Consider the following 56,319-nt stretch of genomic DNA (forward strand, 5'->3'; position numbering starts at 1 on the left):
GTCTGAGAATGAGCGTAAACGCGCTTCTCGTTCTGGTGCTTAAGTAAAACGTTTAGATCAAAAAAAGGAAGGCTTTTGCCTTCCTTTTTTTATGCCTGCGATTTAGTGATTAAGCCGTCTGGCGTCAAACACATTGGGCATTTGGGTGACTTTATCCAGTAAGTTGGATAGTTGTGTGACATTGCGGATTTGAATGCTAAGCGTCAGGTGTGAAGTCAGCTCTGTAGAGCCGCGGCGCGTAGATATGTTGGCCACATTCACTTGCTCTTTGGCTAAGATGGTCGAGATATCACGTAATAAGCCGGGCTGGTTCAAGCCGTGGATTTGAATATCAACTTTATAGCTGGTGTCTTCCTCGCCCCAGTCAGCTTCCACCAGTCTGACCACTTGCTCTGGCATCAGGTTGTCTTCCTTGATGTTCGGGCAGTCAGTGCGGTGAATAGTGATCCCTCGTCCCATTGTGATGTAACCAATAATGTCATCGCCGGGGACTGGTTTGCAGCAATTTGCGGTATCGACTAGTAGGTCACTGACGCCGCGAATTTGAATCCCGCTACCTTTGCCTTGGTCTTTAACTTTGATGCGACGAAAGTGGACTTCGTCTTCATGGGTGTTGCTGTCATCTAGCGCATCAGTAAGTTGATTGGAGCTAATATCACCCCGGCCAAGGCCGATTAGTAGCTCATTCTCTGACTGTATACTGAGGCGCTTACAAAGGCTTGCAAGGTCGATTTTCTTGAGACCTAGTCGCTGTTGTTCCTGCTCAAGTAACGCTAAGCCATCTTCGCGGTTTTTACCATGATCTTGTTGGCGGAACCACTGGCGGATTTTGCTGCGAGAACTGGAAGAGTTGGTATAGCCAAGTGCTGGCTTGAGCCACTTAGGGTTTGGCCGCTCCTCTTTGCCGGTCAGGATTTCGATTTGCTCGCCATTACAAAGTGCGTAGGTTAGTGGGACTATCTTGCCGTTAACTTTGGCGCCTTGGCAGCGGTGGCCAACTTTGGTATGGATTGCATAAGCAAAATCGATCGGGGTTGAGCCTTTGGATAGATCTAGTACTTCGCCTTTTGGGGTCAGTACAAAGACTCTGTCCGGAAAGATTTCGGAGCGGAAGTCTTCCAGTAATTCTTCGCCGGATTCATCGTGATCCAGTAGGCGTCTTAGTGAAGCAACCGCACGCTCCATCGCCGAGTCATTAGCGCCGCCTTCTTTGTAGCGCCAGTGTGCTGCAACACCCAGTTCTGCAAAGGTGTGCATGTCTTTGGTGCGAATCTGAATTTCAACATACTTGCCATCTGGTCCAATCACAACGGTATGCAGTGACTGGTAGCCATTTTGCTTGCGGTTGTTAATGTAGTCATCCAGCTCTGCCGGGACGTGTTTCCAGTTCATGTGAACCAGCCCCAGTACCTCGTAGCATTCGCGAACATTCTCAACAACCACTCGCACTGCGCGCAAGTCATACAGCTGGTCTATTGTCAGCTGCTTGCGTTGCATCTTTTTCCAGATGCTGTAAATGTGCTTAGGTCGCCCATAAACAATCGCATCAAAGCCTTCGTTATTTAAGATTTTTTGGAAGTCTTTGGTGAATCTTTCAAGGTATAGCTCGCGCTCAATGCGTCGATTGTCCAGAGACTTGGCAATCTTTTTATAAGTAGTCGGCTCAAGGTAGTGAAATGAGCGGTCTTCTAATTCCCATTTAAGCTGGCTGATACCTAAGCGGTTAGCCAGTGGGGCGAAGATGTCCATGGTCTCTTGAGCAATTGCCGTGCGCTCGTAGGCTTGCGCTGAGGATAGTACTCTCAAGTGTTGTAAGCGCCAGGCCAGCATAATCAAAACGGCTCTAACGTCGTCAACCATCGCTAGCAGCATGCGTCGTAGTCTTTCTGCTTGCTCTGGCCCTGTCATGGCTTCGCCAGACGCGGGTGGCTTGAAGTTTTGCAGCCACTGAACATTTTTGACTAGGTTGGCAGCCGTTGGAGAGAACTCTTTTTCAATAACGTCAAGCGGGTAGGTTTTCTGAATTCTAAGGTCGCACAACAGAGTGGCAATCAGAGTAGGTTGGTCAACTTGAAGCCCACTCAGAATTTCAGCCACGTCAAGGCTGCTGGGGTTGGTGTTATCTTCCATATCATCTTTGGCGTCATGAATGGATGAGATAATACGTGCCAGTTGGTCTCTGTCTTCGGCAGAGTCAGTAATGTGTAAGTGGTTAACCCACTCTTGCTGGCCACGTTGGACCGTATCGCTCAATTGGCTATGCTGCATGCTTGAATATCATGGTAGTTTGTTATGGATTGCTGACGGATTTTAGCCAGATGCTCGCAGCACTAATGGCTTGCGGTGGCTGCGGTAGCGTAGTTGGGTTTCGTAATATTATTGGCGTGGAGTATAGCATTCATTGGAGAGGATTGCCGTTGCTAGGGGTGAATATTCCGTAACGAATGAATGCTAACTAGACGCCGTCAAGATATGTTTTGCCTATTTGTGCTGTTATTTTTTACAATTATGTTGCTCTCAGGCGGGGCTTAGGTTGGCATAAGTAAGTACCAGCCACTTGCTGCCAGCGTTCTCAAAGTTGACTTGCACTCTGGCGTGACTGCCTGAGCCTTCGGTGTCGGTGATGGTTCCGAGCCCGAACTTATTATGAGTAACCTGTTGGCCAATATGTAAACCTGTTTCGTTACTGCCGACATTGTTGGAGCGGGCAGTATTTGCGGGCCGGTAAGGCAGTGACCAGGAAGGCGCGCTGGTTGGTCTGACTGCTTCAACGAGCTTGTCCGGGATCTCATGAATAAAGCGCGATGGCACGCCGTAATTGGTTGTTCCATACAGGCGGCGTTGCTCTGCGTAGGAAAGGACCAGCTGTTTTTCCGCGCGAGTGATGCCGACATAGCAGAGGCGGCGTTCCTCTTCCATTCTTCCTAAGTCTTCGCCCGATTGTTGGCTAGGGAATAAGTCTTCCTCTAATCCCACTAAGCAAACCAGTGGGAATTCCAGTCCTTTGGATGCGTGTAGGGTCATTAGTTGCACACAATCGTTTCCGGCTTTGCTTTGGTTGTCGCCTGCTTCGAGAGAGGCATGAGATAAGAATGCGGATAGGAAGTCCATATTGGCATGCTCATCTTCCGGACGATATTCAAAGCCTTGTGCGGCCGAGACCAATTCGTTCAGATTTTCAATGCGCGCTTCGCCTTTGTCGCCCTTGTCTTTGTTTAGGTAGTGCTGCTTAAGTTGGGTGTGCTTGATGGTGTGATCAACTTGTTCCTCAAGCGCTAAGCCTGAAATGCTTTCGGCCATTTCGCCGATCAGTCGAATGAAGTTGCTAACTGCATTGCCTGCTCGGGCAGTAAAGTAGTTTGATTCGAGTAGAGCGTGTGTGGCTTGCCATAGTGAGGATTGGCTGTCACGTGCATAGTCGCGAATCGCAGTCAGTGTCTTGTCACCAATACCGCGCGGTGGTTGGTTAATGACACGGTCGAAAGATGGGTCGTCGTGGCGGTTTGCAGTCAGGCGTAAATAGGCGAGGGCGTCTTTGATTTCAGCACGGTCAAAAAAGCGCTGGCCGCCATAGATTCGGTATGGAATGCCGGCTTCAATCAGGATGCTTTCAAAAACGCGTGACTGGGCGTTTGAACGGTACAGGATTGCGCATTCCTGGTGCGAATTGCCTTGCTGTACCCAGTTGCGAATACGTGAAACAACATGACGTGCCTCGTCGTTTTCATCGTTGGCAACGTATAGCTTGATTAGCTCGCCTTCGCCGGAGTCGGTCCATAGCTTCTTGCCTAGGCGCCCTTGGTTGTTATTAATCAGTGCGTTGGCCGCATCCAGAATGTTGCCGGTTGAACGGTAATTTTGCTCTAGTCGAATTGTCGTGGTGTCGGGAAAATCCTTTGAAAAATTCTGAATGTTTTCAATTTTTGCGCCACGCCAGCCATAGATGGATTGGTCGTCGTCGCCCACCGCAAAGGGTTGTGCAGAGTCACCGGCAATCAGGCGTAACCACGCGTATTGCAGTGTATTGGTGTCTTGAAATTCGTCGATCAGTAGGTGTCTGAATCGCTGACGGTATTGTCTGAGAAGCTCAGGGTTGTCCCGTAAGAGCTCTAGTGAGCGCAATAGTAGCTCCGCAAAATCAACGACGCCGGACTGTTGGCAGTTGGTTTCATAGGCCTGATACAGCTCACGCATTTTCATGGTGTGAGGGTCGCCCTTATCTTCGATGTGCTGAGGGCGCTCGCCACGGTCTTTGCTAGCGTTAATAAACCATTGGGTTTGTCTGGCGGGCCAATGCGCTTCATCCAGTCCTAAGTTGCGTGAGATGCGCTTGATGAGCCTTAGTTGATCGTCACTGTCGATAATCTGGAAGAGTTGCGGCAAATTGGCTTCCTGCCAATGACGTCGCAATAAGCGATGCGACAGGCTGTGAAAGGTGCCTACCCACATGCCGCCCGCTGGTGTTTCCAGAAGCTGCTCAATACGGCCACGCATTTCGGCGGCGGCCTTATTGGTGAATGTCACCGCGAGTATGCCGAAAGGGGAGCACTGTTCAACTTGTATTAGCCAAGCGATACGGTGCACCAAGACGCGGGTCTTACCACTACCGGCTCCGGCAAGGACTAAAATGGGCGAAGCGGGGGCAGAAACTGCCTGGCGCTGTGGCTTGTTGAGGCTATCGAGTAAGTGAGAAACATCCATTTGCGAATTGTAGCGGTTTTGCGGTGTGATATGCCACGGTTGCGGCGTAATTAACTGATTTTGAATTTAAGTTTCTGTGTATCCGTTATGGCCTGTGGTAGGCTCATTCAGTTGTCACGGGTAGTCGCAAGGTTTGCCCGGTTTATTGAGCTAAGAGGTTTGTCAGAGTGGTAAAAATGTATCGGCATCTGGTGCATCAAGGGATTGTCTGGGTGCGGTATTTGCGGCGTATTAAGCCCGTTAAATACAGTTTTTTCGCGGTGTTGGTGCTGCTGATGGTGGCTGGTATTAAAGTGGCGACAATGCCATTGGAGTTTCCTGAAAGCCTTCAGCTCAATGATAAAGTTATCCACATCATCGTTTTCTTTGGTTTTGCGGTGCTGGTGGATTTGGTTTCCTCGCGTGAGCCATTTTGGTTGTGGAAGGCTTTGCCGTTGATTGTTTACGGAATAGGGATTGAGGTGCTTCAGTACTTTAGTCCGGACCGTAGTTTTTCAGTGCTTGATGCGATAGCGGATGTTGGTGGCGTGTTGCTGTATTGGCTTCTGAAGCAGATTGTCTATTGGATGGATCGGCGCGGACTTTAATCCCTATAAGTTGAGGGTAATTATTGGGCCTTGTAATACTTATTTTGCATGCCTTGTATTTGCTGGTTTGTGAGCTGTATTAATATGACAGAAATGTGTTGAAAGCGAGATTTGGCGGGCTTTGTAGTTGGTTCGCAGCAATTGTGTAGTTGACCGTCAAACGGCTTATCTTTATACTGCGCTGACTATTTAGAACCTGTTTGGGTTCAATATCTATATCACTCTGAGGAATGGACTTGCAACGACTGCTAACAATTCAGGCTAGCTTGGTACTGGTTGCTATCTTGGCAACACTTTACTCCTTGGGTGGCGACTCATTCACTGCAGCCTTATTCGGTGGCGCAGTAGCAATGGCAAATACTATTCTTCTATCACGACGTTTGAGCTCTGCCAGTGCGATGGCAGAAGACAGTCCTGATATTGGGGTGATGACTCTCTATGTTGGAGTGATCCAGCGATTTATTTTTGTGCTAGCGATGTTCGTGGTCGGCATGGGTTTGCTTAAGTTAAATCCAATCCCACTGCTAGGAACGTTTGCGTTGGCTCAGTTGGGATATATGATTGGCGGCGTACAGCAGTCCTCGAAATAGGATTGCAGATGGTATGCGCAATGACAGAATTATTAACTTTTATAGAGGTGGGTAGATTGTGAGCGAAGCTAATGCGCCAGCAATTTCGAGCCCTGTTGAGTATATACAGCACCATTTGCAAAATGGAAGTATCGGAGGGAAGCCAGAGTCTTTGGTTGATTTCGGTGTTTTCTTTTGGGATATCTTTTTGGTGACTGTAATTCTTGCAGGTATTTTTGCATTTGTTTCCTGGAAGGTCGGTAAAAATCTGGATCCAGATAAGCCAACAGGAATGCAGAATATTCTCGAGCTAATCGTTGAGTTTGTTAATCAACAAGTGAAAGATATATTTCCTGACGCGGACAAGTGGATTGGTCCTCTGGCTATTACCATCTTCATTATGGTTATCCTAATGAACACGATGGATATTATACCAGTAGACTTGATACCGTCCTTTGTTGCAGGTGTTGCCAGTATCTTTGGTGTTGACCCACATCACGTTTACTTCAAGGCCGTACCAACGACTAACTTGGATACAACATTTGCACTGGCTCTGATGGTGTTCTGCCTGATTATGTTTTACAACATCAAGAGCAAAGGTCTGGTTGGTTACCTGATGGTATTCCTGACTCACCCGTTCAGTGCTAAAGCGTTGCCCGTTAAAATCATTCTTGCCCCTGCGAATGTCATGATGACCATTATTGAAGAGCTTGCTAAGCCGATCAGTATGGGCTTACGACTATTCGGAAACATGTTCGCGGGTGAGTTGTTGTTCTTGCTGATCGCACTATTGGGTGTGGGCTGGGCAATGCCAGGTCAGATCGTTCTTGGCTCACTATGGTCAATTTTCCACATCATGGTAATTATTCTGCAGGCATATATCTTTATGCTGCTGACAGTGATCTTCTTAGGTCTTGCCAGTCAGAAAGTTGAGCACCACTAATCTTTTTTTGTTTTTAAGTTTTTTTATTTTATTGTTTTAGGAGTTTCACAATGGATGCAACAGTAGTATCTGAAATCGTATCATCAACTGCATTAGTTGTAGGTATCGTTCTGGCAGCAGCAGCATTTGGTTCTGCGCTGGGTTGGGGTTTGATCTGTTCTAAGTTCATCGAAGGTATCGCTCGTCAGCCTGAGATGCGTGCTCAGTTAACTGGTCAGATGTTGTTCACTGGTGGTTTGATGGAAGCATTCCCAATGATCGTATTGGGTATTTCAATGTGGTTTATCTTTGCAAACCCGTTCTTAGATGCAGCAAGAACAGCGATTGGCAGCTAATTACCCTTCCGTGTTAGAGAAGTTTAAAACTTAACATTCGGAGAGAGTAATTATGAATGTCACAGCTACCCTGTTTGGACAGTTAATCGTATTTACTGTCCTAATCTGGTTCGTCAAGCAGTATCTGTGGGAGCCTATAATCAACACGTTGGAAGATCGTAAGTCACGTGTTGCAGAAGGGTTGGCAGCTGCTGAAGAAGGTCATAAGTTCGAAGAACAAGCACAGAAGCAAGTTGAGAAAGAGCTGGGTGCAGCAAAATCTCAATCAGCGGACTTGATTGTTCAAGCTCAGAAGCGTGCATCTGAAATCGTTGAAAAAGCGAAGGCAGATGCGGTCGGTGAAGCAAATCGCATTAAATCAGCTGCTGAAGCTGAGATTGCGATGGAGCGTAGCCGTGCGTCTGAAGAGCTTCGTTCTCAAGTGTCTTCATTAGCGATAAGCGGTGCTGAAAAGATCCTAGGTAAGGAAATTGACAGTAAAGTTCACGCTAAAGCGTTGGCTGATCTAGCTGCAAAAATTTAGGTGGTGCCACAATGTCTGAATTGACAACTGCTGCACGCCCATATGCTAAAGCTGTTTTTGAGATCGCTGAGGCGGCAGGTTCTTTAGACTCTTGGTCTGAACAGCTTGCAACCATGGCGTCGATTGTTTCTGCGGAGGGTTCAGCTAAACTGCTGAACAATCCTAAGACCAGTGCAAAACAGAAGATTGATACCTTTGTTGAGGTTGCCGACGGCAGCTTGAACGAGCAAGGTATCAACTTGCTGAAGTCACTTGGTGAGAACAATCGTTTCGCATTGTTACCGGACATATCTTTGATATTTGAAGATATGAAGTCTGAAGCTCAAGGTGAGGTAGAGGTCAAGTTAATTGCCGCTGCTGAAGTTGGCCAAGAGCCCCACGATGCGATTGTCACAGCGTTAGAAAAGCGTTTGGGTCGTAAAGTTAAACTAATTACCAGTATCGATGAGTCCTTAATGGGCGGCGCGATTGTACGCGTAGGTGATTTGGTAATTGATGGTTCGCTTCAAGGTCGTTTTCACTCGCTGAAAGCTAGCTTGAGCTGATATAGAGGAATATCTAATGCAACTGAACCCAACTGAAATCAGTGATCTGATTAAGAAGCGTATTGCTAGCTTCGAAGCAGACTCTGAAGCCCGTACAGAGGGTACGATCGTCTCTGTAATGGACGGTATCGTTCGCATCCATGGTCTCGGCGATGTGATGTCTGGTGAGATGATTGAATTTTCGACAGGTACTTATGGTCTGGCGCTTAACTTAGAGCGTGATTCTGTCGGTGCGGTAGTCTTGGGTGACTACAAGAACATTAAAGAAGGCGATACAGTCAAATGTACTGGCCGTATTTTGGAAGTGCCAATCGGTCCTGAGCTAATGGGTCGCGTTGTTGACTCACTGGGTCAGCCAATCGATGGTAAAGGTGCAATTGAGACTAAGGCATTTGGTCCAATCGAGCGCGTTGCTCCTGGCGTTATCGACCGTAAGTCGGTTGATCAGCCAATGGAAACTGGTATCAAAGCATTGGATGCGATGGTTCCGGTTGGTCGTGGTCAGCGTGAGTTGATCATCGGTGACCGTCAGACTGGTAAGACTGCAATCGCTATCGATGCAATCATCAACCAGAAAGGCAAAGGCGTTAAGTGTATTTATGTTGCTGTTGGCCAAAAGGCTTCATCAGTAGCAGGTATCGTCCGTAAGCTTGAAGAATACGGCGCGATGGATTACACAATCGTTGTTGCGGCCAACGCTTCTGACCCTGCGTCTATGCAGTATCTTGCGCCATACGCCGGTTGTGCGATGGGTGAGTACTTCCGTGACCGTGGTGAAGATGCGCTGATCATCTACGATGATTTGACTAAGCAAGCATGGGCTTACCGTCAGGTATCTTTGTTGCTACGTCGTCCGCCAGGTCGTGAAGCATATCCTGGAGACGTTTTCTATCTTCACTCCCGCCTACTTGAGCGTGCTGCTCGTGTTAACGCTGACTATGTTGAGCGTATGACAAATGGTGAAGTGAAAGGTAAGACAGGTTCTTTGACTGCTTATCCAATCATCGAGACACAAGAAGGTGACGTATCTGCATTCGTTGCAACCAACGTTATCTCTATCACCGATGGTCAGATCTTCCTGGATACTGATTTGTTCAACTCAGGTAACCGCCCTGCGATTGATGCTGGTTTGTCAGTATCTCGTGTAGGTGGTGCTGCTCAGACTAAGATCATCAAGAAATTGGGTGGTGGTGTTCGTCTTGACTTGGCTCAGTATCGTGAATTGGCAGCTTTCTCTCAGTTTGCTTCTGATCTTGATGAAGGTACTCGTAAGCAGCTTGAGCGCGGTCAGCGTGTAACAGCTCTGATGAGTCAGCCTCAGTACTCTCCATTGAAAACGGGTGAGCTTGGTTTGGTGCTTTTTGCAGCGAACGAAGGTTTCTTGGATGATATCGAAGTAGCTAAGGTTGGTGATTTTGAGTCTGCACTACGTGCTTATGCTAACTCTGAAAAATCAGACTTTATGGACTCTATAAACAAGTCCGGTAGTTACAGCGATGAAATTGCTGGTGAAATGCGTAGTTTGATTGAAGATTTTAAATCCAAAAGTACTTGGTAACGGGAGGTAACGTCCCATGGCAGGTCTAAAGGAAATACGCTCTCAGATTGGTAGTATTCAAAATACCAAGAAGATCACCAAAGCAATGGAAATGGTTGCTGCGTCTAAGATGCGTCGCGCTAAAGAGCGTATGGAAGAATCTCGTCCATACGCCGATAAAATGCGGCAAGTTGTAGGGCATTTAGCGAATGGCCACCTCGAATACCGTCACCCTTACGTCGTTGATCGTGAGCAAGTGAAGCGGGTTGGTTACATTATTATCTCTACAGATCGTGGTTTGTGTGGTGGTTTGAACGGAAACTTGTTCAAAAAAGCCTTTCAAGATATTGCGAACTGGAAAGAGCAGAACGTTGAGGTTGATATTGCAGTCCTCGGCGGAAAAGCACTTTCGGCATTTCGTCGTTACGGCGTTGTGGCAGAAAGAACCCATATGGGTGATAAGCCTGCGCTTACCGATATTATCGGTACGATTAAGGTGATGCTTGATGCTTATGAAGACGGCAAGATCGATCGCCTGTTTTTGGTAGAGAATAAATTCGTTAACAGCATGACACAAACGCCACAGGTAACGCAGTTGGTTCCTGTTGTGGCTGCTAAGCTTGATAAGGAAACTCAGTCTCACTGGGATTACCTTTATGAGCCAGAGTCACAAGTGGTTATTGATCGTCTGATGACTCGTTATATTGAGTCTTTGGTCTATCAAGGTGTCGTCGAGAACATCGCCTGCGAAATGTCGGCGCGTATGATTGCTATGAAGAGTGCATCTGATAATGCAGGAAATATTATCAATGACCTTAAATTAGCTTACAACAAGGCGCGTCAGGCTGCGATTACTCAGGAAATTTCCGAGATCGTTTCAGGTGCTGCGGCGGTTGGATAAACCGCTGGCGACTGGCTGAGCAAAGTTTAATAAATTTTTTAGAGGTACTATCAAATGAGTACTGGACATGTAGTGCAGGTCATCGGACCAGTTGTTGATGTGGAATTTCCACGCAACGCGGTACCGAATGTATATGATGCGCTGAAAGTAGCAGACCATGGTGGTTTGACGCTGGAAGTGCAGTCTCAGCTAGGTGATGGCGTAGTTCGCACAATCGCCATGGGTGAGGCAGAAGGTTTAAAACGTGGTATGGAAGCCGTTAACTCTGGCGCTCCAATCCAAGTTCCTGTCGGTGAAGGAACTTTGGGTCGTATCATGAACGTTTTGGGTGAGCCAATTGATAATGCTGGTGATGTTGACGCTCTGAAGCTGATGCCTATTCACCGCGAGCCACCAAAGTATGATGAGTTATCATCTAGCTTGGACATCTTAGAGACAGGTATCAAGGTTGTTGACTTGATCATGCCTATCGCTAAGGGTGGTAAAGTTGGTTTGTTCGGTGGTGCGGGTGTTGGTAAGACCGTAACACTGATGGAGTTGATCAATAACATCGCTAAGGCACACAGTGGCCTGTCTGTATTTGCGGGTGTTGGTGAGCGTACTCGTGAAGGAAACGACTTCTATTACGAAATGGAAGAGGGTGGCGTACTTGATAAAGTAGCGCTGGTCTATGGTCAGATGAATGAGCCACCAGGAAACAGATTGCGTGTTGCCTTGACTGGTTTGACAATGGCTGAGCATTTCCGTGATGAAGGTCGTGACGTTTTGATGTTTGTTGATAACATCTACCGTTACACACTAGCGGGTACTGAAGTATCAGCACTGCTAGGCCGTATGCCTTCAGCGGTAGGTTACCAGCCTACACTTGCTGAGGAAATGGGTGCACTTCAAGAGCGTATTACATCGACTAAGACTGGTTCGATCACATCGTTCCAGGCGGTTTATGTACCAGCGGATGACTTGACGGATCCATCTCCAGCAACAACCTTTGCTCACTTGGATGCGACATTAGTATTGTCTCGTTCAATTGCAGAGCTTGGTATTTACCCTGCGGTAGATCCATTGGGTTCTACATCTCGCCAGCTAGATCCTCTAGTTATTGGTGATGAGCATTACGGTATTGCACGTGACGTTCAGGGTGTACTTCAGCGTTATAAAGAATTGCAGGATATCATTGCGATTCTGGGCATGGATGAATTGTCTGAAGATGATAAGCAAGCTGTTGGCCGCGCACGTCGTGTTCAGCGTTTCTTGTCTCAGCCATTCCATGTTGCAGAGGTATTCACTGGCTCTCCGGGTAAGTATGTGACTTTGGCTGACACGTTGTCAGGCTTTAAAGGCATTATTGCTGGTGAGTATGATCACATGCCTGAGCAAGCGTTCTATATGGTCGGTGGTATTGACGAAGCCATTGAGAAAGCGGCTAAACTGTAATAGCGGGGTATTATCATGGCTACAACAATACGTTTGGACGTGGTGAGTGCTGAGGAAGCGATTTTCTCTGGTGATGTGTTAGAAGTAACCGCGCCAAGTGAAATGGGTGCAATGGGTATTCTGCCACGCCACAGCCAGTTGATTGCAACGCTGAAGCCTGGTGAACTCAACTATAAGACAAGTGAAGGTGTTTCAACTTTATTTGTGGCAGGTGGCATTATTGAGGTACAGCCAAATATCGTAACGATATTGGCCGATTCTGCGATTCGTGTAGAAGACCTTGATGAGCAAGCTGCTGCTGACTCAGTATCACGTGCACAGAATGCGCTGGCAGGTAAGGATCCGGAAGATTTGGATTATGCTGCTATTCAGGCTGAGCTGGATGCTGCAAAAGCGCAAATAGAAATGATCCACCGAATTGGTAAAACTTTGAGGCATTAAAGCCTGATCGTTTGATCAAGCAAGACCGGGAAGGCAGCCAGTTTGGTTGCCTTCTTTTGTTTTAAGTGTGTAAAAAAACCTAATTATTGGTACGTTGATCAGATTTTTAGGCATTTAAACAAAAAAACCGTATGTTTATCGCACCTTTTTTTTGAATGTAGCATGATTTAATACTATACTTGGGCTGCGGATAAACAATAATATATAGATCGTTTGTTCAATCTAAATCTACGCAGTTAACTAGTTAAAGGATGTATTCATGAAAATTAAACATCAACTCTCGATTGCAACGTTAGTGATGGCTGGTGTCTTCGCTACCGGTTGTTCTCAGCAGTCAGTGATGGGTGAAGGTGCTTCACAAGTAGCAGGTGGTCAGCAAGTTTCTGGTGGTCAGCAGGTTGCTGGCGGCGAGCAAATGGCTGGTGGTCAGCAAGTAGCTGGCGGACAGCAAGCAGCCGGTGGTCAGCAAGTAGCTGGCGGACAGCAGGCAGCTGGTGGTCAGCAAGTAGCTGGCGGACAGCAAGGTATGGACTCTCAGATTCCTGCTACTGTTCCTGTTGCAGAAGTTCCGATGGCACAGCCTAAGCCTCCAGTAGTTGCGCCTAAGCCAATGCCTAAGCCAGTAAACAAGTGGTGTCACAGCCATGCTGCAAATAGCATGACTAAGAGCGTAAGCCACTGCCATAAGTACAACCAGCGTAACCACAGCCATTCTTATGGCCAGAAGAAGGTTGCCCCGACTCGTCCGTACGTAGCTCCAAAAGTACCAACTATGGCGCCTAAAGCACCACCAGTTGATGTATTTGCTCTACAGACTAAGTTGAAAGCTAAAGGTTACTACAGAGGCCCGATCGATGGGGTTGTAGGAAGCGGTACTCGTGCAGCACTTCAGCAGTTCATGCAAAACCAGCGTTAATTGATGTAGTACACTTTTATAGTGTATCTACTCTGATTGCTGAGAGTACAGATGGGATTGGAGGCAACTTCAATCCCATTTTTTTTGTCACCCATGTTATTGTAAATGAATGAGAACCTTTTCTAGTAATTGTTCTCAGAGTTAAGCAGAGACATACTTAGAATAAAATTGGAAATATGTAACTTATGGATAAGAAAACAAAAGGTTTCATAATTAAAGGTATTCTGCTGTTGGCAGTGCTGTTTGGTTCAACGGCCAATGCTGCAGTGTGGAAGGCCAAAAATACCTGGGATGAACGCTGGGAAAATAACTACCGTGCTTGGGTCACGCGTTATTGGAATGAAGAGTTTTTCATGGATGAGAAAAAACCTTTATATTATAAATTTGAGCATGATTGTGCTGATGCAGTTTATGCGATGCGCATAATCTTTGCATACGAGCATCGTTTGCCTTTTGTCATCAATGATCCACTTAAGAAAGGAAAATTCTTAAGTAATGAGTCAAATAAGTGGAACAAGACACCAGAACATTTACGGATCAGAAAATTCCTTGATTATGTTGCGAATGTTGGCAGTACAACATCACTAAAAAAAGATACTTATCCAATTGCGATGAATGCGATTAAGCCAGGTGACATTTATGTAGCTCCAGGCGTGCACTCTTATACAATTGTGAATATTACAGATGCTGGTGTGGCTGAGGTTGTATATTCTACAACTCCGAAAGCCGCTCGTTTTATGGATCGCATTGAGTCGTTTCCTTTTTATGTGCCAGAAGATATGAAGAACTATAGCGATGGCTATCGTCGATTCATTCAGCCTCAGAATATTGCAAAACCTCTGACGCAGCAGCCCGGTTATAGTATTGAGCAGTTCCAGATTGCAAAGTCCATTAATCAGAACTATGTAAGATTTACGGATATTTTGTCGAGTGCTTTGGGTAAGCGAAAAGAAACGGTCTCGGAAAAAACACTACGTTTGATGATTGCGCTATGTCAGTATGCGAATGATCGTAGTGTCTATGTCTATGATGCGTTGTGGCATTTGCAGAAAATTCGAAAGGGTGGTCGTCAATGTATGAATCGCTCTGAGTATGATAGCTACTCTACCCCTTCACGCGATGGTCGACTAAAAGCATTTTTCAATGCTGTTGGTGAACATCATGCGAGCACCCACAAAACGGCTCCGAATACGCTGCAGCAGCAGTGGACTAATACTTTGTTTTCCAAAACAGAGCCAAATGCTTATCAGCAAAAGCAGCTAAATGACTTCTGTATGGTTCAAATGAGTTTAGGTGAGGATTACTTCCTACCGCTTCGAGATCTACGGAAAAACTTATATTCTGGGTTTGTTTCATCAAATCCTAATGCGCCTTTAGAGTATCGTTGGGGGGTTGTTCCCAAGAAGTATAGTTCTTCCTGTAAGACATACTAATTAGTGATTGAGCTTGACCAAGAATGACCGCATTGCCGGTCATTCTTGTTTGTCGTGAGTTTTGAGTGTTCGATCAGGAATTATTCGTAGAGTGCTATTCAGTGCTGTAGTTTTCTAACCTAATTAAAAAATAATTCAAACTTATGAAAATCAAATCCATTATTCTTGCTGCTGGTAAAGGAACACGCATGCGTTCCGAAACGCCGAAAGTGATGCACCAAATCGGCGGCAAAGCGATGCTTCGCCATGTCATTGATACCTGTCAAAGTTTGGGCGATGGCCCCATTATCACTGTTGTTGGTCATCGTGCCGAGCTGGTTGAGTCCAGTATAGAAGACAACTCTATTATCTGGGTTAGTCAGCTTGAGCAGAAAGGTACAGGTCATGCTGTCATGCAGGCAGTGGACCATATTAATGATGATGACATTGTAATGATTGCCTATGGCGACGTGCCATTAGTACGCAATGAAACTCTGAAGCCGCTTTGTGACTCAATTGGCGAATATGACTTCTCTTTGCTGACAACGAATCTGGATAATCCTTTTGGTTATGGTCGTATTGTTCGTGATGAGCAGGGTCAGATCTTAAGAGTTGTGGAAGAGAAAGATGCGACGGATGAAATCCGTGCATTGACTGAAATTAATACTGGGATTATTGCAGCAAAGGGCAAACTGTTAAAACAGTGCTTGGCGATGTTGAGTCCTGAAAATGCTCAGAAAGAATATTACCTTACTGACTGTGTTGGGCATGCTGTTACTCTCGGGGCCTCGATTACTTCGGTAAATTGTGATGATCCTGACGAAATTCAAGGTGTTAACAATCGATTACAGCAGGCCATGCTGGAGCGTAGCTATCAGCAGCGTCAAGCAGAAGCTTTGATGGAATCAGGGGTAACTTTAATGGACCCTAGCCGGTTAGATATTCGAGGCAAGGTAACGGTTGGGCGTGATGTGGTGATCGATATCAACGCGGTATTTATCGGTGACGTTGTTCTTGGTGATAATGTCACTATAGAAGCGAACTGTGTCATTACAGATAGTCAAATTGCTGCTAATACAACGATCAAATCCCACTCCATTATAGAGCAAGCATCAATTGCAGAGCATTGTGATGTTGGACCCTTTGCGCGAATTCGCCCCGGTGCTGTCTTGAATTCTTCGGCAAAAGTGGGTAATTTTGTTGAAATTAAGAAAAGTATCATCGGTGAGGGCAGTAAAATCAGTCACCTCAGTTATATTGGTGATACGGAAATGGGTGCTAATGTGAACATTGGCGCCGGAACGATTACTTGCAATTATGATGGTGTGAATAAGTTTAAAACAATCATCGGTGACGATGTGTTTGTTGGCTCAGATTCGCAACTTGTTGCGCCAGTGAATATTGCTAACGGCTCTACAATTGGTGCCGGATCTACGATTACTAAAGATACACCTGAAAACCAGCTGTCGTTATCAAGGGCGAAGCAAGTGAGCTTTTCCCACTGGGTACGTCCAATAAAGAAAAATAAGTGAGGGTATAGGAATGTGTGGAATAGTTGGAGCAGTTGCTCAGCGTCAGGTTACTGAAATATTAGTAGAAGGTTTACGCCGTCTTGAGTATCGCGGATATGACTCGGCGGGTGTTGCTGTCATTGATCGCGATTTTAGATTGCAGCGTACGCGCTCATTGGGAAAAGTAGCCGAGCTTAGCGATAAGCTCATTAACTCGCCAGCCAATGGTACGATTGGTATCGCACACACTCGTTGGGCGACCCACGGGGAGCCAGCTGAGAGAAATGCACATCCTCATATCAGTAATGCACGTATTGCAGTCGTTCATAATGGCATCATTGAGAACTACGAAGCTCTACGCACAGCATTAAAAGATAAAGGCTATGTGTTTGAATCTGAGACAGATACTGAGGTAGTTGTTCATCTTATTGAGTCTTATTTAACGCCTGGTGTCAGTCTGTTGGATGCTGTTCGAAAGGCAACAACGGAGTTAACTGGGGCTTATGCCTTAGGCGTCATTGCACAGGATGACCCGGACCACTTGATTGCGGTGCGTCAGGGTAGCCCACTAGTTCTAGGTCTTGGAATTGGTGAGCACTTTATTGGTTCTGATATTCAGGCATTGCTGCCGGTTACTAATCGCTTTATTTACCTTGAAAATGGCGATAGCGTTGAGATGGGGCGTGGCGGTTTTAAAATTTTTGATGCTGCCGGGCATGTTGTTCAGCGGGATATCAAAGAGTCATCCGCCAGTTCAATGGATGCTGAATTAGGTGAGTATCGGCACTTCATGCTCAAAGAAATTTATGAGCAACCCACTGCTGTACAAAATACTTTGCTTGGACGTCTGGATAATTCCAGCATGCGTAATTGTGTAATTGGCGATCAAGAGCACTTTGCGAAGGTTTTAGCCTCGGTTAAAGAGATTCAAATTATTGCTTGTGGTACCAGTTACCACTCCGGTTTGGTTGCTCGTTACTGGCTTGAGAGCCTGACAGATATCCCTTGTCAGGTCGAAGTGGCAAGTGAATACCGTTACCGTCGGCAGCCAAAGCGCGAAGGTGTATTAGTTATCACCATTTCTCAATCTGGTGAAACAGCTGATACTCTAGCTGCTTTAGAAAAAGTTAAATTAGAAGGTTGTTTAGCAACACTCACAGTGTGTAATGTGCCAGAGAGTTCGCTGACGCGTGAGTCAGATTTTGCATTGATGACAGTGGCAGGGCCCGAAATTGGGGTAGCGTCGACTAAAGCATTTACTACACAGCTAGTTGCTTTACAGATGCTAGTCATCTCACTGATGCAACAAGACCCAGCTAACGCTTCCAAAGTTGCTGAAATGGTGAATAACTTGAAGTTATTGCCTGCTCTAATGGATAAAGTCCTTCAGCAAGATGATGATATTAAGCTGATGGCAGAAGCTTTTATCGATAAGCATAATGCTTTGTTCTTAGGCCGTGGTGATCTATACCCGATTGCAATGGAAGGTGCTCTAAAGCTTAAAGAGATTTCCTATATTCACGCAGAAGCTTACCCTGCAGGTGAACTCAAGCACGGTCCTTTGGCGTTGGTCGATAGTGAGATGCCAATTGTGGCAACAGCACCGAATACGCAGCTATTGGAAAAGCTTAAATCAAACCTTGAGGAAGTACGCTCGCGTGGCGGTGTTTTGTACCTCTTTGCGGATGAAAATGCCGATATTACAGCGCAGGATAATATTCATATTATTCGAGTACCTGAAGTGCCTGAGAGTCTACTTCCCATTATTTATACGATTCCATTACAATTACTGTCTTACCATGTCGCAGTATTTAAAGGAACAGATGTTGATAAGCCTCGAAATCTTGCTAAATCAGTTACGGTTGAGTAACGGAGCGAAAACACGATGACAGTCAAAGTATTATATTTTGCCAGTCTTCGTGAGCTGGTTGGTCATCCCTCGACAACAATTGCACTAGAGAGCCCACAGACTGTGGAGTCTCTCTGGTCGCAAGTGAATCCTGATATTGAGCGACCGGAAGCCTGCTTGGTTGCGGTCAATCAGGAGTATGCTGATTTACAAACCCTGATTAATGATGGTGATGAGGTTGCTTTTTTTCCTCAGGTTACTGGGGGATAGGGTATGCGACAGATTTTAATCCAAGAGCAATCCTTTGACCCATGGCAGCAAATTAGCGAGTTTCATAATCAGAAACTTCAAGGCTTGACTAACTATGGTGCTACCGCAACCTTTGTAGGCACGATGCGGGATATGAATGAGGGTGATGACGTTTCAGAGATGGTTCTGGAGCATTATCCTGCGATGACAGAAAAGCAGTTGCAGGCCATTGTGGATGAAGCGGAGTCTCGCTGGCCAATCCAGCATACTTTGCTAACACACCGTGTTGGCGTTATTCGCCCGTCGGACTCAATTGTCTTAGTCGCCGTTTGGTCAGCACATCGTGCAGCGGCGTTTGAAGCCTGTCGCTTTTTAATGGAAGACCTAAAGCATAAAGCGCCATTTTGGAAGCAAGAGAAGCTACTGAATGGTGAGTCAAGATGGGTATCCGGAAATACGCCCGGAACGATTGAAGACTAATTAAAAGCTGTAAGAACCGGGCTTAGTACAAAGAACCAAACCCAGTATCTGATATAAATATCAAGAATTAGCTAGCATTTACCCACTGGCCATTCACAAGGCAAGCACGGCCTTGTACGTTCTGTGGAGCACCATCCATCATCACACGCATTGTGTAATCACGGCAGCGTGCAGGTTGTTGATTAACCTGGCCCTGATAAGTGTTCGTTGGAATGAATGTGTAGTTAGCACCTGTATTCTGGTTATTCCAGTTAACTGGACGATTATCCGGAGTATTGGATAAGCTTGTGTTGATGTTGTTTTGGTCATAGCTATCCAAGTTGCGGCCTAGATTTGCACCTAAATAGCCACCTAAACCAGCACCCACGATCGTCGCTAGTGTTTTGCCGTTTCCTTTGCCTAGCTGATGACCCGCTACCGCACCAGCAATCGTACCGATAACTGCTGTGGTCTCGCTGTTACTCATTGTAGACCCTGCGCAGCCCGCAATTGCAGTTGCTGAAGCCAATGTCGCAACTAACATGATTTTTGTTATGCCGTTATTCATAGTTTTTCCTTGTGTTAACTAAATGAAAACATTCTGGTATTAATAGACTAAATCCCAGTGAAATAGTTTCTAATGAATGCCGATGTAATCATAATTAAATAGTTTTTATTTCGCGGTTTTAGTCTTAGTAGCTTGGAACATATACATCCGGTGCAAAATTATCAAAGCGTGTATATTTACCGTGGAACGTTAGGCGAACGGTACCAATTGGGCCGTTACGTTGCTTACCGATAATGATTTCAGCTTGGCCTTTTTCCGGCGAATTTTCATCATACACTTCATCGCGGTAAACAAAAATAATGATATCCGCATCCTGCTCGATCGCACCGGATTCACGCAAATCCGACATGATGGGGCGCTTGTTCGGGCGTTGCTCCAAGCTTCGATTAAGCTGCGATAATGCAATGACAGGGCACTTAAGCTCTTTAGCTAAACTTTTCAGTGACCGGGATATTTCAGAGATCTCACTGGCGCGATTATCGGCTTTGTTGCCCGTCTGCATTAGCTGCAAGTAGTCGATTACGATTACGCCTAACTGACCGTGCTCGCGTGCCAAGCGACGTGTTTTAGCTCGAATTTCGGTAGGTGACTGTCCACCCGTGTCATCAATAAATAGCTTGGTTTTAGAAAAGGCTTTAACCGCCATAGCAACCCGAGGCCAGTCTTCTTCGCGGATTTTACCCGTACGAATATCACTCAATGGCACGCGACCATTTGACGCGAACATACGAAGTACTAGCTGCTCAGCAGGCATTTCCATACTGAAAATCACAACCGGCTTTCCTTCCAGTGCAACATGCTCAGCGATATTCATTGAGAAAGTGGTTTTACCCATCGCAGGTCGTCCTGCAACGATCACCAAATCTCCGGCGTTAAGGCCAGAGGTTTTCTCATCAAGTTCACTATAGCCGGTTGGCGTACCGGTGATACTACCGTCTGTTTCAGCAAGTCGCTGAATCTGGTCCAAACTATCTTTCAGAAGTTGTTTGATCGGCTTAAAGGTTTGCTGGCGGCTACCTTGTTCTGCAATCTTAAAAACGCGCTGTTCTGCTTCATCAAGTAAGGCTTTACTGTCGCGGTCACCCGTATTGAACGCCATATCAGAAATGTCGGTACCAACACTAATTAGCTGTCTCAGAACCGATTTTTCACGCACGATATCGGCGTAAGCACGAATGTTCGCCGCACTAGGAGTGTCTTTAGCCAGTGTACCCAAATACGCCGTACCACCCGCATTATCCAGCTCCATACGCTGCTTGAGCCACTCAGATAGCGTAATCCAATCAAGCGGTTTATTTTCTTCGGCCAGCTCAGCAATCGAGCGAAAAATCAGTCGGTGATCTTGTCGATAAAAGTCTTCCTCAGATACCTTGTCTGCAATAAGGTCCCAAGCACGATTGTCCAGCATCAGGCCGCCTAAAACGGACTGTTCTGCTTCAATTGAGTGAGGGGGGATACGAAGTGATTCAAAGCTTTCATTTTCCATGGGCGCTAGTGTAAACCGAAATTACTCGTCGCGATAGGCAACAAAACTATCTCGAACGTATGGACTTTTTTGATAGCGCCGCTTGATTTTATCATTGACAGCAATCGCCTCGGCACGCGTATATGGGCCTAAGCGAACTAAGTATAAAGGGCTGCCGCGACGAGAAGTTTCAATGATAAATGCGGAGTAACCATCTTGTGCAAACTTGTTCATTACCCGCTTGCCTTCGGCCAGACTGGTGGTCGCAATCACCTGCACTCCATAGCCACCAAAGTCATCTTTGAATGGGTTGATTTTTTTAATCGGATTCATAATTGAACTGGTGGAGAAGTTCAGCTGATCGTTCTTCTGTAAATACTTATATCCTACGATGAGAGCCACAATCGTGATCAGCATCAGCAATAAATTGATGACGGCTTTACCTGATTGACGGCCGGCGGAGTGACGACTGGGTGAGAAATAGGCCATTAAGCACTTTCCGTTTTATTTGTTTTACCCGGAGCATCCGGTGTGGGCTAATTGCTTCCTATCATAGTACATGGCCTGATAAACGTATACCGCTGGTCTGAGGCCAGTAGTCTAAAATTCAAGCAGTTAGCGTATTCCACGCTCCTCGATAACCTCTGCGACAGATGGTGTTTTGAACACTTCCTGCCATATCTCACGAACCTGTTCACTATAAGTCAGGTATTCAGTATCTTGAGTCTGAGAGTTGCCATTCTGCAAGATCTGTTGGTGTAGCTTATCGCGAAATCCGCAATAAATAACCGTTAGCTCCTGAGCTGTCTCTTGGCTGATTATTTGGTGCTGACTCAGGCATTCCAGCAGTCGGACATTGTCGGAGTAAGTGCTCAATGACGGATATTGATGGGCGTGTGCCAATATCAAGTACTGAACGATAAACTCAATGTCGGTAATGCCGCCGGGGTCTTTTTTCAAGTGAAGACCATTTGCTTGAGAGTGGGTGTAGCTAGACCACATTTTCTCACGCATCAATAATACCGCTTCCATCAAAGCCTCAGGCTCGCGTGGTCGCTGAATAATGCGATGCCTCAGTGCTTCAAAGTCGCTTATCAGCTCTTCATCACCAGCAACCGCACGGGCTCTTAGTAACGCTTGATGCTCCCATGGCCAGGCACTTTCTTGCTGATATTGCTCAAAAGATTCAATACTACTCACTAACAATCCAGAGTGACCGTTAGGTCGGAGGCGGGTATCAATTTCATACAAGCGACCGCTAGGTGTAAAGGTAGAGAGTATGTGCACGATGCGTTGGGCTAGTCGTGCAAAGAATACTTCATTTGAGATCGGCTTTTTGCCATCAGTTTGTTGCTGCTTACCGTGACTATCATGCAGGAAGACGATATCCAGGTCAGAGCCATAACTCAGCTCTAGGCCACCCAGCTTCCCATAGGCTACGATGCAGAATTTGGCTATCTGTCGATCACCATTTTCGGCTTGGTAACCGGGTTCACCATGTTTGTCCACCAGCATGTGCCAAGCCACTTGAAAGCTGCATTCCAGAATACTTTCCGCAATCCAGCTGAGCTGATCGGAGACTTTCATCAAGGGCAGAACTTTCATCACATCCACTGCCGCAACTCGCAATACCTGAGCTTGTTTAAAGTAGCGCAGGCGTTCCATGACAGACTCAATGTCCAAGCTATCTACGCGCTTAAGTTCGTTACTAAGTTCCGCTTGCAGGGCATCGCGGTACAGTGGTTTATACAGTTCTTCCGGAGTTAATAGCTCATCAAGCAGTGATGGCTGTTGGGATAGTTGTGTTGCAATCCAGTGGCTGCCATGCAGTAGCTTAATCAGCTGGTCCAATGCTTGGGGCTGAGAGCTAAGCATGCTGAGATAGCCTGAGCGACCAGCAATTATTTGTACAAAGTCGAGCGCCCGTTCCAGAGCCACATTCGGCGATTCAACTTGTTGGCAGGCATCAATCAAACGAGGGACTAAGCGGTTAAGTCGCTGTTGGGAGAGTTCAGTGAGCTTGCTATAAAGTCTACTCGCTCGCAGGGCTTGTAGTTGCTCAATCGCAGTTTTTACATCCGTAAAGCCAAGGCTCTCAAGATGGCTGTGTGCTTCAGTATCATCGGCAATACCTTGCCAAATTTGAGCACTAACTTCCGCAGGTACAGAGTCTTCCTGACCTTGAAATATCTCCGAAAACTGTTGTCGAACTGCTTGCTGGTGCCGATTGAGTTCGGTTAAGAAGTCTGGCCAGTTATCAAATTGCATGGATTTGGCAAGTTGCAGCTGCTGCTCACTGTCTTGGGGTAGGGTGTGAGTCTGTTGGTCTTTCCACATCTGAATTCGATTTTCAGTTCGACGCAAAAATACATAGGCTGATTGAAGTGTCTGCGTATCATCAGCGCTGAGTAGCTCAAGGCTGGCGAGCTTTTCCAGGGTGGGTTGTAGCGAGCGTTGTTGTAATGCGGGAATGTGTCCTCCACGCATCAACTGAAAAACCTGTGCACAAAACTCAATCTCCCGAATGCCGCCAGGCCCTAACTTAACATCACCTACGCTGTGTTTACGGCGTGCCTCGGCGTCAATCATGGCTTTCATGTCGCGCAACTGTTCAATTGCGCCATAGTCCAGATAGCGTCGGTAAATAAAAGGTCGTAACTCGCGGAGTAGGGCTTCGCCTTGCTCAATATTACCGGCAACGGGGCGTGCTTTAATGAGTGCATAACGCTCCCATTCCCGGCCATGAGCTTGGTAATAATATTCAATCGCGCCAAAGCTCAGGGCTAAGGCACCAGAGTCTCCAAACGGGCGCAATCGCATATCCACACGGTAAGCGATACCATCTACTGTGGTTTCATGTAAGGCAGCAATCAGTTTTTGTCCGAGGCGAATAAAAAAGGTTTGGTGATCGAGCTTACGGGGGCCGGGGGTTTCACCATCTTCAGAAAATGCAAAAATAAGGTCGATATCAGAAGAGAAGTTTAATTCGCCACCACCTAGCTTACCCATGCCAATAACAGAGAGTTGAACGGGATTGCCAGCTTTATCGAGCGGTGTTCCATGGCGTTTGCTGAGTTCGGCATACCACCAGCCCAAAGCAGCATCGATCAAGCCACCGGCTAGCTCACTGGTATCATCAAAGGTTTCGTTCAGAGGGGCAATATTATTCAGATCACGCCAGGCAATCCGGCACATTTCCTGATTTCTAATCAGGCGTATCTGCTGTAGCAACTCAGGTTCGGTGCTTAGGTCTTGGGTTTTGGCGAGAATATTGGCGCGTAGCTCACCTGCGGCATAAGGCTGGCTATTGCGAATTGCCTCAAGCCAGTCTGGGTGGCGTTCTAGTTGCGCCGCAAAATAGGGGCTCTGCGATAAGATATCATTGCTAGAAGATTTTTGTTGTTGCATCACTGACTTCCTCTGTAAAGCTGAGTGCTTTGAGGGGTATTTTAGCGCAGCTTGTCAGAGATAGTAATCTACTTTGCGGTTAACCCAGATTCATTATCAGCATAAAGATGCCAAACAACATGAGTGCCAGACCGGAGGCAATGATCATTATCCGTGCCAGCATCGGGCTTTCCTCAGGCTCGTGACTCATCATCATCACGTTCTCGTAAGCTTCCTGATTAATGGTTTTGTTGGTTTCGCGATTGAAGTATTTATTGTAAGCACTAAAGTCGAGGCTGAAGCGCTCTTGCTCTTTCAGGTGCGACAAGGTGTCAATCAACGGTAATTCACGCTTATGAATCGGATTGATCGATTTAATATTTTGATTTACATCCAATAATGTCATGCCCGAGACGGTACGCGAATAGCCCGTTTCATCCGTAATATGGTAGGTCAACATGCCTTTTTTGGGTGAAATGATTTGTTGTTCGATTTTATCGACAGTAAAAGTCTTGATCATCTCAGAAACATCCAGTTTATGTTTATTATTGATTGGAGCGGAATATCCGGTAGTTGCTTATCAGATTCTAGAGGTCGTTACTGGTTTTTGGAATGATCATCCGACAGGCGTGTGGATGTAAGCTTGCCGAAACAGAGGAATCCGACAATTGGTAGTTTAGGTGGTGTGAGGACTGGCTCAGTTGAGCAAGTAATTGCCGATCAGGAAAGTGAATACAGCAGGGTAGGTGTAGTAAGCCAGAACTGACTTGCGGTCTTTTTGCATCACAATACTGGGGCGAATGAGTCCCACCACCGTGAGTAATGCCAGCGCGATACTGACGATCAGTAAAACAGAGCCAAAACTTTTCATAGTGTTCCAGTAAGTTAGAGCCGGCACGCCGTGATCTGGCGTGCCGACTGAGTCGATCAGGTTCTGCGATTAGCAGCTGTAGTACATGTCAAACTCAACAGGGTGTACAGCCATACGTGAGCGAGTTACATCTTCCATTTTCAGTTTGATGTAAGCATCGATCATGTCATCAGTGAACACGCCACCTTCAGTCAGGAAGGCACGGTCAGCATCCAATGCATCCAGCGCCATATCCAGAGAGTGAGCAACTGTTGGGATTGCTTTTGCTTCTTCTGCTGGCAGATCGTACAGATCCTTATCCATTGCTTCGCCTGGGTGGATCTTGTTCTTGATACCATCAAGACCAGCCATCAGGTAAGAAGCAAACATCAGGTAGGAGTTCGCTGTTGGATCACCAAAACGGACTTCGATACGGCGACCTTTAGGGTTGCTAACGAATGGAATACGGATTGATGCAGAGCGGTTACGTGCTGAGTAAGCCAACATAACGGGTGCTTCGAAGCCTGGAACCAAACGCTTGTAGCTATTAGTTGACGCATTAGCAAAGGCATTCAATGCACGAGCGTGCTTGATGATACCGCCAATGTAGTACAGCGCCATTTCACTCAGTCCGCCGTATTCGTTACCGGTGAACAAGTTCTCGCCGTCTTTCGCTAAAGACATGTGAACGTGCATACCGCTACCGTTGTCACCAACGATTGGCTTAGGCATGAATGTCGCTGTTTTGCCGTACTGGTGAGCAACGTTATGAACCACGTATTTCAGTGCTTGGTTTTGGTCAGCACGCTTTACCAGCGTATCAAAACGCGTTCCAATCTCACATTGGCCTGCAGTTCCTACTTCGTGGTGATGTACTTCAACCGCTACGCCCATTTCTTCCATGACTTCACACATGGTAGAACGCATATCTTGCAGTGAATCCACTGGAGGTACTGGGAAATAACCACCTTTAACGCCCGGACGGTGACCAGTGTTGCCGCCATCCATTTTCTTGCCTGAGTTCCAAGCCGCTTCTTCAGAGTCAATTTCGTAGAAGCAACCTTTAGTGCTGTCTTCCCAGCGAATGTCATCAAATACGAAGAACTCTGGCTCAGGGCCAAAGAATGCAGTATCCGCAATGCCGGTTGAAATCAGGAATGCTTCGGCGCGCTTAGCCACAGAGCGTGGGTCGCGAGCATAGCCTTGCATGGTGTCCGGCTCGATAATATCGCAGCGGATGATAATTGTAGGGTCTTGGAAGAAAGGGTCCATTACCGCGGTGCTGGCATCCGGCATCAGGATCATGTCGGACTCATTAATGCCTTTCCAGCCTTCAATGGACGAGCCATCAAACATTTTGCCTTCTTCGAAAATATCTTCATCAACTTCGCTAACAGGCATGGTGACGTGCTGTTCTTTACCTTTTGTATCAGTGAAACGAAGGTCAACGTATTTAGCTCCGTTGTCTTCGATCATTTGCATTACATCTTGTGCAGACATGAACATACTCCTTTAAGGGTTAAACGAATAAGGGTTGAACGAATTTAATTCTCGATTGTTAGGCATTGCTTGGCTTGAACAGTGCGAATACCCTCTATTGCCGTGCATTGCTGCGTCAGCTGAATTAGGGTTGACTGGTCGATGGGCTTGGTCAGATCCAGTTCCACTTCAATCTGACCGTCCAGATAGTGAAGTACTATATTATTGATCGCGCCCTCAAGTCCACACTCATCAAGCACAGGCTGAATCTGTTTCATAATATTGTTACGGTCGGGCAAAAAGCGTGACGGTGCGGCGGTTTCATCATCTTCAGGGTCAATGTGAACCATGATATCGCTGACTTCATCATAGGCCTTTTTAAGTTTAGCCATTACCCGCTCAGCAATATGATGACCTTCGGAAACACTGATATGCGGCGATACTTCGATATGAACATCGACTAACACATTGGCACTCATCTTTCGGGTGCGGAGCATGTGAGCGCTTTGCACGCCGGAAATACCACGAATCAAAGTCAGCATTTCCTCAACCTTGTCGCTTTCCCATGCGGTATCCACTAATTCCATGGCGCTATCCAGAATTAGCTTAGCGCCCATATAGAAGATCATGACCGCAACTGCGATAGCAGCCAGTGCATCTAACCAAGGAATTGAGAAAATCACGCTGGCAGAAACACCAATAGCCACCATCACGGATGAAATAGCATCGCTGCGATGGTGAATGGCATTAGCTTTTAGCAGGCTTGAGTTGTATTTTTTACCAAGCTTGTAGGTGTAACGGTACAGGCCTTCTTTACAGACGACACCAAGTACCGCTAGCGCGATCGCCCAAACACCGGGTTGCAATAAGCGTTCCGGGTTTTGCAGTCGATCAACGGCATTGAGCGCAATGCCAATACCAACACCACCCAAAGCCAGCCCAAGTACTACGGTAGCAATGGTTTCAATCCGCTCATGGCCGTAAGGGTGGTCATCATCAGGGTCTTTGCTGGCCATTTTGGCGGCGATTAATACGACAAAGTCAGTGACCAGATCGGACAGCGTGTGAAAACCATCCGCTACCAAGGCCTGCGATTGGGTAATGAAGCCCCCAATCAGCTGGGAGAGTGCCAGTATGATATTAACGCCAACGCCAACCAGCGTCGCTTTTTGAGTGGCTTGGTAGCGTTGGTCTATACGTGACTCCTGACTCAAGCGACTTCCTCTGGGGTCAATGCAGTAATGGTTAAGGCGTGCAGCTCACCGGAAGTGATCGCCTCATTAACCGAGGAATACACCAGCTGATGGCGCTTTACTTTGCTCAGGTTGGCAAAAGCATTACTAATTACAGTGGTTTCATACTTATAACCATCACCGGTGACGGTCACAGAAGCATCTTCAATTCCTTTCAGGATTAGGGCTTCAACGGCTTCGTTACTGATACTCATTCTAAAATTACCTGTTATTTTCGCCCGCAACCGGGAAATAAACGCTGCATTATAGCTTTTTTGCTGATGACGTATAATACTAATCACCAATGCAGTTAATCGGATATCTCCTATGGGGCCTAATAAACAAGAACTCGCGAACACCATCAGCGCGACTAGCCCAAAGTTCTGTGAAGCACTAACACGTGATGAAATTGAAATATTTGTCGCCTTTACCCGCTATCGGGAAATTGAGGCAGAAGCCATACTGTGTGAAGTCGGTACGATTAGTGATGAGTTTTTCTTAATCACCAGCGGTGAGATCGTTTTATTTCGGGATGAGATGGGTAAAGAGATTGAAATTGGGCGCTTAGGGGCCGGAACATTCACTGGGCATATGTCATTTTTTGATCGCGAACCTCGTACTATTCGCTTGCGTGGCTCGGCGAATGGCGCTACTTTGCTGGGCATTACCCGCCCGATGTACAAGCGCTTGTGTATTGAGCACCCCTTTGTTGGTGCCAATTTGCTGGAGAGTATCGTCTTGAGTATCGATAGCTTATTGCGATCAACCAGTCGTGAAGTGTCCACCTTGTATCAAAAACTTAATTCTCCGGACTGAACAAAGCGACTCGCTACCGGTCAGATTTTATAGTTCTAATCCCAGTTAAGGTTTTGATATGTTAGGCGACTTTTTGTACGGTTTATTGCTGGTGACAACCGTACGGGTCGTATTGGGTATTTTTCGCCTGATGCGCAGCATTCGGCGCAGTACTGATATCCCATCCGAGCGCTTATTCATCCTTACTTTTGTACTGTTATTCCTGACAGCCATGCTGTTTGTATTTTTTAATGGCTGGATTGGGGAGTATCGAGCGCCCGGTGAGCGTTCCAAAAGCAATGAAGAATTATTTGTTGAGCGTATTTATCCGCCATTGGCTACTGCACAGCAACGCCTAGAGCATCAAGTGGTCCAGCTCAATAAGCTACAAGAGCAAATCGTGAATATGCGCAGCCTGCATCCACAGCAAGCAGGGCGCTTACAGCGTGCCTATAAAGCGTGGCAGCAAGAGCGACGAGACTTATCGCAGCTTAAAATAAAAATAGATCGCGAAGTGCGTTTAGCCAGAATTCAGCATGAAACTGCTGATAAAGATTACATTACTGATGAGTTTAATCGTGTGGCGGTTGATTATGAAAAAATCATCAGCGATCGCTTGAGTCTGTATGAAGATAGCCAGCTTAAGGTGAATGCCACCATGCTGGATAATGTTCGTTACCAGTTAAAAAATCTCAGTCGCTTACGGCGCGGTAAAAATGCCAGCATGGCCTCCGGCGGCAAAGTAGTGCGCTCTGTGTTTTCGGTGAAGACGACCGAAGTACTCAGCGATTACCTGCGAAAAACCGATTCGGCCTTGGCGGATACCTTTGATGGCATTGATCGGCAAATTGTAGTGGCGGCTCAGCGCCGACGCGAAGTCAGAAACTTTTCACTGGAAAATGTCGACCTGCAACCAACGCTTAATAAAATCATGCAAGATTGGCTACAATTTGAGAATCAGGGTATTTATTATCGGGATCAGTTATTGCATGCCATCCAAGCGGAGTATTTAGCGGTGATTATGGGCGTGAATAAGCACGATAATCAGATTGTTCGATTAAATCAGATGATTAAAAATAAACTGCCAGAGCTCTATCAGGATCTTAATCAAGCGCGAGCAGGGCTGGAGAAAAGCTACAAAACCTCATCACAACGTTAATGGCCAAGCGGCCGGGAAGTGAGTTCATGTTGATATCTAATCTAGAAGTGATTCCGGATCGTCGGGTGGTTAAACATCTGGGGCTGGTGCAGGGGAGCTCGGTGCGTGCTAAGCATGTGGGGCGCGATATTATGGCCAGCATTAAAAACCTGTTTGGTGGTGAGCTGGTTGGCTATACCGAATTACTGTCTGAATCGCGTGAAGAGGCAATGGAGCGTTTAACGGCCCAAGCGACTGCGGTGGGTGCGAATGCAGTGTTGAATGTACGCTTTTCGACCTCAAGCGTGGCACAAGGTGCCGCAGAAATCTACGTCTACGGGACGGCTGTCATTCTGGAGTAAGCGCCATGATTTTTCAGATTATTATTTTTCTGGTACTCATGGTCGCAGGCTATTTAATTGGTAGCTACCTTGAGCGGCGGCATTATCGTTCGATTATCCAGCGAGAAGCGCAGTATCGAAATGTGGTTGCGGTGGCGAGTCGTCAATTGCCGGATGATGGCGCGGAGTATACGCAACGCTTGGTGACGGGCAATGTCACCGTATCGGTAGATTATTTCAAACGATTCTTGGCAACCCTGCATAATATTTTTGGCGGTCGTATTACTTCTTATGAGAGTTTGTTGGATCGGGCTCGACGTGAAGCTATTCTAAGAATGAAAGCTGAAGCGGCGGCGCTGAAGTCTCCTTTAGTACTCAATGTGAAGTATGAAACAGCTTCTATTTATAAAGGTAGCGGCAATGGAATTGGCTCGGTTGAGGTGTTGGCTTATGGCACTGCAATGATTCCGAAGGCTAGTAACCATGGAGTATGAAAACCCGGAAATTCCAGAGGGAATCAATACCACCTCAACGCATCCGCTGAAAAATCTTGCGGTGCTGTTGGGTGGTTTATTGGTGTTGTTGGTATTAGGCGCTTGGTTGATGGGAATGACGGGGGCATATCTGGCCGCTAAAATCCCTTATTCACAAGAGTTACGGTTGGCTGAGCAATATGCAGAGCCGGTGGCTGCGTTTACTCCAATAGAGCGCTATTTGCAGCAATTAGCGGATCAGGTCGGGCGCTCGATGGAGTTACCGTCCGGTATGAAAATTACAGTTCATTATGTCGATGAGGGTGTTGATAATGCCTTTGCGACCTTGGGTGGTAATGTGTTTTTATACCGTGGCCTGCTTGAAAAGCTACTCAATGAAAATGCTCTGGCGATGTTGATTGCTCATGAGGCCGCTCATGTTCTGCACCGTGACCCGATTGTGTCTGTCGGTCAGAACGCAGCAATATCTGTGGGCTTGATGGTGGTGCTCGGTGATACGGGGGCTTCGGGAATATTGGGTAGCGCAGGCTTACTCACACAGCTCCAGTTTAGCCGCAGCATGGAAAACAAGGCCGATGAAGCAGGCTTGCTCGCTGTGCAGCGCATTTATGGCCACCTTGGTGGTGCTCTGGACTTGTATCGGGTATTGGAATCAATTAGTGATGCTAATCCCGTAAATCCTCCCGCTTTTTTCTCCACTCATCCGGTTAGCGAGGCGCGATTTAGTCATTTGTCTGAATTAATTGCTGAAAATGGTTGGAGCGCTAATGGTGATGTTCAGGCCTTGCCTGAGTCATTTTCTGTATGGATGACAGATAGATAGCGTTTTTTTAGTAGGTAGCTTATAAAAAAGCCTTTGTTAAGCTCTGATAACTGCCACTAGTCGAATTTATGATCGTTTTATCGTTTTCGAATATTAATAGCGCAGAGAGTGTGGGATAGTTACCTAACTGGCCCGATGGAAAAAGTTCAAACCACTGGTCGGATATAATAAAAAATACTAAATAACGAGAATGAACTAATGATTAGCGCTTCCCCCTAGCGTATTTAACCCGTATTCAATTGATGAACTTAATTTCTACACACTAGCAAAATGGCACTGTGAGAACCATTGTTTGTCGATAAGCTGTTTTTTTGTTGTTAGCCCCGAGAGCTCACAGAGCTCATTTCACATCAAGGTGCCCCCCTTGATGTGAGACCTTGAGCCAGACCCATTTTAGGTCTGGCTTTTTTTATGCCTGTAATACGTTCAGTGAATGTCAGTATTCACGTAAGTCTCAGCACCTGTGTTAATATTCTCAGCCTATCGGCAATGTTGCCACCCATATTTAAATGGTGAGGTCTGAGTGTATCAATATATAGACAATCCACAGGCTCTGACTGAGTTTGTTTCCCGTATCCGTAATCAGCCTTGGATTGTGATCGACACTGAGTTTATTCGTGAGCGTACTTATTATCCGCAGCTGTGCCTGATTCAAATTGCAGCTGGCGATGATATGGCGTGCATCGACCCGATTGCCTTGACCGATTTATCAGAGCTGTACGAAGTATTTCACGATCCTAATGTGATCAAGGTATTTCATGCCGCACAGCAGGATCTGGAGATTCTGTATTATGGCAGCGGGCAAGTACCATCCCCAATTTTTGATACGCAGCCTGCCGCGTCTATTTTAGGCATTGGCGATCAGATTGGTTATGCAGGGTTGGTGGAGCAAGTGCTTGGTGTGAGTTTGGCTAAAGCCGAGTCGCGCACCGATTGGTCGCGTCGACCTTTGAGTCAGGCGCAGCTCGAATATGCGATTGATGATGTGCGCTATTTGCAGCAACTCTACCCAACGATTCTCTCAATGCTTGAAAAAGGTGGTCGTCTGAAATGGCCAAAGCGTGATTTTGATCGCCTGACTAATTCTGAAACCTATCAACTTAATGCCCGCACCCGTTGGCAGAAAGTGAAAGGACTGCAGAATTTAAACCGTCGTCAACTGTCTGTATTACGTGAACTAGCGGCTTGGCGTGAAGAAGAAGCCGCCAAGCGTAATCGTCCGCGCCGTTGGATTATTGGTGATGAAGTCTTAGTTGATTTAGCGCGTATTCAACCTTCTGATGTGGATGGTATTCAAGCCATTAGAGGCGTTAATGCGGATCAGGCTAAAAAGTATGCCCAGCCTTGGTTTGATTGCATGGCAGCAGGCTTAGAATTGCCGGAAGCAGAATGGCCTCAGATGAAGCGCCGTAAGAAACCAACGCCAGAGAACGATGCATTGGCTGAACTATTGATGCTGGTGATTCGTTTAGAAGCCGAGCGTCACGATATTACGCCATCAGCCATTACCAGTAAAAAACAAGTTGTCGATATGCTGGAAGAAGGGCGGACTACTTTATCTGAAGATTGGCGTGGCGAGCTGGTGAATGATGCCATTGTTAAAGTACTGGAAAAGCAAACGGTATTAGGCGTCGAGAGTGGTAAAGCTCAGCTGCTAGATTGGCCGGAATAGTAGGCAATAGCCCTCACATTATTTAATTTATAACTCAGAGTTTTTATGTCTGGAAATAGCTTCGGAAAATTATTCACAGTGACCTCGTTCGGAGAGAGTCATGGTTTGGCCATTGGTTGTATTGTTGATGGTTGCCCGCCGGGAATGGCGTTGACAGAGTCGGATATTCAGGGGGACTTAGATCGTCGTCGTCCGGGTACTAGCCGTCACACTACGCAGCGACGCGAACCGGATGAGGTGCAGATCTTATCGGGTGTGTTTGAGGGGAAAACCACCGGTGCACCGATTGCGTTGGTTATTCAAAATGTGGATCAGCGCTCTAAAGATTACTCCGAACTTATGGACCGCTTTCGTCCTGGCCATGCGGATTATACGTATTACCGTAAATATGGCTTCCGTGATTATCGCGGTGGCGGCCGCTCTTCTGCGCGTGAAACCGCAGTGCGTGTTGCGGCAGGTAGTATAGCCAAAAAATACCTTCTGGAGCGTCATGGAGTAAAGATTCGTGGCTACCTTTCTCAACTCGGCCCGATAAAAGCAGAAGCCTTTGACTGGAATGAAGTTGAGCAGAATCCATTTTTCTGTCCGGATGCCAGTAAAGTACCAGAAATGGAAAGTTTTATGGATGCCTTGCGTAAAGAAGGCAATTCCATTGGGGCAAAAATTTCAGTGATTGCCAGTGGCGTGCCTGTTGGCTTAGGTGAGCCTGTTTTTGATCGTTTGGATGCAGACTTAGCTTTGGCCATGATGAGTATTAATGCAGCTAAAGGCGTTGAGATTGGTGCGGGTTTTGACTGTGTGACTCAAAAAGGGACCGAGCACCGTGATGAGATTACGATGGATGGGTTTTTGAGTAATCATGCTGGTGGTATTTTGGGTGGTATTTCTTCTGGGCAGGATGTGATCGTACATACTGCATTTAAACCAACAGCCAGTATGCGCTTACCCGGCAGAACAGTTGGGCTGGATGGAGAGCCAAAGGAAGTAATTACCAAAGGGCGTCATGACCCTTGCGTTGGAATTCGTGCCACACCAATTTGTGAGGCAATGATGGCTTTGACCTTGATGGATCATTTGCTTAGGCATCGTGCGCAGAATGCTGATGTGACGACTAGCTTGCCAGAGATTCCTGCTCAGGCGTGATTTTATTTGGTTAGTCGTCAGTTAAAGATAAGTACGAAAAAGGCTGGATCATTATTTATGATCCGGCCTTTTTATTAGTTCACGGTTTATTATTGCCGTAATGCTCTACAGCCTGAAGTAAGCAACCATTGCCCGAATAATTTCGTCGCGCCAGATTAATCCGATCATTCCAGCTAGCGCTAACCAAGGGCCGTACGGAATAGGGTGACTGTTTTTCTTGCGTTGCATTTTCAGTGCAATCGTTCCAATTACCGCGCCAAGTAGGGCAGATGCGAAGATCGTGAAGGGTAGGATTTGCCAACCGCCCCAAGCACCAATCGCCGCTAGAATCTTAAAGTCTCCATAGCCCATACCGTCTTTGCCGGTGATGAGGCGAAATAACTGAAAAACTCCCCATAGCGATAAGTAGCCAGCCATAGCGCCTAGTACGGCACTGTGTAGGTCAACGATAATACCGTTATAGTTGACTACCAGTCCGAGCCACATTAGCGGCAGAGTTAGACTGTCAGGCAAAAGCATGGTTTTAGCGTCAATCATGGCTAGTGCGATCAATGTCCAGCTAAATACCAGAATACTCATCATTTGCCAGCCATAACCGAATTTCCAAGCTATTCCTACGGATAGCAATGCGGTTAATATTTCGATTATTGGGTACTGTGCTGAGATTGCTGTTTTGCAGCCTTTACACTTACCACGAAGCATCAGATAGCTAATGACTGGAATGTTTTCTAGTGCAGAAATCTGATGATTGCACGTTGGGCAGGCGGAGCGAGGCACGAAGAGATTAAATCGCTCAGTTTGTGCTGGTACGTAATCAGGATTGTCTTCATTCACGTGTGCGAGACATTCAGCATCCCATTCGCGTTGTAGCATGATAGGGATTCTATGAATAGCAGCATTTAGAAAGCTGCCGACCAGTAGCGAAAATATCCCAACAACCAGCATCAGAAAAACTGGGCTATGTTGTAAGAGTGTAAGTAATTGCATGTGCTTGCCCCGTAATGACGCGCCCTGCGCCAGATGAATCATTTAAAATGGCGGCATATTAAAGCGTGCCGCCAGTATTTTTAGTTAGTAATTCTATGCTTAGTTAGCCGACTACTGCGCCCAGTTTGAAGATTGGCAGGTACATAGCGATTACCAAACCACCCACTAGTACACCTAGCACTGCCATAACTAGTGGCTCAATCTGTTTGGAGAGTGTGTCGACCAGATCATCAACTTGTTCTTCGAAATAATCAGCTACTTTATTCAACATTTCTTCTAGTCGACCAGATTCTTCACCGATTTTAGCCATTTGTACAACCATACTTGGGAAGCGCTGAGTGGTGAGCATTGCTGTATTGAGCTGTACACCTTTCGATATATCATCTTTTATCTGCAGAGTTGCTTGTTCAAATAGACGATTGCCGGTACTGCCAGCCACAGAGTCCATTGACTCAACCATCGGTACACCGGCAGAGAACATGGTCGATAGTGTCCTTGAAAAGCGAGCTACTGCAGATTTTTCGATAATGACGCCCATTACTGGAAGCTTGAGTACGACAGTATCAACAAATATATTAAACTTCTCGGAGCGTTGCTTAGCTTGAGTAAAGGCAACGCCTATCACAATGATTATCAATACTGGTTGCCACCAAGATGCCTGTAGCCACTCAGACATTCCAATGACCATCAGAGTGAAGGCTGGTAGGTCCGCGCCAAAACTTGAGAAAATATCTTTAAACTGAGGAATAACCCAAATCAACATGATGGTAGAAACCACTACCGCCATAATCAAAACCATCAATGGATACATCATGGCCTTTTTAACTTTGGCCTTCATCGATTCGGTTTTTTCTTTGTAGGTCGCTATTTTTTCCAGCATATCTTCCAGTGAACCGGAGTGTTCTCCCGCCTTCACTAGGCTGACAAATAAGTCATCAAAGTGTTTAGGGTGGTTGGATAGAGCGGTCCCTAAGTCCGCTCCACTTTCGATATCTTCACGAATTTTTTTGATCAGAGCCTGCATGCCCGCTTTTTCATGCCCACTTCCGATCAACTCCAGCGACTGCATCAGAGGTACACCTGAGCGCATCATGGCGGTAAGCTGACGAGCAAAGTAAGCGATGTCAGCAGGACTAATGCTAGCTCCCATCAGTGGCTTACGCTTAGTCTTAATTACCTTGGGCTGAATACCACGACGGCGCAAAGTAGCTCGGAGCATATTGCTATTTGCAGCTTGCTCTTCTCCGCGGATTTTAACACCTGCTTTATTCTTACCTTCCCAGATAAAGGTCGGCTGCTCTTTGGCATTATTTTTTCTTGCGACTGATGTTGCCATAATTAATCCTTAGTAACTCGTTCTACTTCCGCTACGGTAGTAATACCTTGCCGAACTTTATCTAGTGCCGATTGGCGTAAGTCATTGATGCCTTCTTGCGAAGCCAGCTCTGCCAGCTGTATGGCATTACCATTCTCCATAACTAGTTTTTCCATCGCTGGAGAAATAGGCATTACCTGATAAATACCCACTCGCCCTTTGTAACCACCAGAGCACTCACCACAGCCCGCGGCCTCAAATATTTTTAGAGATTCCAGCTCTTCTTCTTCAAAACCTATTTGAGTAAGTACCTCATTAGGAATGTCTGCTGGTGTCTTACAGTGCTTGCATAAGCGGCGAGCCAAACGCTGGGCAACAATCAAATGGACTGTCGATGCAATATTAAACGGCGGAATACCCATATTGAGCAATCGTGTCAGTGTCTCAGGCGCGCTGTTGGTATGCAGTGTGGATAAAACCAAGTGGCCGGTTTGAGCGGCTTTGATCGAGATCTCTGCAGTCTCAAGGTCACGAATCTCACCGACCATGATGATGTCAGGATCTTGACGCAGAAAGGCTCTCAAGGCGCTGGAGAAAGTAAGTCCAACCTTGTCATTTACGTTCACCTGATTAATGCCAGGTACTTGAATTTCCGCCGGATCTTCTGCGGTTGAGATATTCTTTTCTGAGGTGTTGAGTAAGTTTAAACAAGCATAGAGCGTTACTGTCTTACCACTACCGGTAGGACCAGTAACCAACATCATGCCATCTGGTTTCGCAACGGCTGCTAGCAAATCGGCCTTCTGTTTTGGGTCAAAACCAAGATTGTCGATACCCAAAGCAGCTGTATCTGAATCGAGGATACGCATAACGATTTTCTCGCCGTACAGCGTTGGTAGCGTATTAACACGAAAATCGATGAATTTGTCTTTATTGACCTGTAAGTGAATGCGTCCATCTTGTGGTACTCGGCGCTCTGATGAATTCAGCTCGGCCATGACCTTAATACGAGAGGTCATTTTTCGGGCGATGCCTTTAGGTGGCATGCTCACCACCTGCAAAATGCCATCAATTCGAAAGCGTACTCTTAGAATTTTTTCATAAGGCTCAATGTGAATATCGGACACGCCTTTTTTAATCGCGTGAATCAGCAGGTCGTTAACGAACTTGATAACGTCAACGCCTTCATTGTCCTCTTCATCTTCTTTCTTTTCTAAGGCCTTGGTTTCGATAACCAAGTCCTGACTATGTGCTTGCGAGGTGATCGCCATGCCCGACGTCATGGCATCGCCAGAGTCAGAGCCGTAAATAATTTTTTGTAATTTAGAGTATTCAACCAACACTGGCTCAGGAACCAGTTTGGTGGTGACTTTGATATCACCGAGCTCAAAACTGTAATGCGGATCTGCCACCGCAATAATCAGTGCGCTACCAATCGTGAATAACGGTATCGCCTGCAGTTTGCGCATCATATCTTCAGGAATAAGCTCCTTCATCTGGATACTGATATTAATCGCATCCAGGTCGACAAGGCTCATACCAAACTGATTACTACACGCGATGGCCATATCCATTGGGTCAACCAGCTGGCGCTCCAGCAAGTGACTAACAATGGGTTTTTTACGATCAGACGCGTCGCGCATCGCCTTAATAGCGGCGTCACGCTTCAGTTTGCCATCGCTGACAAACGTCTGAAGTATTGTCGGTAGTGTAATTTCAGTGCTTACAGACATGATTTTATAAGGTCATTTTATAGTTATTTTTTAAGACTCTCAGCAGACATGCTACGACGATTTATTGAATGCACAAAGGCTCGTCGGACAGTCGGTTGTGTGTTGATTGATCATCTTGTAAGTGGTCATTATGCTAATTGCCAAGGATACGTAAACTGAACGGAGCGTAATCGGATCCATCAGAATTAGCAGTGGCGACGTAAAATAACGGTCTTCTCTCAGCTATGTTATGATCTCGAAAACAGCATAAAACAGAGATCTAAACTATAATAATGAGCACGATACGCATCATCGGGATTGACCCCGGTTCACGCATTACCGGCATTGGGGTGATTGATAGCGATGGCCGACACAGCAAGCACGTCTACAGCACGTGTGTGCGCATGGGGAAGCAGACGTTTCCTGAACGGCTGGGGATGATTTACCAAGCTATTACTGAAGTGATTCAATGCTACCAGCCTCAACAAATGTCGATTGAGGATGTGTTCTTATCCAACAACCCTTCCTCTGCACTTAAACTCGGTCAGGCACGTGGCGCGGCAATCTGCGCTGGCGTGGTTAATGGCTTGGTAGTGCATGAATATAGCGCTCGCGAAGTGAAGCAATCAGTCGTTGGGCGGGGTAATGCAGATAAAGAACAGGTACAGCATATGGTTAAAATCCTACTAAACCTATCTGGGCGATTACAAATTGATACTTCCGATGCCTTGGCAGTTGCCATCAGTCATGCGCACATCGGTCCTTACAAAAGCAAGATTGCACAGGCTGCCATAAAATGATACCTATGCAGTTTACAATCAAAAATAACGAGATACCTGCATGATTGGAATGCTCCGCGGTAAGTTGATTTATCGGCAAGCGCCGGATTTAATGGTTGATGTGCATGGTGTTGGCTATGAGGTGCAAGCCTCAATGACGACATTTTATGATCTGCCGGAATTGAATCAGGAAGTCACGCTGCACACGCATTTTATCGTGCGCGAAGACGCCCAAATTTTGTATGCATTCAGTTCGGTAGTAGAACGTGAATTGTTCCGCACTCTATTAAAAGTCAACGGTGTTGGCCCTAAGATGGCTTTGGCAATTGTTTCCGGTATGACCGTAAATGAATTTGCTGAGCGAGTGCGCGCTGGTGATGTGGCTGGTCTGACGCGCTTACCGGGCGTTGGCAAGAAAACAGCAGAACGCCTGATTATCGAAATGCGTGACCGTTTACCAAAAGCCGATGCGAATGCAGCTGCAGACTCTAAACCAATGACCGAGCGCTTGCCGTTACCGGTTGATTTGGAAGAAGAGGCAGAGAATGCTTTATTGGCGCTCGGTTATAAACCCACAGAAGCGAGCCGAATGATTAGTCGTCAAGCGGGGCAGGGCTTGAGTGTCGAAGTAATGATTCGTAATGCCTTGAAGGATTCCTTGTCGTGATGGATGACGATCGCGTCATATCGCCGGTTGCCGGACTGGATGAGCTAATAACGGAAGAAAAAATCCGTCCGCAGCGCCTATCTGACTACATTGGTCAGCCAGTCGTGCGTGAGCAAATGGAAATCTTTATTCCTGCGGCCAGAGCACGCGGTGAAGCGCTTGATCATGTACTGATTTTCGGTCCGCCAGGTTTAGGGAAAACAACCTTATCTCATATTATTGCCAACGAATTAGGTGCTAATTTACGCTCAACCTCCGGCCCTGTCTTGGAAAAAGCAGGTGATTTAGCGGCGTTGCTAACCAACCTTGAGCCGCATGATGTGCTGTTCGTTGATGAGATTCACCGTTTAAGTCCGGTGGTTGAAGAAATTCTCTATCCAGCCATGGAAGATTTTCAGTTGGATATCATGATTGGTGAGGGGCCAGCTGCACGTTCAATCAAACTGGACTTACCACCATTCACGTTGATCGGAGCGACTACGCGCGCTGGTCTGTTAACCTCGCCATTACGTGACCGGTTTGGTATTGTACAACGGCTGGAATTCTACAATGTGCCAGACCTTCAATACATCGTGTCACGCGCCGCAGGCATCTTGGGTGTGGATATTGATGAAGGTGGGGCTTATGAAGTGGCTCGGCGCGCGCGTGGAACACCGCGAATCGCCAATCGCTTGCTTAGGCGTGTGCGGGACTATGCCCAAGTTAAAGCGGATGGACGGATTACCGCAGAGATTGCCGATTTGGCGTTGAATATGTTAAACGTCGATCAGCAGGGCTTCGATCATATGGATCGGCGACTGCTATTGGCTGTGTTAGAAAAGTTTGAAGGTGGGCCGGTTGGTATTGATAATATTGCCGCTGCCATCGGAGAGGAGCGGGGAACTATTGAGGACGTTTTAGAGCCTTACCTCATCCAGCAGGGCTACTTAATGCGTACTCCACGTGGGCGAATGGCAACCCGGATGGCATGGGATCATTTTTCATTGGCTATGCCGGATAGTAAAGCGTAAACGAGTGTAAATCTGCTGTGTGATCCCCACTAAACGATGATAATCTGGAGATGTTGTGCCACAAACTAAGATAAATTCCGAACTATTTGTTCTGCCCGTCCGTGTTTATTATGAAGATACCGACGCCGGCGGCGTGGTTTATCACGCAAATTACCTGAATTTTTTTGAGCGTTGCCGTACCGAATGGTTGCGTCATTTAGGCTATGAGCAAGATGAGTTGCGGGTTGAGTCTCAAACCTTGTTTGTGGTGCGCTCGGTAAATGTAGAATATTTGAAGCCAGCGCTGTTTAACCAGCAACTTATGGTAACGGCTGAGGTCATAGATCTGGGCGGAAGTAGTGTGACAATGAAACAGAAAGTGTTGCATGGCCGCAGTTCCGGTGAGGTAGATTTACTCGCACAAGCTAGTGTCGGCTTGGTGTGTATTGATACGGACAAATTTAAACCAAAACGAATTCCTGATGTCATCAGGGAGTCTTTATTATCCACAGACGCTAACTAACATCAGCGCTCAAAAAATACCAAGGGGAAACTTTGAATGTCATTTGATCATTCAATTCTGTCATTAATTTTAGAAGCCAGCATCATCGTGCAAGTGGTGATGGGGCTATTGCTATTGGTCTCGCTGATCTCGTGGATGATTATCTTCGTAAAAACCAGTCAGATTAGTCGGGCGAGACGCGAGCAGGAGCGCTTTGAAAAGCGGTTCTGGAGCGGTATCTCACTGGATAAGCTGTATGACGATCTGTCTGCCAAGGCGGCCAAGAGCGGTTTAGAGTCGATGTTCTTTGGTGGCTACCACGAATATCAACGTGCGCATCGTGCTAACAGTGCCATGCCTCAGGTGGTTGGTGCGCAGCGTGCGATGCGAGTTGCTGAATCACGTGAGTTGGAAAAGTTAGAAAAGAATCTTTCATTTCTGGCAACGGTAGGCTCAACCAGCCCTTATGTAGGTCTGTTTGGAACGGTTTGGGGGATCATGAATTCCTTCTTATCCCTAGGTCAGATGCAGCAAGCATCATTAGCGGTTGTTGCTCCTGGTATTGCTGAAGCCTTGATTGCAACGGCAATGGGTTTGTTTGCGGCAATTCCTGCGGTAATCGCTTACAACCGCTTTAGTGATGGCGTTGATCGTGTTGCAGCTAACTATGAAAACTTCCGTGAAGAGTTCACGACCTTGCTTGAGCGCCATGGCAAGCAGGCTGGAGTCTAAGTATGTCTCGTCGTAGCCAGCGTGGTCGTCGCTCTATGGCCGATATGAATGTTGTCCCGTATATCGACGTTATGTTGGTATTGCTGGTGATATTTATGGTGACAGCTCCCATGATGCAAACGGGTGTTGAATTAAATCTGCCGAATGCAGAAACCACGCCTTTGGTGAATAACTCGGGAAATGCTGCACTGATTATTTCAGTCGATGCGTCTGGTCAATATTTTGTTGATGACAGTGACGGCATGAATCTTGAGGTGTTGACCGAGCGATTAGGCACAGAGCTGCAAAATCAGGCTAACCGTCCCGTTTATTTGCGTGCTGATCGTGAAGTGGCTTATGGCTTCCTGATGCAGGCGATGGCTGTGGCACAGCAAGCGGGTGCGAAGAATATCGGCCTGATGGCTGATCCGGACGCTTTAGAAAGCAAATGATGAATGCGTTGATCCGTCATCCTATTGCATTTTTTCTGGCCGTGCTGCTGCACGTGCTGGTCGCCTTGCTATTTGTGGTTAGTTTTGACTGGCACCAGATTGGCGCTAGCTCAAATGAAAAAACGCCGGTAAATGTGTTGTTTATTCAGCCTGAAAGTTTGCCCGCTGTCGTGGAGCCGGTTGAGCAGTCAACAGATGCCGAAACACCGGTTGAAGCTGCTGAGCAGGGGGTAACCGCGGAAGCTGAATCCAAGCAGCTTGCAGAAGAAGCTCAGGCTGCGGCGGAGCAAGCTGAAGCGGAGGCTCGCCAAGAGCAGGAGCAGGCAGAACAAGCGGCGGAGGTGCTTAGGCAAGAGCAGGCTGACAAAGCAGAAGCTGCTGAGCAGGAAGCCGCACAAGCACGTCAGGAGCAAGAACAAGCAGCGCAAGCCGCAGAGGCAAAGCGCCAAGAACAAATTGAAAAAGCAGCGGCAGCGAAGGCGCTCGTTGAGGCCAAGCAAAAAGCAGAGGCTGAGGCTGAACAGCAACGTTTAGCCGAACAACGTGCAGAAGCGGCGGCGGAAGCAAGGCGTCAGCAAGAGCTAGCGGCTGCCAAAGCACGTGCTGAGGCCATTAAAAAGCGCGAAGAGGAAGCAGCAGCCGCTAAATTAGCGCAAGAAAAAGCCGAAGCTGAACGTCAGGCTGAAGCCGCTCGTGCTAAACAACAGCGTGAAGAGCAGGCGAGAATTGCGGAGCAGAAAGCCGCTGAAGCGCGTCGTATTGCTGAGGAAGAGCGCAAGCAAGCGGAAGCAGAGCGTGCACGCCAGCAGCGGGCTGCCGAGCTTGAGCGTCAGCGCTTAGAAAAGGAAAAAGCAGATCAGGCATTGATCGCTAAGCGACGTGCTGAGTTTGAAGCTAAAAAAGCAGAAGAAGCTCGTCAGAAGCAAGAGGCTGAGCGTCGGGCGAAAGCAGAACAAGCTAGGCAGCTTGCTGAAAAGAAGCGCCAACAAGAGGAAGCTAAGCGAGCAGCCGAAGCGCGTAAAGCACAAGCATTAGCTGAAAAGCGTCGTCAAGAAGCTGAAGCGAAGCGGGCAGAGGCGGCATTGAAGCAGGCTGAAGCCAATCGTGTTGCTAAAGCCGAGGCTGAGCGAAAGCGGGTTGAAGCGGTTCAACGTCAGGCAGAAGAGCGTAGACGTGCTGAAGCGGCTGCAAGACAGCAACAAGAGCAAGCACAAGCTCAGGCGCGCCGGGTTGCAGCTAGCCAATGGGGCTCACAGATCGAGCAGCATGTTAAACGCAACTGGAATCCGCCACCTGGCTCTCGGGGCCAGCAGGCAAAAATTCGGGTAGAGATTAGCTATAGCGGCTTCGTGAAAGGGCGCATCCAGTTTATTCAATGCTCCGACCCGGGCTTTTGTGCTTCAATCGAAGATGCCTTCAGACGTGCGGAGCCTTTGCCGGCACCAAGCCGCAATGATCTGGATAGAACACTATTGATTACGATGGATTAACTTATGAAAATTAATAACCTGATTCGTAGCTTTGTTTTGCTGTTAACGCTAGCCTTCGCAGGTTCGGCATGGGCAGATTTAGAGTTGAGAATTTCAAAAACCAGCGATCGGGGAATCCCCATCGTAATTGCGCCGATGCCGGGTGGCGCGCATGCCATTATTGAGGCGGATTTAAACCGCAGCGGGCGGTTTCAGATTGTTAGCTCCAGTCGTGCCACGAATATGGCAACATTTGGAGCCGCTGTTGAGCCTGCGCGCTTAAAGATGTTGGGCGCGGCGTTTTTAGTCCGTGGTCGACGCACTGAGGCAGGTTTGGATATTGAGATTATCTCTACAGTGACTGGTCAACGAGACTCCAGTTATCGGATAGGTAATTTGGCTAATCAGCGTAGACTTGCGCACAAGGCTGCCGATAAGATATTTGAGTACCTAGTTAAATTGAAAGGTGCGTTTGATACGCGCTTGGTGTACGTCACGGTTGAAGGTCGAGCAGTTGAGCAGCGAGTTTATCGACTCTATGTGGCGGATGCCGATGGCTATAATCCGAAAGTCGTATTAACATCGCGCAAACCCGTGATGTCGCCAAGTTGGTCTTACGATGGCAGTCAAATTGCTTATGTGTCATTTGAGCGTGGGACGCCAGCAATCTATACACAAAATATTTTTACCGGTGAGAAGCGTATGGTCTCATCGCGGCGTGGTATTAACGGTGCTCCGTCTTGGTCGCCAAATGGTCAGCAACTTGCTTTGAGTTTATCTGTCGATGGTAACCCTGAGCTATACGTGCTGACCTTGGCTAATGGCGCTTTTAAGCGTTTGACCAATTCACGTGCAATTGATACTGAGCCAAATTGGACGCAGGACGGGCGTTCGATTATATTTACATCTGACCGTGGTGGTCGCCCTCAGCTGTATGAAATGCCAGCAACGGGTGGTTCACCAAAGCGGGTGACCTATGATGGTACTTACAATTCAGCGGCTGACGTGGTGGACAACAAAATTGCTTTTGTGCGTCGCGTTTCCGGTGCATTTCGTATAGCCATTATGGAAAGAGGACGGCAGGGAGCCAGTGTTGTGTCGGATGGGCGTTTTGACGAGTCGCCTTCTCTGGCACCAAATGGAACAATGGTAGTATATGCGACGCAAAACGGTGGTCGGGGAACACTCTCCGTCGTCAGTGACAACGGTTATGCTAAGCAAGAATTATTTTCTCCTGGCGGGGATGTGAGAGAGCCCGCCTGGTCACCTTATTTAAGATAAAAGGAACAATTTAAATGAAATCAATGAAGTGGATGGTCCCGTTAGTTGCCAGTGTGTTAGTTATCAGTGGTTGCTCACAAATGCAGCAGTCTGCATCAGGTTCAGGCGCGACGGCAGGTGGGCAGCAAACCTACGGCCAGCAAGCAGCTGACCCAGCAACAACGGGTAACCGTTTAGCAACCGGTTCTGCTGTTGGCGTTAACACGGGTGGTGCAGGCACAGCAGCTCGCTCGACCTCAAGCTTTGGTGGTGCTACGGGCTCTTTTGGCGATGGTCGTGGTAACTTAGTTGGCGGAATTGGTGGTTCATCAACAAGCACTATCGGTCGCGATGGTGTTGGTGATGGCTTTGGTTCAGCTGGCGATAGTGGTTTGTCTGGTACTGATAACCGCTTGGGCGGCCCAGGTAATTACAAAGTAACGGATCTGAATGATCCAGCGAGCATTTTGTCTCGCCGTGTGATCTATTTTGCTTACGATCAGTCAACGATTGAGCCAGAGTATTTTGAAATTCTGGATGCTCACTCTGAACTTTTGGCAAGCAACCCTAATCTGACTATCAGACTAGAAGGTCATGCTGATGAGCGTGGTTCACGTGAATACAACGTTGCTTTGTCAGAGCGTCGTGCCCAATCAGTTAAGCAGTTCATGGACCTGAAAGGTGTGGGTAGTGAACAGTCACAAACAGTCGCATACGGTGAAGAGCTTCCACTTGATCCAGGTCATGATGAAGCAGCTTGGAGTAAGAATCGCCGTGTGGAGATCAAATACATAGGACGATAATAATATGCTATATGCCTTGCGCAAATCATTGATTGCAGCAGGTATCCTGACTGCACTGGCTATTCCGTCAGTGCAGGCGGTGACGCCGGATGAGTTGTTTGAAGTGTTACAACGTGTGGAATCACTTGAGAATGAAGTGCGGTTTCTGCGTGGTGAAAACGAACAACTTCGCTACGACATGGAAGATATGAATAAAACGCAACGATCAACCTTTATCCGTATCGATGATCGGATGGATGAGTTGTTTCGTGCCATTAATTCAAGAGTGTCCAGTTCGTCAGTTCCAGCTTTAGATGCTGCACCGGTTTCGGTGACGTCTAGTGCGGTATCCGTAGCGCCAGTCGCAGCTAAGCCCGTTGTGGCAGAGAAGAAGGTAGCGCCAGTTGCTAAGCCTGTCGTAGCAAAAGCTGCGCCTGCAGTTGTTCAGCAGCCGGTTAAGTTACCAGTCGTTGCAGCAGCAGGGCGTGTTCCTGCTCAGGAGCAGAGTGCTTACGATGCGGCGTTTGCCAAAGTCAAAACGCAGCCAGCTGTGTCTATTGCCTTATTTCGGGACTTCCTGAAAACGTATCCAAGTAGTTCATTAGCCGCTAATGCGCAATATTGGTTGGGTGAGGTAATGTATGGCAGTCGTAACTATCAGGGTGCAATTGATGAGTTTGTAGCAGTGCTACAAAGCTATCAGAATAGTCCAAAAGCGCCAGATGCGGCGATCAAGCTAGGCTTTAGTTTTTATGAAATGAAAAACTGGGTCTATGCACGACGCACATTTGAAGATGTTATTCGTAACTTCCCTTCGACCAATGCAGCGGTGTTGGCAGAAGCGCGTTTAGATAAAATGAAGTCAGCAAATTTGTATTAATCGTTCTGTTTAAAGTAGATTCGTTTTTTACATTGTTGATAGATACAAAAAAGCCTGATCATTGATCAGGCTTTTTTTATGCTACCGCTTGAAGCGTTGAAAACTAATTGCTTAGTAATCAAACTCAGAAGTAGAAATTGGCTCTTTCTCTTCTACTACTTCAACAACGTTATCAGAGAAGATGGTAACTTTGATCGTTGCATCAACATCTGTGTGCAGGTGAACACCAACTTCGTGCTCGCCAACGTTGCGGATTGGGCCTTCTGGCATGCGAATGTTGCGACGCTCAACTTCAAAGCCAAGAGCTTGAAGTGCATCAGCAATTTCGTGGTTCGTAACAGAACCGAACAGCTTGCCTTCCTGGCCAGCGTTAGCTTCGATAGTGATTTCAGTACCATCTAGCTTAGCGCGGATTACTTCAGCAGCAGCAGCCGCTTCAGCAGCAACTTTTTCCAACTCAGCACGAATTTCTTCGAATGCTTCGATGTTAGCAGGAGTAGCCACTTTCGCTTTACGACGTGGAACTAAAAAGTTACGAGCATAACCAGCGCGTACAGAGACGATCTCGCCCAAAGAGCCGAGATTATCAATCTTTTCCATTAAAATAACTTGCATGATAATTCACCTATGTGAGCAGGTTTTACTTGTGCTGATCCGTGTAAGGGATAAGAGCCAGGAAGCGAGCGCGTTTAATTGCTGTAGCAAGCTGACGCTGGTATCTGGTGTTTGTGCCAGTTACACGACTAGGTACAATTTTACCAGTCTCAGTGATGTAGGCTTTCAGGGTTTCAAGATCTTTGTAATCGATCTCAACCGTTTTTTCTGCTGTAAAGCGGCAGAACTTCTGACGACGAAAATAACGTGACATTGTGAACTCCGGAGAAATTAAGCGTTAGCTTGGTTTGACTGACGGCGAGCTGGTCTTTCTTCAGCTTTTTCTTTGCTCAGCAAAGAAGCTTCAGTGTCAGCGCTGTCGCGACGGATTGTCAGGTTACGCAGAACGGCGTCATTAAAGCGGAACAGGTCTTCCAGTTCAGCCAATGTGCTGCTCTCACATTCAATGTTCATCAGAACATAGTGTGCTTTGTGCAACTTAGCGATAGGGTAAGCCAAAGGGCGACGGCCCCAGTCTTCCAAGCGGTGAACAGCGCCACCGTTATCTGTCATTAGCTTGCTATAACGCTCGATCATAGCAGGAACTTGCTCGCTTTGGTCCGGATGAACCAAGAACACGATTTCATAATGTCTCATAGAGATTCCTTATGGATTAAACAGCCCTCTGATTTTTTGTAGGCAGAGAGCAAGGAAGGGCCGAGGCCCAGTAAGGGTCGCGATTATCAGTGATGACAAGGTGATTGTCAATCAGCTTTCGTGATGTGGGAGTCCGCAGAGGGATTAAGGAGTGATCTTATCCAGCGAGTCATTAATTTTTGACTGCAAGGTATCAAGCCGGGTAATCACATCCTCGTCAATGCTTTGCACCTGACTTTGTGATTTCAGCATTTCATGGGCGACATTGATGGCAGCCATAACCGCAATACGCTCCGAGCCAACCACTTTACCGGTGGAGCGGATCTCGCGCATTTTAGCGTCGATATATTTAACTGAGGCCGTCAGCGCATCTTCCTCGCCCGGTGGGCAGGCAATGCTGTATTCCTTTTCAAGAATTTTAGCCGAAACTACAATTGGTTTATTCGCCATGATCGATAGTGTCCTAAGCGTTTTCCATTGCTTTTAAACGCATAATCATCGCTTCCACCTGGTTGCGGATTTTGTCATTTTTGGCAAGGAGTTCGGCGCGCTCTTTAATTAGCTGAGTTTCCTTGGTTTTCAAGGATTGATTTTCATCGAACAAGGCATCGCTGATCGCAAGGAGCTGCGCCAGTGTTTGTTCTAATTCAAGCACTTGCTCTTTGAGGCGTGCGTCTGTGTTGTTTGTATTCATAAAGTCCCATGTTAGTCCAGAGCGGAAAGTCGGGTCAAACAATTTGCATGATGATACTATAGACGACCTTTTAATGTTCAGAATAATGTTATGGATAAAGAGATCAATTATTCCGATATGGCTAGCTACCTGGAACGTGCAGGCGTCGATCTGCTAGCGTCGGAAATCCATGGTATCGCCTGTGGAATGCTTGCGGGCAACAATGCAGCTGATAAACTTAAATGGGTGCGTGAAATGATTCCGGCCATTGACCCGGTGGATGTTCTCCAAAAAGAAGCCATCCGTTATATGGGTGACTTATTTGATGACAGTCAGCGCGCACTGCAAGATAGCAATCTACGTTTCGAACTGTTCTTGCCGGATGACGAGTCGCCTTTGGCTGGTCGTTTAGAAGCTCTGCAAGATTGGTGCTCTGGGTTCATTCTGGGAATGACGCTGGAAGGCATTACTGACTACAGTAAATTACCCGAAGATACTGCCGACTTGCTGAAAGACTTCACCGATATTGGTACATCAGGAGAGTTTGATTTTGATGATGATCAGGAATCCGAAGTGGCGTACACCGAGATTTCGCAATACGTAAGAATTGGCGTACTGCTCATCAATGAAGAGTTGCAGCCAATGAAGCAGAGCGCGACCATTCATTAAAGTACAACCATCAATAACTAATAAGCATCAGCGCGGGATTTAATGATGAAAAAAAATAGCCCAGTTTTACCTGCTAAAGAATTTGCCGATCGCCGTGCGCAGCTGATGAGCATGGTCGGGCCGGATGCCATTGTCATCGTGCCGTCGGCTTCCTTGCTGCACCGTAATCGGGATGCAGAGCATATCTTTCGCCAAGATAGCGACTTTCAGTACCTGACTAATTTTAATGAGCCTGAAGCCGTTGCGGTTTTGCTTCCGGAGCGTAAAGAAGGTGAGTTCATCCTGTTTTGTCGGGAAAAGAATCCAGTGACTGAACGTTGGACGGGCCGCATGGCTGGCTTGGAAGGCGCACGTGAGTTGTATGGCGCGGATGATGCCTTTCCGATTGATGATATCGATGAAATCCTGCCGGGTTTGATGGATCGCCGTGAAGCTGTGCATTACAGCATGGGTACTAATACCGACTTTGATCGTCGCGTTATGGCGTGGGTGAATACGCTGCGTGCCAATGTGCGCTCAGGACAACACCCGCCCCATGAGTTTGTGTCATTGGATTTGCTACTGCACGATATGCGTTTGTATAAGACGCGTGCTGAAATCAAAATGATGCGTCATGCCGCTAAAACTTCTATTAAAGCGCATGAGCGGGCAATGACTATTTGCAAGCCGGGCTTAAATGAAGGGCAGCTCGAAGCTGAGTTTTTACATCAGTTTAAGTGGGATGGCATGGTGCCGGCGTATACCACAATCGTTGGTGGTGGCGAGAATGCCTGCGTGCTTCATTATATTGAGAATAACCAAGCACTGAATGATGGTGACTTGGTGCTGATTGATGCCGGTGCAGAATACGGTTGTTATGCCAGTGACATCACACGTACTTTCCCAGTGAATGGCAAATTTACTAAACCGCAACGTCAGATCTATCAACTAGTTCTTGATGCTTACCATGCCGCTGTTGCAGTTTCTCAGCCGGGTAATACCTGGAATGACCCGCATGATGCCGCAGTCGAAGTCATTAGTCAGGGCTTAATCGACTTAGGCCTGCTAGAAGGTGATCTGGAAAGTGTGCTGGAAAGTGGCAGTTATCGTGAGTTCTTTATGCATAAAACCGGTCATTGGCTAGGTTTGGATGTGCATGATGTGGGTGACTACAAAGTGGATGACGAATGGCGTTTGCTGGAAAACGGCATGGTGCTGACGATTGAGCCGGGTATTTACATTTCGCCCAGCAAAACGGTGGATGAGAAGTGGTGGAATATCGGCGTGCGCATTGAAGATGACGTGCTGATTACCCGCGAAGGGAATGAAGTACTGACTGGTGCATTGGTTAAAGAAGTCGATGAGATCGAAGCGTTGATGGCGAAAGGTAAGTCCAAGAAAAAAGGATAATCGAGCATGCAAACTCAGGCCTTTGATGTAGTGATTGCCGGTGGCGGAATGGTCGGTGCCAGTCTGGCGGTTGCCTTAAGTAAATTACCGCTGCGGATTGGTTTAATCGAAGCATTCCCGTTTGAAGCCTGTGAGCAGCCTGCTTACGATGATCGAGCCATTGCTTTGTCTTATGGCTCGGCGCAGATTTTAAAAGGCATGGGAATTTGGCCTGAGGTTGAGCCGGTAACCACTGCGATCAAGTCGATTCATGTCTCTGATCGCGGTCATTTTGGTGCAACCCGTTTGAATGCCACACAGCAGAAAGTAGCTGCTTTGGGGTATTTAATTCAAAGTCGTGACTATGGTGCGGTACTGCAGGCCGCGATGTCGGCCAGCCAAGTTAAAGTCATTCAACCTGCGCAGCTAATATCCATTACCGAAGCACCTGACGCAATGCGCTTGAGTGTGCAGGCCGATGGGCAATCTCAAGCGTTTGATACACGTTTGCTAGTGGCTTGTGATGGTGCTGGTTCTGCCGTGCGTGAAATGGCAGGTATTTCAGCGACAACTCATGATTATCAGCAATATGCGATCGTTGCGAATATCAGCACTGAAAAACCACATCAGCATCAGGCATTTGAGCGCTTTACCGAACAAGGCCCGATTGCTTTGTTGCCTATGTCAGAAAATCGTTGCTCGCTGGTTTGGACCTTAAACGCTGAGAATTATGAATCGATTTTGGCATTGGATGATGCGGCCTTTTTAAAAGCGCTGGGACAAGCCTTTGGCTATCGACTCGGGCGCTTCACACGAACAGGCAAGCGCAGTGCTTTTGCTTTGAAATTAACCGAAGCCAATAGCGTGATCGCTAACCGTGTAGCAGTGATTGGTAATGCGGCTCATGCATTGCACCCCGTTGCAGGGCAGGGCTTAAACCTCGCTTTGCGGGATATTGCCGACTTAGCTGAATGCTTGGCTGAAGCCTCCCGCACAGAGCAAGATGTTGGCTCCGCTTCCGTGCTGAATCAATATGCCAGCTTGCGCAAAGCCGATACTTCCCGAACGATTCGCTACACCGACTCGCTAGTTAAGGTTTTTTCTAATGATCAATTTGCACTGGGCCATGCTCGCGCCGCAGGTTTGATGATGGTTGATCGCTTACCGCCATTACGTCAGTTGCTGGCTCGCCAAAGTATGGGCATGGCGCATCGCGTGTCTCGTTTAGGGCGTGGTCTGCCACTTCTGAAGGATTAATTGATGACACAACAATACAATGATTTTGATGTAGTGATTATCGGTGCCGGTATTGTCGGTGCGACTTTGGCGGCTTTGATGGCTAAGTCCGGACGTCGTATTGCCGTTGTAGAGTCTCGTTTGCCACCTGAGTTTTCTGCCGATGCACCATTTGAGTTGCGAGTATCGGCGATTAGTCGTGCCTCACAGCGAGCATTAGAGGCCGCAGGTGCTTGGGATAGCATTCAACAAAAACGTGCTCATGCGTATGAAGTCATGCAAGTGTGGGATGAGGGCGGTAATGGTGAAATTCGTTTTGAGGCGGCCACCGCTGGTGAGCCTGACTTAGGTCATATCATCGAAAATACCGTTATCCAAAGCAGCTTGATTGAGCAGCTTAAAAACAATGACGCAGTGCAGTTATTTCATCCTTCAAAAATTGTTGGGTTGAGCGTTGTCGATGGTTTGCAGTGTGCTGAGCTTGATAGTGGCGAATATTTACGAGCGCCTCTAGTGGTTGGAGCAGATGGACCATCCTCTGCAGTACGCCAATTGGCAGGCCTGTCGGTTGAGGTTGAAGACTACGGTCAGAAAGGTTTAGTTAGCGTCGTTAAAACGGAATATGGCCATCAAGACACCGCATGGCAGCGCTTTTTGCCAGGCGGCCCGTTAGCCTTTTTGCCGTTAGATAATGGCTACAGCTCAATCGTTTGGACATTACCGGCTGATCAAGCCGATCGCTATTTGCGAATGAGCGATGACGATTTCCGTCGTGCATTGGCCGATGCCTTTGATCATAAGCTAGGTGCAATTGTAGAATCCGGTCCGCGCGCCGCTTTTGCGTTGAAAGGCTCGCAAGCTTCTGCTTATATTGTGCCAGGTGTCGCCTTAGTGGGTGATGCCGCTCACACGATTCACCCATTAGCGGGGCAGGGTGTAAACCTTGGTATTAAAGATGCCATCGTACTTGCGGATATTTTAGCGTCGGTGCCGCCGAAAAGCTGGGGCAGTTTTAAACGCTTACGCCAATATGAGCGCGCCCGTAAGGGTGATAATGTGCTCACTATGCGAGCAATGGAAGGTTTCAAAATCCTGTTCGGACACGATACTGGCGTCGTCAAAATCGCTCGTAATATGGGGCTGAATGGAGTGAATAGCTTGCCATGGCTCAAACAACAGATCATGCGCCATGCAATGGGCCTTTAGAAAGTGGCCACACTCAACAAACAATTAAACAAACACAATCATAAATAGTATTTAAGGGTATCTCATGGATCTTATCCAGACTTTTGCGACGCTAATTAGCCTGGCCGCATTGTTTAGTTACATCAATCATCGCTTTATAAAGCTCCCCACCACCATCGGTTTATTGATCATTTCCTTGCTGTTGTCGATGGCATTGATCGCTTTAGGTAAATTTGGAATTCCTTTAGGCGATGAAGCCAAAGTGCTACTGGAGCAAATTGACTTCAACAAAGCGCTAATGGAAGGCATGCTGAGCGCCTTGCTATTTGCCGGTGCCTTGCATGTCAATTTATATGACCTGAGAGAGCAACGCTGGATTGTCGCCATACTGGCCAGCGTCGGTATGCTTGCTTCAACCTTTATGGTTGGGTTTTCGTCGTTTTATATCTTCCAGCTGTTTGGTCTAGAGATCCCGCTGATCTATTGCCTGCTGTTTGGCTCGCTGATTTCACCAACTGATCCGATTGCCGTGTTAGGCATTCTGAAACACCTTGGTGCACCAAAATCACTGGAAACCAAAATCGCGGGCGAGTCATTATTCAACGATGGCTTCGCGGTTGTTGTATTTATCGTGCTGCTGGGAATTGCCGGAGCAGGGCATGGCGACGAGGCAGTTAGTGTCTCCAGTGTGTTGATTCTGTTTTTGCAGGAAGCCGTGGGTGGTGTTGGCTTTGGTTTGATTGCGGGTTACGTTGTATTCCGTATGTTGGCGAGTATTGATAACTACCAAGTTGAAATCCTACTGACCTTAGGATTGGTGTTCGGTGGCTATGCACTAGCTAGCGCGATTCACTTGTCCGGTCCGATTTTCGTAGTGGTTGCCGGTTTGCTGATCGGTAATGGTGGTCGTAAATATGCGATGTCTGATCGCACCCGTGAGCATCTGGATGACTTCTGGGAGTTGATTGATGAGATCCTGAATGCCGTATTGTTTGTATTAATCGGTCTGGAAGTATTGGTGCTGAGCTTTGATGTGAACTACCTGTATGCAGGCTTGGTGATGATTCCTGTGACCTTGCTGGCGCGCTTTATCAGTGTTGGTGTTCCCATCTCGCTGATGAAATTACGCCAAAGCTTCACACCTAATATCGTTCGTATTATGACTTGGGGTGGTTTGCGTGGTGGTATCTCCATTGCGCTAGCGCTGACCTTGCCAGCCGGCGAGAGTCGTGAAGCACTATTGGTCGTGACCTACATTGTGGTGATCTTCTCGATAATTGTGCAAGGACTGACCGTGGGTAAGCTGATTAAGCCAGAATAATGTGCTGGCTTTACTTTTATGACACTTTGTTGAATACTGAATTTTAATAAAAGTGTCTGCTTATTCATCGAATTAGATGAAAATTAACGGCAGAAGTATTAGTAAAGTGCTGGTGGCGGCAATGCATATGGATATGTTTGCTGCCTTAGCCATATCTGGAGGTCATAACGAATGCAGGAAATCCTTTTGCCGGTGGTTGCTGGTATTTTTATCGGATTAGCCATTGCCCTAGTGTGTTTCAAACTCGCGACCCGCGCACAGATCAAGCACGCCACGGAACAGGGTATGCACGCGATCTACAAAGAAATCGTCACTAAGCGAAAATATGATGATTATCAATACAGCGATGAAGCTAAGCGGGTCATGGAGAAGGTACATCTCTCCCAGATTTTAGAATAGTCGCTACCGGGAGCACTCGTGTTAAGTGCTCCCTTTCAAGCAGTGATGTTACTTTTTCATCATACTTTTTAAGTCAGCAAACGGATTATGTGTCGCTGGCTTTATCTCTTTTTCCTGCATTGAGCCATACTGCACAAACTCACCATATTTTGAATGCTCATGATCGTGGCAATAAATGCAGAGTAACTCCCAGTTGCTGCCATCTTCCGGATTGTTATCGTGGTCGTGGTCTTTATGGTGAACCGTCAGCTCTTTTAGGTTGGAGTAGACAAACTCACGCGCGCAACGTCCGCATACCCAAGGGTACATTTTAAGCGCTTTATCGCGGTAGCCTGCTTCTGATTTTTTATAAATGGGTGTATCGGTGGCCATGAAAAATCCTGATTAAATACGTCTGTAAGTGTATTGCTACTGTACACGAAGCGGTGGAATTTTCCCAAGTGCATTGTCGTAAGCTTTCTTCTGACTTTAGAGGAATAGAGTGGTATGTTTCACCCCAAATTTCAGCGGCTGGCTTCTACGAGCCTCAGGCCTTGATCTAAGTGATTGACGCCTGATGCCTCAAAAAGTGGAGTGAGGACTCCGTCAGATACTCTTTGGTGTTTCCAGTAACAAAACAGGCAGCTGATTAGCCCGTGCCGCCAGCATTTTTGCGGGTAATTCGCCGCTACTGTGCTTGCTGACAATAACCTCAATTTTATGTTGTCGGAGGAGACTTTGCTCCGATTCCAGTGAGAAAGGGCCGATGTCTTTTACCCATGTCATCCAATCGGGAATGCGATGTTTGGGCTCAATGGCTGTTCGGTGTACAAAGTGCTGGCCGTGTTTGCGATGCATTTTTAGCGCCGCTAACATGGGTTCGCTGAGTTGACCTTGGGTGAGTAGTACCGATTTATAAGGTGCAAGCTGGCGCAATAACTCACTCCAATCTTTAAAGAATGTCCACTGATCATCCGCTTGTGGCTGCCAGGCTGGGCGCTCATAGCGGGTGATGGGAATGCCTGCTTGCTTGGCGACAGCTTGTGCCGTGGCACTCATGGTGGTGGCGAATGGATGCGTGGCGTCCAGAATTTCAGTGATTTGATTCTCTTGGATATAGCGCAGCAAGCCGCCACGCTTTGAAAAGCCACCGCTAATGACTTCGCAGGGGAGGTCAGGTTGACGTACTAGTCCAGCGATACTGTAAATCACGGTGACGCCTTTAGCATGGAACTCACGTGCTAAGCGCTTGCCATCGCTCGTGCCGCCGAGGAGTAAGAGTTTCATGTCTTAGCAAAATCACTGGCTAAGCCAACGGGCTCACCGGCACGATTAACCGCCCAAACTTCCATCGGAATATCACGCTTCACCGTTTTCTTAGCGACGGCTAAGGCATCCGCACAGATTTTTGAGGCCAGATCAATGCCTTGTGCC

Annotated in this window: 62 protein-coding genes (2 of these 62 running past the window's edge); 40 read left to right on the plus strand and 22 right to left on the minus strand. The window is 47.1% G+C overall.

Annotated features, from left to right (window positions below; genetic code table 11):
• Positions 1-43 carry the 3' end of a translational GTPase TypA gene (typA, locus tag LEUMU_RS0100545; RefSeq protein ID WP_026744365.1) on the plus strand. It extends 1,775 nt beyond the left edge of the window, so only the last 43 of its 1,818 coding nucleotides appear in the window; its start codon lies off the left edge, out of view; it ends in the stop codon at positions 41-43.
• Between the two features lie 59 nt (positions 44-102).
• On the opposite strand, the gene LEUMU_RS0100550 is transcribed toward typA, so the two are convergent.
• On the minus strand, positions 103-2,268 hold the full coding sequence (locus tag LEUMU_RS0100550; RefSeq protein WP_022950322.1) for a RelA/SpoT family protein: 2,166 nt from the start codon (positions 2,266-2,268) through the stop codon (positions 103-105).
• A 249-nt stretch (positions 2,269-2,517) separates the two neighbouring features.
• Positions 2,518-4,701, minus strand: a complete 2,184-nt coding sequence (uvrD, locus tag LEUMU_RS0100555) for a DNA helicase II (protein WP_022950323.1) — start codon at positions 4,699-4,701, stop codon at positions 2,518-2,520.
• 176 nt (positions 4,702-4,877) lie between these two features.
• On the opposite strand from uvrD, the gene LEUMU_RS0100560 reads away from it, so the two are divergent.
• The 16 genes from LEUMU_RS0100560 (at position 4,878) to LEUMU_RS0100635 (ending at position 18,933) form a co-directional block, all read left to right on the plus strand.
• Positions 4,878-5,288 (plus strand): VanZ family protein, encoded by a 411-nt coding sequence (locus LEUMU_RS0100560; RefSeq protein ID WP_022950324.1) that lies wholly within the window; start codon positions 4,878-4,880, stop codon positions 5,286-5,288.
• A gap of 236 nt (positions 5,289-5,524) precedes the next feature.
• A complete protein-coding gene (locus LEUMU_RS0100565; protein ID WP_026744366.1) occupies positions 5,525-5,878 on the plus strand; it encodes an ATP synthase subunit I in 354 nt (117 codons plus the stop codon).
• 58 nt (positions 5,879-5,936) lie between these two features.
• Entirely contained in the window at positions 5,937-6,800 is an 864-nt protein-coding gene (gene atpB / locus LEUMU_RS0100570; RefSeq protein WP_022950326.1) for a F0F1 ATP synthase subunit A, read from the plus strand.
• Between the two features lie 50 nt (positions 6,801-6,850).
• Positions 6,851-7,135: a F0F1 ATP synthase subunit C gene (gene atpE / locus LEUMU_RS0100575; protein WP_022950327.1), complete on the plus strand. Its 285-nt coding sequence runs from the start codon at positions 6,851-6,853 to the stop codon at positions 7,133-7,135.
• A gap of 52 nt (positions 7,136-7,187) precedes the next feature.
• A complete protein-coding gene (locus tag LEUMU_RS0100580; protein WP_022950328.1) occupies positions 7,188-7,658 on the plus strand; it encodes a F0F1 ATP synthase subunit B in 471 nt (156 codons plus the stop codon).
• An 11-nt stretch (positions 7,659-7,669) separates the two neighbouring features.
• Positions 7,670-8,203 carry a F0F1 ATP synthase subunit delta gene (locus LEUMU_RS0100585; protein WP_022950329.1) on the plus strand — a complete coding sequence of 178 codons (534 nt, stop codon included), beginning with the start codon at positions 7,670-7,672 and terminating at the stop codon, positions 8,201-8,203.
• A gap of 16 nt (positions 8,204-8,219) precedes the next feature.
• Positions 8,220-9,761 (plus strand): F0F1 ATP synthase subunit alpha, encoded by a 1,542-nt coding sequence (atpA, locus tag LEUMU_RS0100590; protein ID WP_022950330.1) that lies wholly within the window; start codon positions 8,220-8,222, stop codon positions 9,759-9,761.
• 16 nt (positions 9,762-9,777) lie between these two features.
• Positions 9,778-10,641: a F0F1 ATP synthase subunit gamma gene (gene atpG / locus LEUMU_RS0100595; RefSeq protein ID WP_022950331.1), complete on the plus strand. Its 864-nt coding sequence runs from the start codon at positions 9,778-9,780 to the stop codon at positions 10,639-10,641.
• A 54-nt stretch (positions 10,642-10,695) separates the two neighbouring features.
• The gene (gene atpD / locus LEUMU_RS0100600; RefSeq protein WP_022950332.1) at positions 10,696-12,075 is read left to right on the plus strand and encodes a F0F1 ATP synthase subunit beta; all 1,380 of its coding nucleotides are present in this window, start codon (positions 10,696-10,698) and stop codon (positions 12,073-12,075) included.
• A gap of 15 nt (positions 12,076-12,090) precedes the next feature.
• Positions 12,091-12,516: a F0F1 ATP synthase subunit epsilon gene (locus tag LEUMU_RS0100605; protein WP_022950333.1), complete on the plus strand. Its 426-nt coding sequence runs from the start codon at positions 12,091-12,093 to the stop codon at positions 12,514-12,516.
• A 259-nt stretch (positions 12,517-12,775) separates the two neighbouring features.
• Positions 12,776-13,432 (plus strand): peptidoglycan-binding domain-containing protein, encoded by a 657-nt coding sequence (locus LEUMU_RS29005; protein WP_022950334.1) that lies wholly within the window; start codon positions 12,776-12,778, stop codon positions 13,430-13,432.
• A 185-nt stretch (positions 13,433-13,617) separates the two neighbouring features.
• Entirely contained in the window at positions 13,618-14,865 is a 1,248-nt protein-coding gene (locus LEUMU_RS0100615) for a hypothetical protein (RefSeq protein WP_022950335.1), read from the plus strand.
• Between the two features lie 143 nt (positions 14,866-15,008).
• Positions 15,009-16,376, plus strand: coding sequence for a bifunctional UDP-N-acetylglucosamine diphosphorylase/glucosamine-1-phosphate N-acetyltransferase GlmU (gene glmU, locus LEUMU_RS0100620; protein WP_022950336.1), 1,368 nt, complete (start codon positions 15,009-15,011; stop codon positions 16,374-16,376).
• A 10-nt stretch (positions 16,377-16,386) separates the two neighbouring features.
• The gene (gene glmS, locus LEUMU_RS0100625) at positions 16,387-18,225 is read left to right on the plus strand and encodes a glutamine--fructose-6-phosphate transaminase (isomerizing) (RefSeq protein WP_022950337.1); all 1,839 of its coding nucleotides are present in this window, start codon (positions 16,387-16,389) and stop codon (positions 18,223-18,225) included.
• Positions 18,226-18,240: 15 nt separating this feature from the next.
• On the plus strand, positions 18,241-18,474 hold the full coding sequence (gene moaD / locus LEUMU_RS0100630; RefSeq protein ID WP_022950338.1) for a molybdopterin converting factor subunit 1: 234 nt from the start codon (positions 18,241-18,243) through the stop codon (positions 18,472-18,474).
• Between the two features lie 3 nt (positions 18,475-18,477).
• Positions 18,478-18,933 (plus strand): molybdenum cofactor biosynthesis protein MoaE, encoded by a 456-nt coding sequence (locus tag LEUMU_RS0100635; protein ID WP_022950339.1) that lies wholly within the window; start codon positions 18,478-18,480, stop codon positions 18,931-18,933.
• 67 nt (positions 18,934-19,000) lie between these two features.
• On the opposite strand, the gene LEUMU_RS0100640 is transcribed toward LEUMU_RS0100635, so the two are convergent.
• From LEUMU_RS0100640 to LEUMU_RS0100680, 9 genes are all read right to left on the minus strand, one after another.
• On the minus strand, positions 19,001-19,480 hold the full coding sequence (locus tag LEUMU_RS0100640) for a glycine zipper 2TM domain-containing protein (protein ID WP_022950340.1): 480 nt from the start codon (positions 19,478-19,480) through the stop codon (positions 19,001-19,003).
• A 124-nt stretch (positions 19,481-19,604) separates the two neighbouring features.
• Complete coding sequence (dnaB, locus tag LEUMU_RS0100645; protein ID WP_022950341.1) at positions 19,605-20,966, minus strand: replicative DNA helicase; 1,362 nt, start codon at positions 20,964-20,966, stop codon at positions 19,605-19,607.
• 21 nt (positions 20,967-20,987) lie between these two features.
• Positions 20,988-21,434: an SPOR domain-containing protein gene (locus LEUMU_RS0100650; protein ID WP_022950342.1), complete on the minus strand. Its 447-nt coding sequence runs from the start codon at positions 21,432-21,434 to the stop codon at positions 20,988-20,990.
• Between the two features lie 126 nt (positions 21,435-21,560).
• A complete protein-coding gene (gene glnE / locus LEUMU_RS23985; RefSeq protein ID WP_022950343.1) occupies positions 21,561-24,353 on the minus strand; it encodes a bifunctional [glutamate--ammonia ligase]-adenylyl-L-tyrosine phosphorylase/[glutamate--ammonia-ligase] adenylyltransferase in 2,793 nt (930 codons plus the stop codon).
• Positions 24,354-24,432: 79 nt separating this feature from the next.
• On the minus strand, positions 24,433-24,852 hold the full coding sequence (locus LEUMU_RS0100660; RefSeq protein ID WP_022950344.1) for a hypothetical protein: 420 nt from the start codon (positions 24,850-24,852) through the stop codon (positions 24,433-24,435).
• Between the two features lie 177 nt (positions 24,853-25,029).
• Positions 25,030-25,203, minus strand: coding sequence for a hypothetical protein (locus LEUMU_RS28705; protein WP_022950345.1), 174 nt, complete (start codon positions 25,201-25,203; stop codon positions 25,030-25,032).
• 69 nt (positions 25,204-25,272) lie between these two features.
• Positions 25,273-26,682, minus strand: coding sequence for a glutamate--ammonia ligase (gene glnA, locus LEUMU_RS0100670; protein WP_022950346.1), 1,410 nt, complete (start codon positions 26,680-26,682; stop codon positions 25,273-25,275).
• A 44-nt stretch (positions 26,683-26,726) separates the two neighbouring features.
• Complete coding sequence (locus LEUMU_RS23990) at positions 26,727-27,875, minus strand: cation diffusion facilitator family transporter (RefSeq protein WP_022950347.1); 1,149 nt, start codon at positions 27,873-27,875, stop codon at positions 26,727-26,729.
• The gene (locus LEUMU_RS0100680) at positions 27,872-28,108 is read right to left on the minus strand and encodes a BolA family protein (protein WP_022950348.1); all 237 of its coding nucleotides are present in this window, start codon (positions 28,106-28,108) and stop codon (positions 27,872-27,874) included. The genes LEUMU_RS23990 and LEUMU_RS0100680 overlap by 4 nt, the downstream gene beginning before the upstream one ends.
• Positions 28,109-28,220: 112 nt before the next feature.
• Here LEUMU_RS0100680 and LEUMU_RS0100685 point away from each other — a divergent pair, with 112 nt between their 5' ends.
• The 7 genes from LEUMU_RS0100685 to aroC all read left to right on the plus strand — a co-directional run bounded on the left by LEUMU_RS0100685 (position 28,221) and on the right by aroC (position 34,299).
• Positions 28,221-28,709 carry a Crp/Fnr family transcriptional regulator gene (locus LEUMU_RS0100685; protein ID WP_022950349.1) on the plus strand — a complete coding sequence of 163 codons (489 nt, stop codon included), beginning with the start codon at positions 28,221-28,223 and terminating at the stop codon, positions 28,707-28,709.
• Positions 28,710-28,767: 58 nt separating this feature from the next.
• The gene (locus LEUMU_RS0100690; protein WP_022950350.1) at positions 28,768-29,847 is read left to right on the plus strand and encodes a hypothetical protein; all 1,080 of its coding nucleotides are present in this window, start codon (positions 28,768-28,770) and stop codon (positions 29,845-29,847) included.
• A gap of 26 nt (positions 29,848-29,873) precedes the next feature.
• A complete protein-coding gene (locus LEUMU_RS0100695; protein ID WP_026744370.1) occupies positions 29,874-30,188 on the plus strand; it encodes a YbjQ family protein in 315 nt (104 codons plus the stop codon).
• Between the two features lie 5 nt (positions 30,189-30,193).
• Positions 30,194-30,661, plus strand: coding sequence for a YbjQ family protein (locus tag LEUMU_RS0100700; RefSeq protein ID WP_022950352.1), 468 nt, complete (start codon positions 30,194-30,196; stop codon positions 30,659-30,661).
• Positions 30,651-31,484: a M48 family metallopeptidase gene (locus LEUMU_RS0100705; RefSeq protein ID WP_022950353.1), complete on the plus strand. Its 834-nt coding sequence runs from the start codon at positions 30,651-30,653 to the stop codon at positions 31,482-31,484. The genes LEUMU_RS0100700 and LEUMU_RS0100705 overlap by 11 nt, the downstream gene beginning before the upstream one ends.
• 523 nt (positions 31,485-32,007) lie before the next feature.
• The gene (gene rnd, locus LEUMU_RS0100710) at positions 32,008-33,156 is read left to right on the plus strand and encodes a ribonuclease D (protein ID WP_022950354.1); all 1,149 of its coding nucleotides are present in this window, start codon (positions 32,008-32,010) and stop codon (positions 33,154-33,156) included.
• A gap of 45 nt (positions 33,157-33,201) precedes the next feature.
• A complete protein-coding gene (gene aroC, locus LEUMU_RS0100715) occupies positions 33,202-34,299 on the plus strand; it encodes a chorismate synthase (RefSeq protein ID WP_022950355.1) in 1,098 nt (365 codons plus the stop codon).
• 105 nt (positions 34,300-34,404) lie between these two features.
• Here aroC and LEUMU_RS0100720 read toward each other — a convergent pair whose 3' ends face one another.
• The 3 genes from LEUMU_RS0100720 to pilB form a co-directional block, all read right to left on the minus strand.
• Positions 34,405-35,328: a prepilin peptidase gene (locus LEUMU_RS0100720; protein WP_022950356.1), complete on the minus strand. Its 924-nt coding sequence runs from the start codon at positions 35,326-35,328 to the stop codon at positions 34,405-34,407.
• 61 nt (positions 35,329-35,389) lie between these two features.
• Entirely contained in the window at positions 35,390-36,622 is a 1,233-nt protein-coding gene (locus LEUMU_RS0100725) for a type II secretion system F family protein (RefSeq protein WP_022950357.1), read from the minus strand.
• Positions 36,623-36,624: 2 nt separating this feature from the next.
• A complete protein-coding gene (gene pilB / locus LEUMU_RS0100730; protein WP_022950358.1) occupies positions 36,625-38,334 on the minus strand; it encodes a type IV-A pilus assembly ATPase PilB in 1,710 nt (569 codons plus the stop codon).
• 272 nt (positions 38,335-38,606) lie between these two features.
• Here pilB and ruvC point away from each other — a divergent pair, with 272 nt between their 5' ends.
• From ruvC to ybgF, 10 genes are read left to right on the plus strand one after another with little or no spacing between them, the layout of a single operon-like run.
• Entirely contained in the window at positions 38,607-39,113 is a 507-nt protein-coding gene (gene ruvC / locus LEUMU_RS0100735) for a crossover junction endodeoxyribonuclease RuvC (RefSeq protein ID WP_022950359.1), read from the plus strand.
• A 40-nt stretch (positions 39,114-39,153) separates the two neighbouring features.
• The gene (ruvA, locus tag LEUMU_RS0100740) at positions 39,154-39,759 is read left to right on the plus strand and encodes a Holliday junction branch migration protein RuvA (protein ID WP_022950360.1); all 606 of its coding nucleotides are present in this window, start codon (positions 39,154-39,156) and stop codon (positions 39,757-39,759) included.
• Positions 39,759-40,769, plus strand: a complete 1,011-nt coding sequence (ruvB, locus tag LEUMU_RS0100745; RefSeq protein WP_022950361.1) for a Holliday junction branch migration DNA helicase RuvB — start codon at positions 39,759-39,761, stop codon at positions 40,767-40,769. Before ruvA ends, ruvB begins: the two co-directional genes overlap by 1 nt.
• A gap of 55 nt (positions 40,770-40,824) precedes the next feature.
• The gene (ybgC, locus tag LEUMU_RS0100750; RefSeq protein ID WP_022950362.1) at positions 40,825-41,271 is read left to right on the plus strand and encodes a tol-pal system-associated acyl-CoA thioesterase; all 447 of its coding nucleotides are present in this window, start codon (positions 40,825-40,827) and stop codon (positions 41,269-41,271) included.
• 36 nt (positions 41,272-41,307) lie between these two features.
• Positions 41,308-41,982 (plus strand): protein TolQ, encoded by a 675-nt coding sequence (gene tolQ, locus LEUMU_RS0100755; RefSeq protein ID WP_022950363.1) that lies wholly within the window; start codon positions 41,308-41,310, stop codon positions 41,980-41,982.
• 2 nt (positions 41,983-41,984) lie between these two features.
• On the plus strand, positions 41,985-42,413 hold the full coding sequence (gene tolR / locus LEUMU_RS0100760; protein ID WP_022950364.1) for a protein TolR: 429 nt from the start codon (positions 41,985-41,987) through the stop codon (positions 42,411-42,413).
• Positions 42,410-43,903, plus strand: a complete 1,494-nt coding sequence (gene tolA / locus LEUMU_RS27610) for a cell envelope integrity protein TolA (RefSeq protein WP_022950365.1) — start codon at positions 42,410-42,412, stop codon at positions 43,901-43,903. Before tolR ends, tolA begins: the two co-directional genes overlap by 4 nt.
• Before the next feature lie 3 nt (positions 43,904-43,906).
• A complete protein-coding gene (gene tolB / locus LEUMU_RS0100770) occupies positions 43,907-45,163 on the plus strand; it encodes a Tol-Pal system beta propeller repeat protein TolB (RefSeq protein WP_022950366.1) in 1,257 nt (418 codons plus the stop codon).
• A 14-nt stretch (positions 45,164-45,177) separates the two neighbouring features.
• Positions 45,178-45,945 (plus strand): peptidoglycan-associated lipoprotein Pal, encoded by a 768-nt coding sequence (gene pal, locus LEUMU_RS27615; RefSeq protein ID WP_022950367.1) that lies wholly within the window; start codon positions 45,178-45,180, stop codon positions 45,943-45,945.
• A gap of 4 nt (positions 45,946-45,949) precedes the next feature.
• Entirely contained in the window at positions 45,950-46,804 is an 855-nt protein-coding gene (gene ybgF, locus LEUMU_RS27620; RefSeq protein WP_022950368.1) for a tol-pal system protein YbgF, read from the plus strand.
• A 111-nt stretch (positions 46,805-46,915) separates the two neighbouring features.
• On the opposite strand, the gene rplI is transcribed toward ybgF, so the two are convergent.
• From rplI to LEUMU_RS0100805, 5 genes are all read right to left on the minus strand, one after another.
• Positions 46,916-47,419, minus strand: coding sequence for a 50S ribosomal protein L9 (rplI, locus tag LEUMU_RS24010; RefSeq protein ID WP_022950369.1), 504 nt, complete (start codon positions 47,417-47,419; stop codon positions 46,916-46,918).
• Between the two features lie 25 nt (positions 47,420-47,444).
• Entirely contained in the window at positions 47,445-47,672 is a 228-nt protein-coding gene (rpsR, locus tag LEUMU_RS0100790; RefSeq protein WP_022950370.1) for a 30S ribosomal protein S18, read from the minus strand.
• A gap of 17 nt (positions 47,673-47,689) precedes the next feature.
• Positions 47,690-48,055, minus strand: coding sequence for a 30S ribosomal protein S6 (rpsF, locus tag LEUMU_RS0100795; protein WP_022950371.1), 366 nt, complete (start codon positions 48,053-48,055; stop codon positions 47,690-47,692).
• A 144-nt stretch (positions 48,056-48,199) separates the two neighbouring features.
• Positions 48,200-48,505, minus strand: coding sequence for a cell division protein ZapA (locus LEUMU_RS0100800; RefSeq protein WP_022950372.1), 306 nt, complete (start codon positions 48,503-48,505; stop codon positions 48,200-48,202).
• Positions 48,506-48,518: 13 nt separating this feature from the next.
• Positions 48,519-48,749 (minus strand): TIGR02449 family protein, encoded by a 231-nt coding sequence (locus tag LEUMU_RS0100805; protein ID WP_022950373.1) that lies wholly within the window; start codon positions 48,747-48,749, stop codon positions 48,519-48,521.
• 90 nt (positions 48,750-48,839) lie between these two features.
• Here LEUMU_RS0100805 and LEUMU_RS24015 point away from each other — a divergent pair, with 90 nt between their 5' ends.
• From LEUMU_RS24015 to LEUMU_RS0100835, 6 genes are all read left to right on the plus strand, one after another.
• Positions 48,840-49,397 carry a UPF0149 family protein gene (locus tag LEUMU_RS24015; protein ID WP_022950374.1) on the plus strand — a complete coding sequence of 186 codons (558 nt, stop codon included), beginning with the start codon at positions 48,840-48,842 and terminating at the stop codon, positions 49,395-49,397.
• A 45-nt stretch (positions 49,398-49,442) separates the two neighbouring features.
• Positions 49,443-50,786 (plus strand): aminopeptidase P N-terminal domain-containing protein, encoded by a 1,344-nt coding sequence (locus LEUMU_RS24020; RefSeq protein ID WP_022950375.1) that lies wholly within the window; start codon positions 49,443-49,445, stop codon positions 50,784-50,786.
• Between the two features lie 6 nt (positions 50,787-50,792).
• Entirely contained in the window at positions 50,793-52,022 is a 1,230-nt protein-coding gene (gene ubiH, locus LEUMU_RS0100820) for a 2-octaprenyl-6-methoxyphenyl hydroxylase (RefSeq protein ID WP_022950376.1), read from the plus strand.
• Positions 52,023-52,025: 3 nt separating this feature from the next.
• Positions 52,026-53,207 (plus strand): UbiH/UbiF/VisC/COQ6 family ubiquinone biosynthesis hydroxylase, encoded by a 1,182-nt coding sequence (locus LEUMU_RS0100825; RefSeq protein ID WP_022950377.1) that lies wholly within the window; start codon positions 52,026-52,028, stop codon positions 53,205-53,207.
• A 64-nt stretch (positions 53,208-53,271) separates the two neighbouring features.
• Complete coding sequence (locus LEUMU_RS0100830) at positions 53,272-54,507, plus strand: cation:proton antiporter (protein ID WP_022950378.1); 1,236 nt, start codon at positions 53,272-53,274, stop codon at positions 54,505-54,507.
• A 171-nt stretch (positions 54,508-54,678) separates the two neighbouring features.
• Positions 54,679-54,906: a hypothetical protein gene (locus tag LEUMU_RS0100835; protein WP_022950379.1), complete on the plus strand. Its 228-nt coding sequence runs from the start codon at positions 54,679-54,681 to the stop codon at positions 54,904-54,906.
• Positions 54,907-54,954: 48 nt separating this feature from the next.
• Here the strand turns inward: LEUMU_RS0100835 and LEUMU_RS0100840 are convergent, their stop codons facing one another.
• The 3 genes from LEUMU_RS0100840 to LEUMU_RS0100850 all read right to left on the minus strand — a co-directional run.
• On the minus strand, positions 54,955-55,278 hold the full coding sequence (locus LEUMU_RS0100840) for a YajD family HNH nuclease (protein WP_022950380.1): 324 nt from the start codon (positions 55,276-55,278) through the stop codon (positions 54,955-54,957).
• Between the two features lie 213 nt (positions 55,279-55,491).
• Positions 55,492-56,172, minus strand: a complete 681-nt coding sequence (locus LEUMU_RS24025; protein ID WP_022950381.1) for a precorrin-6A/cobalt-precorrin-6A reductase — start codon at positions 56,170-56,172, stop codon at positions 55,492-55,494.
• A protein-coding gene (locus LEUMU_RS0100850) for a cobalt-precorrin-5B (C(1))-methyltransferase (RefSeq protein ID WP_022950382.1) crosses the window boundary here: on the minus strand, positions 56,169-56,319 show its end. The gene runs 1,124 nt beyond the window's last position; 151 of the gene's 1,275 nt are visible here — the last part of the coding sequence; its start codon lies beyond the right edge, outside the window; its stop codon occupies positions 56,169-56,171. The genes LEUMU_RS24025 and LEUMU_RS0100850 overlap by 4 nt, the downstream gene beginning before the upstream one ends.

Origin of the sequence: Leucothrix mucor DSM 2157 (genome assembly GCF_000419525.1) — a bacterium.
Taxonomy (GTDB): domain Bacteria; phylum Pseudomonadota; class Gammaproteobacteria; order Thiotrichales; family Thiotrichaceae; genus Leucothrix; species Leucothrix mucor.

Bases quoted from the DNA above. Each gene is read 5' to 3' on its own strand.
- LEUMU_RS0100550 (WP_022950322.1), bottom strand. From the start codon at position 2,268: ATGCAGCATAGCCAATTGAGCGATACGGTCCAACGTGGCCAGCAAGAG.
- uvrD (WP_022950323.1), bottom strand. From the start codon at position 4,701: ATGGATGTTTCTCACTTACTCGATAGCCTCAACAAGCCACAGCGCCAG.
- LEUMU_RS0100560 (WP_022950324.1), top strand. From the start codon at position 4,878: ATGTATCGGCATCTGGTGCATCAAGGGATTGTCTGGGTGCGGTATTTG.
- atpE (WP_022950327.1), top strand. From the start codon at position 6,851: ATGGATGCAACAGTAGTATCTGAAATCGTATCATCAACTGCATTAGTT.
- LEUMU_RS0100580 (WP_022950328.1), top strand. From the start codon at position 7,188: ATGAATGTCACAGCTACCCTGTTTGGACAGTTAATCGTATTTACTGTC.
- LEUMU_RS0100585 (WP_022950329.1), top strand. From the start codon at position 7,670: ATGTCTGAATTGACAACTGCTGCACGCCCATATGCTAAAGCTGTTTTT.
- atpA (WP_022950330.1), top strand. From the start codon at position 8,220: ATGCAACTGAACCCAACTGAAATCAGTGATCTGATTAAGAAGCGTATT.
- atpG (WP_022950331.1), top strand. From the start codon at position 9,778: ATGGCAGGTCTAAAGGAAATACGCTCTCAGATTGGTAGTATTCAAAAT.
- atpD (WP_022950332.1), top strand. From the start codon at position 10,696: ATGAGTACTGGACATGTAGTGCAGGTCATCGGACCAGTTGTTGATGTG.
- LEUMU_RS0100605 (WP_022950333.1), top strand. From the start codon at position 12,091: ATGGCTACAACAATACGTTTGGACGTGGTGAGTGCTGAGGAAGCGATT.
- LEUMU_RS29005 (WP_022950334.1), top strand. From the start codon at position 12,776: ATGAAAATTAAACATCAACTCTCGATTGCAACGTTAGTGATGGCTGGT.
- LEUMU_RS0100615 (WP_022950335.1), top strand. From the start codon at position 13,618: ATGGATAAGAAAACAAAAGGTTTCATAATTAAAGGTATTCTGCTGTTG.
- glmU (WP_022950336.1), top strand. From the start codon at position 15,009: ATGAAAATCAAATCCATTATTCTTGCTGCTGGTAAAGGAACACGCATG.
- glmS (WP_022950337.1), top strand. From the start codon at position 16,387: ATGTGTGGAATAGTTGGAGCAGTTGCTCAGCGTCAGGTTACTGAAATA.
- moaD (WP_022950338.1), top strand. From the start codon at position 18,241: ATGACAGTCAAAGTATTATATTTTGCCAGTCTTCGTGAGCTGGTTGGT.
- LEUMU_RS0100635 (WP_022950339.1), top strand. From the start codon at position 18,478: ATGCGACAGATTTTAATCCAAGAGCAATCCTTTGACCCATGGCAGCAA.
- LEUMU_RS0100640 (WP_022950340.1), bottom strand. From the start codon at position 19,480: ATGAATAACGGCATAACAAAAATCATGTTAGTTGCGACATTGGCTTCA.
- dnaB (WP_022950341.1), bottom strand. From the start codon at position 20,966: ATGGAAAATGAAAGCTTTGAATCACTTCGTATCCCCCCTCACTCAATT.
- LEUMU_RS0100650 (WP_022950342.1), bottom strand. From the start codon at position 21,434: ATGGCCTATTTCTCACCCAGTCGTCACTCCGCCGGCCGTCAATCAGGT.
- glnE (WP_022950343.1), bottom strand. From the start codon at position 24,353: ATGCAACAACAAAAATCTTCTAGCAATGATATCTTATCGCAGAGCCCC.
- LEUMU_RS0100660 (WP_022950344.1), bottom strand. From the start codon at position 24,852: ATGATCAAGACTTTTACTGTCGATAAAATCGAACAACAAATCATTTCA.
- LEUMU_RS28705 (WP_022950345.1), bottom strand. From the start codon at position 25,203: ATGAAAAGTTTTGGCTCTGTTTTACTGATCGTCAGTATCGCGCTGGCA.
- glnA (WP_022950346.1), bottom strand. From the start codon at position 26,682: ATGTCTGCACAAGATGTAATGCAAATGATCGAAGACAACGGAGCTAAA.
- LEUMU_RS0100680 (WP_022950348.1), bottom strand. From the start codon at position 28,108: ATGAGTATCAGTAACGAAGCCGTTGAAGCCCTAATCCTGAAAGGAATT.
- LEUMU_RS0100685 (WP_022950349.1), top strand. From the start codon at position 28,221: ATGGGGCCTAATAAACAAGAACTCGCGAACACCATCAGCGCGACTAGC.
- LEUMU_RS0100690 (WP_022950350.1), top strand. From the start codon at position 28,768: ATGTTAGGCGACTTTTTGTACGGTTTATTGCTGGTGACAACCGTACGG.
- LEUMU_RS0100695 (WP_026744370.1), top strand. From the start codon at position 29,874: ATGTTGATATCTAATCTAGAAGTGATTCCGGATCGTCGGGTGGTTAAA.
- LEUMU_RS0100700 (WP_022950352.1), top strand. From the start codon at position 30,194: ATGATTTTTCAGATTATTATTTTTCTGGTACTCATGGTCGCAGGCTAT.
- LEUMU_RS0100705 (WP_022950353.1), top strand. From the start codon at position 30,651: ATGGAGTATGAAAACCCGGAAATTCCAGAGGGAATCAATACCACCTCA.
- aroC (WP_022950355.1), top strand. From the start codon at position 33,202: ATGTCTGGAAATAGCTTCGGAAAATTATTCACAGTGACCTCGTTCGGA.
- LEUMU_RS0100720 (WP_022950356.1), bottom strand. From the start codon at position 35,328: ATGATTCATCTGGCGCAGGGCGCGTCATTACGGGGCAAGCACATGCAA.
- LEUMU_RS0100725 (WP_022950357.1), bottom strand. From the start codon at position 36,622: ATGGCAACATCAGTCGCAAGAAAAAATAATGCCAAAGAGCAGCCGACC.
- pilB (WP_022950358.1), bottom strand. From the start codon at position 38,334: ATGTCTGTAAGCACTGAAATTACACTACCGACAATACTTCAGACGTTT.
- ruvC (WP_022950359.1), top strand. From the start codon at position 38,607: ATGAGCACGATACGCATCATCGGGATTGACCCCGGTTCACGCATTACC.
- ruvA (WP_022950360.1), top strand. From the start codon at position 39,154: ATGATTGGAATGCTCCGCGGTAAGTTGATTTATCGGCAAGCGCCGGAT.
- ruvB (WP_022950361.1), top strand. From the start codon at position 39,759: ATGGATGACGATCGCGTCATATCGCCGGTTGCCGGACTGGATGAGCTA.
- tolQ (WP_022950363.1), top strand. From the start codon at position 41,308: ATGTCATTTGATCATTCAATTCTGTCATTAATTTTAGAAGCCAGCATC.
- tolR (WP_022950364.1), top strand. From the start codon at position 41,985: ATGTCTCGTCGTAGCCAGCGTGGTCGTCGCTCTATGGCCGATATGAAT.
- tolA (WP_022950365.1), top strand. From the start codon at position 42,410: ATGATGAATGCGTTGATCCGTCATCCTATTGCATTTTTTCTGGCCGTG.
- tolB (WP_022950366.1), top strand. From the start codon at position 43,907: ATGAAAATTAATAACCTGATTCGTAGCTTTGTTTTGCTGTTAACGCTA.
- pal (WP_022950367.1), top strand. From the start codon at position 45,178: ATGAAATCAATGAAGTGGATGGTCCCGTTAGTTGCCAGTGTGTTAGTT.
- ybgF (WP_022950368.1), top strand. From the start codon at position 45,950: ATGCTATATGCCTTGCGCAAATCATTGATTGCAGCAGGTATCCTGACT.
- rplI (WP_022950369.1), bottom strand. From the start codon at position 47,419: ATGCAAGTTATTTTAATGGAAAAGATTGATAATCTCGGCTCTTTGGGC.
- rpsR (WP_022950370.1), bottom strand. From the start codon at position 47,672: ATGTCACGTTATTTTCGTCGTCAGAAGTTCTGCCGCTTTACAGCAGAA.
- rpsF (WP_022950371.1), bottom strand. From the start codon at position 48,055: ATGAGACATTATGAAATCGTGTTCTTGGTTCATCCGGACCAAAGCGAG.
- LEUMU_RS0100800 (WP_022950372.1), bottom strand. From the start codon at position 48,505: ATGGCGAATAAACCAATTGTAGTTTCGGCTAAAATTCTTGAAAAGGAA.
- LEUMU_RS0100805 (WP_022950373.1), bottom strand. From the start codon at position 48,749: ATGAATACAAACAACACAGACGCACGCCTCAAAGAGCAAGTGCTTGAA.
- LEUMU_RS24015 (WP_022950374.1), top strand. From the start codon at position 48,840: ATGGATAAAGAGATCAATTATTCCGATATGGCTAGCTACCTGGAACGT.
- LEUMU_RS24020 (WP_022950375.1), top strand. From the start codon at position 49,443: ATGAAAAAAAATAGCCCAGTTTTACCTGCTAAAGAATTTGCCGATCGC.
- ubiH (WP_022950376.1), top strand. From the start codon at position 50,793: ATGCAAACTCAGGCCTTTGATGTAGTGATTGCCGGTGGCGGAATGGTC.
- LEUMU_RS0100825 (WP_022950377.1), top strand. From the start codon at position 52,026: ATGACACAACAATACAATGATTTTGATGTAGTGATTATCGGTGCCGGT.
- LEUMU_RS0100830 (WP_022950378.1), top strand. From the start codon at position 53,272: ATGGATCTTATCCAGACTTTTGCGACGCTAATTAGCCTGGCCGCATTG.
- LEUMU_RS0100835 (WP_022950379.1), top strand. From the start codon at position 54,679: ATGCAGGAAATCCTTTTGCCGGTGGTTGCTGGTATTTTTATCGGATTA.
- LEUMU_RS0100840 (WP_022950380.1), bottom strand. From the start codon at position 55,278: ATGGCCACCGATACACCCATTTATAAAAAATCAGAAGCAGGCTACCGC.
- LEUMU_RS24025 (WP_022950381.1), bottom strand. From the start codon at position 56,172: ATGAAACTCTTACTCCTCGGCGGCACGAGCGATGGCAAGCGCTTAGCA.